The 55,715-nt window shown below is 72.0% G+C and carries 54 protein-coding genes, 1 tRNA gene and 1 pseudogene (1 of these 56 only partly in view); 37 read left to right on the forward strand and 19 right to left on the reverse strand.

The features are described from left to right. The first annotated feature begins 5 nt into the window (after positions 1–5). Positions 6–380, forward strand: a complete 375-nt coding sequence (locus tag HZZ00_RS00760; RefSeq protein WP_180330406.1) for a hypothetical protein — start codon at positions 6–8, stop codon at positions 378–380. Between the two features lie 185 nt (positions 381–565). Here the strand turns inward: HZZ00_RS00760 and HZZ00_RS00765 are convergent, their stop codons facing one another. The 4 genes from HZZ00_RS00765 to HZZ00_RS00780 form a co-directional block, all read right to left on the reverse strand. Next, positions 566–913, reverse strand: a complete 348-nt coding sequence (locus HZZ00_RS00765; protein ID WP_374028509.1) for a CBS domain-containing protein — start codon at positions 911–913, stop codon at positions 566–568. A 67-nt stretch (positions 914–980) separates the two neighbouring features. Further along, a complete protein-coding gene (locus tag HZZ00_RS00770; protein ID WP_180330407.1) occupies positions 981–2,456 on the reverse strand; it encodes a DEAD/DEAH box helicase in 1,476 nt (491 codons plus the stop codon). Positions 2,457–2,647: 191 nt separating this feature from the next. After that, on the reverse strand, positions 2,648–2,851 hold the full coding sequence (locus tag HZZ00_RS00775; protein ID WP_070024256.1) for a cold-shock protein: 204 nt from the start codon (positions 2,849–2,851) through the stop codon (positions 2,648–2,650). Between the two features lie 528 nt (positions 2,852–3,379). Then, positions 3,380–3,814, reverse strand: coding sequence for a lipoprotein (locus tag HZZ00_RS00780; RefSeq protein ID WP_257585586.1), 435 nt, complete (start codon positions 3,812–3,814; stop codon positions 3,380–3,382). Between the two features lie 94 nt (positions 3,815–3,908). Here HZZ00_RS00780 and HZZ00_RS00785 point away from each other — a divergent pair, with 94 nt between their 5' ends. Both HZZ00_RS00785 and HZZ00_RS00790 read left to right on the forward strand, forming a co-directional pair. After that, positions 3,909–4,412 (forward strand): DUF4396 domain-containing protein, encoded by a 504-nt coding sequence (locus tag HZZ00_RS00785; RefSeq protein ID WP_219013986.1) that lies wholly within the window; start codon positions 3,909–3,911, stop codon positions 4,410–4,412. Between the two features lie 71 nt (positions 4,413–4,483). After that, positions 4,484–5,020, forward strand: a complete 537-nt coding sequence (locus HZZ00_RS00790; RefSeq protein WP_180330409.1) for a MarR family winged helix-turn-helix transcriptional regulator — start codon at positions 4,484–4,486, stop codon at positions 5,018–5,020. A 33-nt stretch (positions 5,021–5,053) separates the two neighbouring features. Here HZZ00_RS00790 and HZZ00_RS00795 read toward each other — a convergent pair whose 3' ends face one another. The 5 genes from HZZ00_RS00795 to HZZ00_RS00815 all read right to left on the reverse strand — a co-directional run bounded on the left by HZZ00_RS00795 (position 5,054) and on the right by HZZ00_RS00815 (position 11,461). After that, on the reverse strand, positions 5,054–5,299 hold the full coding sequence (locus tag HZZ00_RS00795) for a hypothetical protein (protein ID WP_180330410.1): 246 nt from the start codon (positions 5,297–5,299) through the stop codon (positions 5,054–5,056). A gap of 110 nt (positions 5,300–5,409) precedes the next feature. Continuing rightward, the gene (locus tag HZZ00_RS00800) at positions 5,410–7,089 is read right to left on the reverse strand and encodes a chloride channel protein (RefSeq protein ID WP_180333336.1); all 1,680 of its coding nucleotides are present in this window, start codon (positions 7,087–7,089) and stop codon (positions 5,410–5,412) included. Between the two features lie 448 nt (positions 7,090–7,537). Further along, positions 7,538–9,658: a PQQ-binding-like beta-propeller repeat protein gene (locus HZZ00_RS00805; RefSeq protein WP_180330411.1), complete on the reverse strand. Its 2,121-nt coding sequence runs from the start codon at positions 9,656–9,658 to the stop codon at positions 7,538–7,540. A gap of 215 nt (positions 9,659–9,873) precedes the next feature. Continuing rightward, positions 9,874–10,593: a hypothetical protein gene (locus HZZ00_RS00810; RefSeq protein WP_180330412.1), complete on the reverse strand. Its 720-nt coding sequence runs from the start codon at positions 10,591–10,593 to the stop codon at positions 9,874–9,876. A gap of 100 nt (positions 10,594–10,693) precedes the next feature. Further along, complete coding sequence (locus tag HZZ00_RS00815; protein ID WP_180330413.1) at positions 10,694–11,461, reverse strand: SDR family oxidoreductase; 768 nt, start codon at positions 11,459–11,461, stop codon at positions 10,694–10,696. A gap of 74 nt (positions 11,462–11,535) precedes the next feature. On the opposite strand from HZZ00_RS00815, the gene HZZ00_RS00820 reads away from it, so the two are divergent. Continuing rightward, positions 11,536–12,147, forward strand: coding sequence for a TetR/AcrR family transcriptional regulator (locus tag HZZ00_RS00820; protein ID WP_180330414.1), 612 nt, complete (start codon positions 11,536–11,538; stop codon positions 12,145–12,147). 181 nt (positions 12,148–12,328) lie between these two features. On the opposite strand, the gene HZZ00_RS00825 is transcribed toward HZZ00_RS00820, so the two are convergent. Further along, complete coding sequence (locus HZZ00_RS00825; protein ID WP_180330415.1) at positions 12,329–12,943, reverse strand: TetR/AcrR family transcriptional regulator; 615 nt, start codon at positions 12,941–12,943, stop codon at positions 12,329–12,331. Between the two features lie 101 nt (positions 12,944–13,044). Between HZZ00_RS00825 and HZZ00_RS00830 the strand changes: the two genes are divergently transcribed. From HZZ00_RS00830 to HZZ00_RS00840, 4 genes and pseudogenes are all read left to right on the forward strand, one after another. Then, the gene (locus HZZ00_RS00830) at positions 13,045–13,815 is read left to right on the forward strand and encodes an SDR family NAD(P)-dependent oxidoreductase (RefSeq protein WP_180330416.1); all 771 of its coding nucleotides are present in this window, start codon (positions 13,045–13,047) and stop codon (positions 13,813–13,815) included. A 37-nt stretch (positions 13,816–13,852) separates the two neighbouring features. After that, positions 13,853–13,939: pseudogene (locus HZZ00_RS39000) on the forward strand (VapC toxin family PIN domain ribonuclease); the annotation flags it as partial. 615 nt (positions 13,940–14,554) lie between these two features. Further along, a complete protein-coding gene (locus HZZ00_RS00835; RefSeq protein WP_180330417.1) occupies positions 14,555–14,821 on the forward strand; it encodes a CopG family transcriptional regulator in 267 nt (88 codons plus the stop codon). Beyond that, complete coding sequence (locus HZZ00_RS00840) at positions 14,818–15,261, forward strand: PIN domain-containing protein (protein ID WP_180330418.1); 444 nt, start codon at positions 14,818–14,820, stop codon at positions 15,259–15,261. Before HZZ00_RS00835 ends, HZZ00_RS00840 begins: the two co-directional genes overlap by 4 nt. Positions 15,262–15,373: 112 nt before the next feature. Here the strand turns inward: HZZ00_RS00840 and HZZ00_RS00845 are convergent. Continuing rightward, positions 15,374–15,444: transfer RNA gene (locus tag HZZ00_RS00845), tRNA-Gly, on the reverse strand. A gap of 283 nt (positions 15,445–15,727) precedes the next feature. Between HZZ00_RS00845 and HZZ00_RS00850 the strand changes: the two genes are divergently transcribed. The 3 genes from HZZ00_RS00850 to HZZ00_RS00860 all read left to right on the forward strand — a co-directional run bounded on the left by HZZ00_RS00850 (position 15,728) and on the right by HZZ00_RS00860 (position 17,076). After that, positions 15,728–15,889: a hypothetical protein gene (locus HZZ00_RS00850; protein ID WP_167381418.1), complete on the forward strand. Its 162-nt coding sequence runs from the start codon at positions 15,728–15,730 to the stop codon at positions 15,887–15,889. 100 nt (positions 15,890–15,989) lie between these two features. Further along, positions 15,990–16,565 (forward strand): dCTP deaminase, encoded by a 576-nt coding sequence (dcd, locus tag HZZ00_RS00855; protein WP_146465110.1) that lies wholly within the window; start codon positions 15,990–15,992, stop codon positions 16,563–16,565. A gap of 13 nt (positions 16,566–16,578) precedes the next feature. Next, positions 16,579–17,076 (forward strand): phosphoribosyltransferase, encoded by a 498-nt coding sequence (locus tag HZZ00_RS00860; protein WP_070024241.1) that lies wholly within the window; start codon positions 16,579–16,581, stop codon positions 17,074–17,076. Between the two features lie 82 nt (positions 17,077–17,158). Here the strand turns inward: HZZ00_RS00860 and HZZ00_RS00865 are convergent, their stop codons facing one another. After that, positions 17,159–18,268: a Yip1 family protein gene (locus HZZ00_RS00865; protein WP_180330419.1), complete on the reverse strand. Its 1,110-nt coding sequence runs from the start codon at positions 18,266–18,268 to the stop codon at positions 17,159–17,161. A 54-nt stretch (positions 18,269–18,322) separates the two neighbouring features. Beyond that, positions 18,323–19,804 carry an FG-GAP and VCBS repeat-containing protein gene (locus HZZ00_RS00870; protein WP_180330420.1) on the reverse strand — a complete coding sequence of 494 codons (1,482 nt, stop codon included), beginning with the start codon at positions 19,802–19,804 and terminating at the stop codon, positions 18,323–18,325. Between the two features lie 256 nt (positions 19,805–20,060). Here HZZ00_RS00870 and HZZ00_RS00875 point away from each other — a divergent pair, with 256 nt between their 5' ends. Then, on the forward strand, positions 20,061–20,384 hold the full coding sequence (locus tag HZZ00_RS00875; RefSeq protein ID WP_180330421.1) for an antibiotic biosynthesis monooxygenase: 324 nt from the start codon (positions 20,061–20,063) through the stop codon (positions 20,382–20,384). A gap of 96 nt (positions 20,385–20,480) precedes the next feature. Here HZZ00_RS00875 and HZZ00_RS00880 read toward each other — a convergent pair whose 3' ends face one another. After that, positions 20,481–22,763, reverse strand: a complete 2,283-nt coding sequence (locus HZZ00_RS00880; RefSeq protein WP_180330422.1) for a (Fe-S)-binding protein — start codon at positions 22,761–22,763, stop codon at positions 20,481–20,483. A gap of 219 nt (positions 22,764–22,982) precedes the next feature. Here HZZ00_RS00880 and HZZ00_RS00885 point away from each other — a divergent pair, with 219 nt between their 5' ends. The 7 genes from HZZ00_RS00885 to HZZ00_RS00915 all read left to right on the forward strand — a co-directional run bounded on the left by HZZ00_RS00885 (position 22,983) and on the right by HZZ00_RS00915 (position 30,951). Then, on the forward strand, positions 22,983–24,014 hold the full coding sequence (locus HZZ00_RS00885; protein ID WP_180330423.1) for an MraY family glycosyltransferase: 1,032 nt from the start codon (positions 22,983–22,985) through the stop codon (positions 24,012–24,014). A 94-nt stretch (positions 24,015–24,108) separates the two neighbouring features. Then, the gene (gene dnaK / locus HZZ00_RS00890) at positions 24,109–25,944 is read left to right on the forward strand and encodes a molecular chaperone DnaK (protein ID WP_074992679.1); all 1,836 of its coding nucleotides are present in this window, start codon (positions 24,109–24,111) and stop codon (positions 25,942–25,944) included. Then, complete coding sequence (gene grpE / locus HZZ00_RS00895; RefSeq protein WP_070024227.1) at positions 25,941–26,615, forward strand: nucleotide exchange factor GrpE; 675 nt, start codon at positions 25,941–25,943, stop codon at positions 26,613–26,615. The genes dnaK and grpE overlap by 4 nt, the downstream gene beginning before the upstream one ends. 36 nt (positions 26,616–26,651) lie before the next feature. Next, entirely contained in the window at positions 26,652–27,824 is a 1,173-nt protein-coding gene (gene dnaJ / locus HZZ00_RS00900; RefSeq protein ID WP_070024225.1) for a molecular chaperone DnaJ, read from the forward strand. A gap of 5 nt (positions 27,825–27,829) precedes the next feature. After that, on the forward strand, positions 27,830–28,285 hold the full coding sequence (locus HZZ00_RS00905) for a heat shock protein transcriptional repressor HspR (protein WP_070024515.1): 456 nt from the start codon (positions 27,830–27,832) through the stop codon (positions 28,283–28,285). A gap of 292 nt (positions 28,286–28,577) precedes the next feature. Further along, entirely contained in the window at positions 28,578–29,684 is a 1,107-nt protein-coding gene (locus tag HZZ00_RS00910) for a sugar ABC transporter substrate-binding protein (protein ID WP_180330424.1), read from the forward strand. 247 nt (positions 29,685–29,931) lie between these two features. Further along, entirely contained in the window at positions 29,932–30,951 is a 1,020-nt protein-coding gene (locus HZZ00_RS00915; RefSeq protein WP_070024221.1) for a helix-turn-helix transcriptional regulator, read from the forward strand. On the opposite strand, the gene HZZ00_RS00920 is transcribed toward HZZ00_RS00915, so the two are convergent. After that, entirely contained in the window at positions 30,946–31,956 is a 1,011-nt protein-coding gene (locus HZZ00_RS00920) for a helix-turn-helix transcriptional regulator (protein WP_180330425.1), read from the reverse strand. The genes HZZ00_RS00915 and HZZ00_RS00920 overlap by 6 nt on opposite strands. 4 nt (positions 31,957–31,960) lie before the next feature. Then, the gene (locus HZZ00_RS00925) at positions 31,961–32,971 is read right to left on the reverse strand and encodes a helix-turn-helix transcriptional regulator (protein WP_071828468.1); all 1,011 of its coding nucleotides are present in this window, start codon (positions 32,969–32,971) and stop codon (positions 31,961–31,963) included. A gap of 105 nt (positions 32,972–33,076) precedes the next feature. Between HZZ00_RS00925 and HZZ00_RS00930 the strand changes: the two genes are divergently transcribed. Both HZZ00_RS00930 and HZZ00_RS00935 read left to right on the forward strand, forming a co-directional pair. Further along, the gene (locus HZZ00_RS00930) at positions 33,077–33,358 is read left to right on the forward strand and encodes a hypothetical protein (protein ID WP_257585588.1); all 282 of its coding nucleotides are present in this window, start codon (positions 33,077–33,079) and stop codon (positions 33,356–33,358) included. Between the two features lies 1 nt (position 33,359). Continuing rightward, the gene (locus HZZ00_RS00935; RefSeq protein ID WP_070024214.1) at positions 33,360–33,695 is read left to right on the forward strand and encodes a hypothetical protein; all 336 of its coding nucleotides are present in this window, start codon (positions 33,360–33,362) and stop codon (positions 33,693–33,695) included. 321 nt (positions 33,696–34,016) lie between these two features. On the opposite strand, the gene HZZ00_RS00940 is transcribed toward HZZ00_RS00935, so the two are convergent. Further along, a complete protein-coding gene (locus HZZ00_RS00940; protein WP_180330426.1) occupies positions 34,017–34,430 on the reverse strand; it encodes a pyridoxamine 5'-phosphate oxidase family protein in 414 nt (137 codons plus the stop codon). Between the two features lie 121 nt (positions 34,431–34,551). On the opposite strand from HZZ00_RS00940, the gene clpB reads away from it, so the two are divergent. Continuing rightward, positions 34,552–37,149 carry an ATP-dependent chaperone ClpB gene (gene clpB / locus HZZ00_RS00945; protein WP_180330427.1) on the forward strand — a complete coding sequence of 866 codons (2,598 nt, stop codon included), beginning with the start codon at positions 34,552–34,554 and terminating at the stop codon, positions 37,147–37,149. Positions 37,150–37,387: 238 nt separating this feature from the next. Further along, the gene (locus HZZ00_RS00950) at positions 37,388–37,930 is read left to right on the forward strand and encodes a YbjN domain-containing protein (RefSeq protein WP_180330428.1); all 543 of its coding nucleotides are present in this window, start codon (positions 37,388–37,390) and stop codon (positions 37,928–37,930) included. A gap of 13 nt (positions 37,931–37,943) precedes the next feature. On the opposite strand, the gene HZZ00_RS00955 is transcribed toward HZZ00_RS00950, so the two are convergent. Continuing rightward, the gene (locus tag HZZ00_RS00955) at positions 37,944–39,128 is read right to left on the reverse strand and encodes a mannosyltransferase family protein (protein WP_180330429.1); all 1,185 of its coding nucleotides are present in this window, start codon (positions 39,126–39,128) and stop codon (positions 37,944–37,946) included. Between the two features lie 70 nt (positions 39,129–39,198). Beyond that, a complete protein-coding gene (locus HZZ00_RS00960; protein ID WP_180330430.1) occupies positions 39,199–40,383 on the reverse strand; it encodes a pyridoxal phosphate-dependent aminotransferase in 1,185 nt (394 codons plus the stop codon). A gap of 782 nt (positions 40,384–41,165) precedes the next feature. On the opposite strand from HZZ00_RS00960, the gene HZZ00_RS00965 reads away from it, so the two are divergent. From HZZ00_RS00965 to HZZ00_RS01030, 14 genes are all read left to right on the forward strand, one after another. Continuing rightward, on the forward strand, positions 41,166–41,720 hold the full coding sequence (locus HZZ00_RS00965) for a DUF2617 family protein (protein ID WP_070024200.1): 555 nt from the start codon (positions 41,166–41,168) through the stop codon (positions 41,718–41,720). Positions 41,721–41,799: 79 nt separating this feature from the next. Continuing rightward, entirely contained in the window at positions 41,800–43,437 is a 1,638-nt protein-coding gene (locus HZZ00_RS00970; protein WP_180330431.1) for a polyamine aminopropyltransferase, read from the forward strand. Between the two features lie 70 nt (positions 43,438–43,507). Next, positions 43,508–44,317: an SRPBCC family protein gene (locus HZZ00_RS00975; RefSeq protein ID WP_180330432.1), complete on the forward strand. Its 810-nt coding sequence runs from the start codon at positions 43,508–43,510 to the stop codon at positions 44,315–44,317. 104 nt (positions 44,318–44,421) lie between these two features. Then, entirely contained in the window at positions 44,422–45,210 is a 789-nt protein-coding gene (locus HZZ00_RS00980) for an aldose 1-epimerase (protein WP_180330433.1), read from the forward strand. 10 nt (positions 45,211–45,220) lie between these two features. Beyond that, positions 45,221–45,769: an orotate phosphoribosyltransferase gene (gene pyrE / locus HZZ00_RS00985; protein ID WP_180330434.1), complete on the forward strand. Its 549-nt coding sequence runs from the start codon at positions 45,221–45,223 to the stop codon at positions 45,767–45,769. 182 nt (positions 45,770–45,951) lie between these two features. Beyond that, positions 45,952–46,974: a class II fructose-bisphosphate aldolase gene (gene fbaA / locus HZZ00_RS00990; RefSeq protein ID WP_180330435.1), complete on the forward strand. Its 1,023-nt coding sequence runs from the start codon at positions 45,952–45,954 to the stop codon at positions 46,972–46,974. A 96-nt stretch (positions 46,975–47,070) separates the two neighbouring features. After that, positions 47,071–48,561 (forward strand): MFS transporter, encoded by a 1,491-nt coding sequence (locus tag HZZ00_RS00995; protein WP_180330436.1) that lies wholly within the window; start codon positions 47,071–47,073, stop codon positions 48,559–48,561. 53 nt (positions 48,562–48,614) lie between these two features. Then, a complete protein-coding gene (locus HZZ00_RS01000) occupies positions 48,615–49,028 on the forward strand; it encodes a DUF3151 domain-containing protein (protein WP_180330437.1) in 414 nt (137 codons plus the stop codon). 150 nt (positions 49,029–49,178) lie between these two features. Further along, positions 49,179–50,024: a tryptophan 2,3-dioxygenase family protein gene (locus HZZ00_RS01005; protein WP_180330438.1), complete on the forward strand. Its 846-nt coding sequence runs from the start codon at positions 49,179–49,181 to the stop codon at positions 50,022–50,024. Next, positions 50,017–51,201 carry a kynureninase gene (kynU, locus tag HZZ00_RS01010; protein WP_180330439.1) on the forward strand — a complete coding sequence of 395 codons (1,185 nt, stop codon included), beginning with the start codon at positions 50,017–50,019 and terminating at the stop codon, positions 51,199–51,201. Before HZZ00_RS01005 ends, kynU begins: the two co-directional genes overlap by 8 nt. 169 nt (positions 51,202–51,370) lie before the next feature. Then, positions 51,371–52,252, forward strand: a complete 882-nt coding sequence (locus tag HZZ00_RS01015) for a S9 family peptidase (protein ID WP_180330440.1) — start codon at positions 51,371–51,373, stop codon at positions 52,250–52,252. A 147-nt stretch (positions 52,253–52,399) separates the two neighbouring features. Further along, positions 52,400–53,359 carry an alpha/beta hydrolase gene (locus HZZ00_RS01020; RefSeq protein ID WP_180330441.1) on the forward strand — a complete coding sequence of 320 codons (960 nt, stop codon included), beginning with the start codon at positions 52,400–52,402 and terminating at the stop codon, positions 53,357–53,359. Next, positions 53,352–54,587: an acyltransferase gene (locus HZZ00_RS01025; RefSeq protein WP_257585590.1), complete on the forward strand. Its 1,236-nt coding sequence runs from the start codon at positions 53,352–53,354 to the stop codon at positions 54,585–54,587. Before HZZ00_RS01020 ends, HZZ00_RS01025 begins: the two co-directional genes overlap by 8 nt. A 10-nt stretch (positions 54,588–54,597) precedes the next feature. After that, a protein-coding gene (locus tag HZZ00_RS01030; RefSeq protein WP_257585592.1) for a sensor histidine kinase crosses the window boundary here: on the forward strand, positions 54,598–55,715 show its 5' portion. Its footprint extends 280 nt past the window's final position; the window shows 1,118 of its 1,398 coding nt (coding positions 1–1,118); its start codon is at positions 54,598–54,600; the stop codon falls past the right edge of the window.

Here is a 55,715-nt window from a genome sequence, read left to right on the forward strand (position 1 = left end):
GTGTCATGTCGAACCCTGATGAGCTGCTTGTCGTCCTCTCCGCCGCCGTGGAGTCCGAGCGAAGCAATCAGATGGTCCTGACGGTGGTTCTCGGCGGCACCGTCATCACCGGCCGGCTGGCTCCCGAGGCCGTGTGGCGGGAGCGGGTGGCGGAGGTCCTGAAGGACTCGGACCGTCTCGGCCCGTTCGCGGACGTCTTCGCCGGCGGTCCGCGGGAGGACCGCCCCGGTCGCGGCGAGGCCCCCACGCATCTGCATTTTCATCTCGCCCGGATCGTGCAGGGCAGCATCGGAATCCCGGAGACGGGAGGCATGTACCGGGTCGCGATCAAGGACGTCAGCGCCTGGAGCGTGGGGGACCTGGTCCACTTCGACCGGTGAGACGTCCTCCGCGCGCCTCTTCCGGCCGCGGTTTCCGAACGGGCGGTGACATGGCGGTGGGGGCCCTGCCGACGCGCGTCGGCAGGGCCCCCACCGGGTTCCCGCGGCGGTCTCCCGCCTGTCCGTTTGTCCTCCCGGCCCGCGTCAGGGCGCCGGGGCAGCGGCGGTGGCCGCCGGTCGCCGACTCAGCCGTGACCGATCGGCGCCCGGTGCCCTCCATCGAGGCGTCCCGCGCCGCCGGGGAATCCGCCGGGCGAGGGCGGTGATCCGGCGAGAACGTCCCGCAGGCGGATCCGATCGGAGTAGGCGGCGGTGGCGCGCAGGACGGTCAGCCGGACCCGGGTGATCGAGCCCGTGCTCTCGTCGTCCCCGTCGCACACGGTCAGGTACTCGACCCCGGCGCCCGCCATGACGGCCAGAGCCACCTCGACGGTCATGTCGTCGGACACCCGGGGCCCGCGCCCTTCGCCGTCGTCGGCCACGCGGGCGGGGGCGGGGTCGGTCCTGCGGTACTGCGTCCGTGCCGGCGTCAAGGGTGGCTCCTTCGCTGAGGGTTGGTCGGCCTGATGGCCTGTGCGGTCCCGGTCCGGACGAGAGGCCCTAAGCGGCCGAGTCGCTACCGGGCCGCCGCTGTGCTCCGCGCCGCATCCCCGCGCCGACGGTGCGGCCCCGGTGGCCGCGGGACGGCGAAGAGGCGCGCCGGGGGCGTTCCGCGACGGGCGCGGTGATGACCACCGGCACGCCGGAGGGCGTCTGGGCACCGGTGATGCGGCTCAGTTCCGCCTCGCCCGAGCGGACCGGGGTGACGCGCGGGGTGATACCGGCCGAAGCCATCAGCCGGGTCATGCCGCGGCGCTGGTCGGGCGTCACGAGGGTGACGACGCTGCCGGACTCCCCGGCGCGGGCCGTACGGCCGCCGCGGTGCAGGTAGTCCTTGTGGTCGGTGGGCGGATCCACGTTGACGACCAGGTCGAGGCTGTCGACGTGGATGCCGCGGGCCGCGACGTTGGTGGCCACCAGGACGGTGACGTGGCCGGCCTTGAACTGCGCCAGGGTACGGGTGCGCTGCGGCTGGGACCGGCCGCCGTGCAGGGCCGCGGCGCGGACACCGCTCTTCAGCAGGTGCGCGGTGAGCCGGTCCACGGCGTGCTTGGTGTCCAGGAACATGATCACCCGACCGTCCCGGGCCGCGATCTCCGTGGTCGTGCGGTGCTTGTCCGAGTCGTGCACGTGCAGCACGTGGTGCTCCATCGTGTCGACGGCACCGGCGGACGGGTCGACGGAGTGCACCACCGGGTCGGTCAGATAGCGGCGGACCAGCAGGTCGACGTTGCGGTCAAGGGTGGCCGAGAACAACATCCGCTGGCCCCCGGCACGGACCTGGTCGAGCAGGGCGGTGACCTGCGGCATGAAGCCCATGTCGGTCATCTGGTCCGCCTCGTCGAGAACCGTGACGCCGACGTCGGTGAGCCGGCAGTCGCCCCGGTCGATGAGGTCCTTGAGCCGGCCGGGTGTCGCGACGACGACCTCCGCGCCGGCGCGCAGCGCACCGGCCTGCCGGGCGATGGACATACCGCCGACGACGGTGGCGAGCCGCAGGCGCACGGCGCGGGCGTAGGGCGCGAGCGCGTCGGTGACCTGCTGGGCCAGCTCACGCGTGGGGACGAGGACGAGGGCCAGTGGCCGGCGCGGCTCGGCGCGTCGGCCCGCCGTACGAGCCATCACCGCGAGGCCGAAGGCGAGGGTCTTGCCCGACCCGGTGCGGCCGCGGCCGAGTACGTCACGGCCGGCCAGGGAGTTCGGCAGGGTCGCCGCCTGGATCGGGAACGGCACGCTCACGCCTTCGTGGCCGAGCGCGGCCAGCAAGGGTGCCGGCAGGGCGAGATCGGCGAACGACTCGACGGCGGGCAGCGCGGGCGTGACCGTCTTCGGCAGGGCGAACTCTCCTCCCGCCTGCTGTCGCTTTCCGTAACCACCGGAGCGGCGCGGAACGCCGGAGCGGCCCGCGGCGGTGCTTTCTCCGAAGCGGTCGGACGGGCGATTGGCGCGTGTGCGGGGGGTACGTGTGCGGTTCATGCGGAACCTTCCTCGATGCGGGCGCGTATCAAGGAATTTCCGCAGCATGAGGAGCGGCGCAGAGAATCGCGAGAACGGGCCGGGAATGACAGGGGGCAATCACCCTGGAAATGAAGCTGGAATGAAGCAGGCTGGGGCCCGCACCCCAAGGTGCGGGCCCCAGCCGTCAGATGTGCGTCAGTGCCGGTGCGTCAGGCGGGGACGATGTTCTCGGCCGTCGGGCCCTTCTGCCCCTGCGCGATGTCGAACGACACCTTCTGGCCTTCCAGCAGCTCACGGAAGCCGCTGGTGGCGATGTTGGAGTAGTGGGCGAAGACGTCGGCGCCGCCGCCGTCCTGCTCGATGAAGCCGAAGCCCTTTTCCGCGTTGAACCACTTCACGGTGCCAGTAGCCATTTTGTTTCTCCTTCGGAGGCGGTGTCAGGAACCCGCACTGCGCGGATCCTGTGTCGCCGTGATGATTACCCCGTCGGAAATGAACCTGCTGGCAACCACGACTGCAACTGGGATCGACACTAGCACGGTGCGATCGGCCCTGCGCGGTCCGCAATTCCGATCCGTCCGATGGCCGAGGAATACTTTCCGAGCCCCGTGCCTATATCTCATTTCACGAGTGCAGTTATTACTCTCCGTGTGGACCGATTTTCTGTCGTGTGCGCCCGGCTCGGCTCCGTGACCTCCGTGAACGGGCAGATGTGCCGCTGCCACCGCCGTCGGCGCGGGCACGACGGCGACCGCGCCGGGACTCCCTGCACGCGAGGAAGGTCACATCTCCCGGCCCCTGCCTCCGGCTGGAGGTGCCCCGGCGGTGCGGGCGGGCGGACGACGCCGGCCAGGAGAGGCAGATCTTCGCCGACACGGCGGCGGCAGTGGCCGTCGGTCCGGCAGCAGGCCGACAAGGGCCGCTGCCGGTGATCACCGGTGTCAGACTCGGGACACTGTGCCGGAAGCGTGCTGGAAACTGTCGGCCCCGTACCCTTCCCAGTCCACCGTCATGGCCCTCTCCGTCAGGCCCCAGACCCTGCCCACGGTCCGTTTCGCCCGCGGATCGTCGCACCGCAGGCGAATGGTGTGGATGCCGTCCTCCTTGGCGACGGTGCCTTCGCACCGCTGCCCCCCGCCCGACAGCACGACCCGTCGCCCGACCACGTTGAGCACCAGGGTGGGGCCGTGACCGAAAGCCGCCCAGGATCCGTTGAGAGCGCTGTCGATCTCATCCGCGGTGGATCGCGGTCCGGGCGCCTCCGTGGCCGGAGCCGATGAGGAAGGCGTCGGTGCGCCTTCCGCCCCCGAAGGGGAACCGCACCCGGCCAGGCCGAGCATCACGAAGACGGCCATGACGGTGGACATGCGCTTCATCGCTTGAGCCCTCCGGGGCTTACCACCCGTGGCCGGGTGTCGAAGAGGTGCGGTCGGTGGCGGCAGACGGTATCAGGGTGCGGACTCTCCCCCGGTGCTGGGGAGCTGCCTCTGTCGCCGGCCCACAACGTCGGCGACCCGCCCGGCAAGCCCGGCTGCCATCACCGCGGTCGGCGTCTCGCACTGCGGCGCCGGTTGCACGCTCGGTGACATCATCGCCGAATTCGCGGTCTTCGCCCTCGGCGTCACCATCGGCGGGATCGCCCTGCCGGCGGAGTGCATCGGTGATTACGTGCTCGCCCTGCTCCTCGGGATCGGTTTCCAGTACTTCGCCATCGCCCCCATGCGCGGGCTGGGCCTGCGCAAAGGCCTGATGACCGCGGCCAAGGCCGACGTGCTGTCCCTGACCGCCTTCGAAGTCGGGCTGTTCGGCTGGATGGCCCTGATGTTCTTCGTGTTCTTCCCCGCCCCGCACCACCTGCACCCGAACGACCCCGTGTACTGGTTCCTGATGCAGATCGGCATGATCACCGGCTTCTTCCCCGCCTGGCCGGTCAACACCTGGCTCATCCGCTCCGGGATCAAGGAAGTCATGTGACGCCTCGGCGCGGGGAACGCCTGTTCGTACGAAGCGCGGGCGGACCGTCGCGGGCGCGGTAGAAAGGACCTATGGCGGAGCGACAGACCCCCACGGGTGCCTTGGACGATGTCGATGCGGTCACCAGAGCGGTGCTGACCGCGTCGCGCCTGCTGGTGGCGGTCTCGGCGCGCTCGCTGGCCGCGGTGGAGGACCGGGTGACGGTCGCCCAGTTCCGGATGCTGGTGGTGCTGTCCACCCGGGGTACGACCAAGCTGGTGGCGCTCGCCGACATGCTCCAGGTGGCGCCTTCGACGGCCATGCGCATGGTCGACCGGCTCATCGCCGCCGGGCTCGCCGACCGGCAGCCCAACCCCGCCAACCGCCGCGAGACGCTGCTGCGGCTGACCGAGCAGGGGCGGCGCACCGTCGAGGAGGTCACCGCCCGGCGCCGTGCCGAGATCGCCGCGATCGTCGAGCGGCTCCGCCCGATGGAGCGGCTGGCGCTCGTCGAGGCACTCAACGCCTTCAACGAGGCGGGAGGCGAGCCCCCGGCGCCGGGTGGGGACGGACCGGACCCGTACCCGCTCGGCTGGATCGTGGACGGCGCGCTGACGCACGACGCCTGACCCGGCCGGGGCCGGCTCCCGCGAGGGGCCGCGTCACCTCTCGTAGAGGTGCGCCGACGCCACGCGCCCCGGCCGCATGATGCGGATCTTGCGGCCCTCGCAGTCGGGGCAGCGCGGCCACTGCAACGGCGAGGGCACGAGCCTGTCGCCGAGGTGGTAGGTGGCGATGATCCGTCCGTGATCGTCCACGGTGACGTCGATGTCGTAGGCGGCCTCCCATCCGTGTCCGCAGTCGAGACAGACGAACGAATAGGCGCGCCTGACGTGCTTCTTGTCCACGGTTCACCTCCTTGGAGCGACCGGTCCTTCGAGGTTCCCGTACCCCTTTTTGCATGATGCAAAAAGTGTTGGGGGCATGGGCCGGCTCGATGCCGTGGCGCCCGGCGCCGTCAGGCCGGCGCGTGCACCGCGCGCAACGCGCTCTGGTGACTGAGCCACCCGACGGGCTCTCCCCGTTCGGTGTCCAGCACGGGCACCCCGGTCCCGGTGGCCGACAGCAGGACGTGCAGGGCCTTGCCGAGCGGCTGCTCCGCGGTGACGGACGCGGGCGGCTCGGCGAGCGGCTCGATCGTCCGCGGTGCGGCGTCCGGCTGTTCCGCGAGGGCCTCGGCCACGGCCTGGGCGGTGACGACGCCGAGGTACCTCCCGGTGCGGTCGATGACCGGGAGCGCGCCGTGGCCGGAGAGGCTGAGCAGGTCGGCGGCGTCCGTGAGGGGCGTGGCCGCGGGCAGGGGGGACGGCAGGGGCTCCATGACGGCGGCGACGTTCTGGGTGCCGATCGCCGCCCCGGGGACGGGGCCTTCGAGATCGATGCCGCGCCGGCGCAGCTTGAGGGTGTAGATGGTGTCCCCGGACAGCAGCCGGCTGGTGGCGGTGGCGAGCACGATGGCCAGCATCAGGGGCAGGATGATCGAGTACTCGCCGGTCAGCTCGAAGAGGATGACCACCGCGGTGATGGGCGCCCGGGCCGCGCCGGCGAACACCGCGCCCATGCCGACGAGCGCGTACGCCCCCACCGCTCCGGCCGAGGCGGGCAGCAGGTGGTGGACACCGATGCCGTACGCGGAGCCGAGCATCGCGCCGATGAACAGGCTGGGCGCGAAGACGCCGCCCGAGCCGCCGATGCCGATGGTGAGGCTGGTCGCCAGCATCTTGCCGACGAGGAGCAGGAGGAGGAAGCCGGCCGCGTAGCCGCCCTCGGTCGCCTTCTCAAGGACCGGGTAACCGACGCCGTACATCTGCGGCAGCGCGAGCAGCACCAGGCCGAGCGCCAGCCCGCCGATCGCCGGGCGCAGCCACTCCGGGCCCCGCCACAGCCAGTCGCAGGCGTCCTCGACCAGATAGAGGAAGCGGGTGAAGCCGACGCCGACGGCGGCCGCGACGATGCCGAGCAGGGCGAACAGGCCGTACTGGGTCAGGTGGTCGACGTGGAAGCCGGGGAGGTCCAGGAAGGCGTTGTCGCCGAACGCGGCCCGTCCGATCACGCTGGCGGTGACGCTGGCCAGCACCGTCGCGCCGAACGCCTCCGCGGAGAACGTGCCCAGGATCAGCTCCATGGCGAAGAAGACCCCCGCCAGCGGCGCGTTGAAGGTGGCCGCGATGCCGCCCGCCGCGCCACAGGCGACCAGCAGTTTCATCCTGCCCTCGGTGGCCCCGGTCAGCCGGCCGAGGGTGGAGCCGAGCGCCGAGCCGATCTGCACGATGGGGCCCTCCCGGCCCACCGAGCCGCCGGAGCCGATGGTCAGCGCGGACGCCAGCGTCTTGACCACGGCGACCTTGGGGCTGATCCGTCCGCCGCGCTGAGCGACCGCGAGCATCACCTCGGGTACGCCGTGCCCGCGTGCCTCCTTGGCGAACCGGCTGACCAGGGGGCCGTAGAGCAGACCGCCGAGCACCGGCGCGAACAGCACGAAGTACGGGCCCAGCCAGGCCACATGGGGGTTGCCGGCGCCGGGGGAGGCGGCGTAGTCGGCGTGGCCGGACAGCAGCCGGGTGAACGACTGGATGCACCAGCGGAAGACGACCGAGCCCGCGCCGGCCCCAGCGCCGACGAGCACGGCCAGTCCCATGACGGCCCAGGAGGCGTTCCGCAGCCCCCGGACCGCTGTCGTGGGTGCGCGGCGCCTCGCGCTCGTGCCGACCGCTCGTTCCCTGCCTGCCGCTGTCCGTATTCCGCTCATCGATTCTCCTTCCTCACTTTTGCATTATGCAAAACGAGTCAAGGGTGCGTGCGGCCGACCAACCCGGTGAGGGCGCTGTGACAGGGCGGCATCAAAACCGCGTAAAGATTGCCGGAAGCAGGCAATGCGCCCTCACGGCCGCGTGCGTGAACATGGCTGTGCCGACGGGGGGACGGCAAGGAGGGACGGAGGCGCCGGCACCCGGGTCCCGGGGGCCGGCCTCAGGGGGCGTCTCTCCTTGCCGCGTCGCGCGGGCCCGACCGGTCCTCCCCCACGACGCGCACGCCTGCCCGTCCGGCCGCGCCGCCCCCGGGAGGCAACCCGCTTGCCGGGCAGGTCACTTGGGCCCGTCCGGGCTCCGGGAGAAGGCCGTGTCGCCGGCCGTCGCCACGATCGCGTCCTCGACCAGCAGCACGCGCGGGGGATAGGCCTGCGTCTTGTCCCCGGGGTCGGCCGGCGCGGAGGTGCGCCAGACCTCCGCTCCGGTGCGGCTGTCCAGTGCCAGCAGACGGCCGAAGCGGTTGCAGAAGTAGACCCGCTTGTACGTCGTCGACACGGCGGGCGCGGACAGACTCTCCATGTCCGTCGCCCTCTGCCACCGTTGCCTGCCGCTGTCCGCCGACACCGCGGTGACCGACCCGTCGGACCGGACGAAGTAGACGACGCCGTCCACGAGGGTGGCCGCGCCGGTCAGCGGATGCGCCAGTGGCATCCGTCGGACCTGCCCGGTTTCCGGGACCACTTGCAGCAGCGCGTTGTACGGCCGTTCGTACCCGGCTTCGTACACGTCCTTCGCGGTCTGGGGGGCGAGGAACAGGGGCTGCCCGCCGACAGCGCCGAGCGCTTCCGCCTTCTCGGGCAGCGTGGCGATCGCGGTCAGGTCGCCGGGTTCGAGCTTCATCAGCTCGACCGGGGCCTGGCCGGGCTCGGTGCCCTTCGAGCACAGGCCGTAGGGGACGCCTCCCAGTGCGGACGGAGTGCAGTACTCGGCCGGCGCCGGCGCCCGCCACAGCTCCCGGCCGGACGGCCCGTAGGCCACGAACGACGAGTAGTCGGGAGACAGGGTCAGCAGACCGCCGTCGTAGAGGACCGCCTCCTCGGACTTGTTGATGTCGCGTTGCCACCGCCGGTGCCCGGTGGCCGCGTCCAGGGCCACCACGCGCCTGGTCGTGTCGTCCGGATCCTCGTACACATAGACCAGACCGTCGCGGACGCCGATCGGCTGCACCCCCTGAGGGCGGGTGCCGGTCCGCCACAGTGTGCGGCCGGAGGCCGCGTCGATCCGGGCGACCGTGAAGCCCGTACCGCCACAGAACAGGGCGCTTCGCTCCGCCACGCATCCAGGGTTGTCGTAGTCGAGCGGAACACCCTTGACGTCGTCCCGCAGCTGCGTGCGCCACGGCCGCCAGCCGTCGGGCAGCGACGCGGCACGGGTGCTTTGGGCGGCGGCGGTGGTGTGCGCGTCGGACGAGAAGACACCCACCCCGGCGACCAGCCCCGTGACGGCCAGCGCCGCGCCGAGGCCGGCGAGCAGCGTCCGCGCCCGGCGCCGCCTGCCGGTTCCGGCGCCGGTCGCGGCACCCGCCGAGGCGGGGGCCGGGCTCGGAGAGGCCGACCGGCGCCGGGTGTCCGAGGAATCGGCGGCGTCGGACTCCGGCAGCTCCTGGAGCATGCGGTGCAGCTCCGTCAGTTCCGGCCGCGCGGCCGGGTCCTTGTCCAGGCAGCGTTCGACGATGCCCAGGAGCGCCCCGGGCACCCCGTCGAGATCAGGGGTCCCGTACACCACCTGGTAGCCGGTTATGTAGGGGCTGTCGGCGTCGAACGGCCCCGTGCCGACCGCCGCGAACACGAGCAGTGACCCCAGCGAGAACACGTCCGAGGCCGGGGTGACGTCCCGGGGAGCCGCGAGTTGTTCCGGCGACATGAAGGGCGGAGTACCGATCATCCGCCCGGTCGCGGTGAGGTTCTGGTTGTCGGCGGCGCGCGAGATACCGAAGTCGATGACGCGCGGCCCGTCCTCGGTCATCAGGACGTTGCGCGGCTTGAGGTCCCGGTGCACCAGACCCGCCCGGTGGATGTCGCGCAGCGCCTCGGTGAGCCCGAGCCCCAGCGCGCGCAGTTCCCGCAGGCTCAACGGGCCGTCCCGCTCCACGACTTCGGCCAGGTTGAGCCCGGGCACGTAGAGCGTCGCCATCCACGGCCGTTCGGCGTCCGGGTCGGCGTCCACGACCGGCGCGGTGAAGGCACCGCTCACTCGGCGCGCCGCCGCGACCTCCTGCCGGAAGCGCGTCCGGAACTCCTCTTCCTGGGAGTGGGGCCCGTGCGCGAGCTTGACGGCGACCTGCCGCCCCGAGGCGGAGACTCCCAGATAGACGACTCCCATGCCGCCCGCGCCGAGCCGGCCGAGAAGGGTGTACCCGCCGATGGCCTCCGGATCCCCGGTGCTCAGGGGCGTCATCGCCGATCGTCCTTCCGAGCGCCTGTCTGCCTGACGGGGATCAGCCTAGGGCCTGCGGGCGACGGGCCCCGCGCGGATCCGCCGGGAGCCTTCCGCTCCCCTCAAGTCCCGGTGCCACCGGCGGATTCCGGTGACCGCCGCCTGCTCCGGCAGGAACCCGCGGAAGCGGTCACGACGAGAACGGGGGCCGGGCTCCGGCGATCACGGAGACGACGTCAGTGCTCGCGGCGGCCGCACTCGGCTGGGCACAGAGCAGAGTCCGGAAGTAACTCCGACTGGGTCAAATGGAGTTGGGCACACACGGCGCCCGAGGCGTCGACGGTCAACGCGTCGATCCGGACACCGGCTGCGGGACCTTCGGAGAGCGGGCTGTGCAGCTCGGCCTCGACCGGTGTCCCGAAGGGTGTGCCTTCGAGCGTGGCCAGTACGGTGACCGTGCCGTGGGGGTGGGGTTCCGTCTCCTCGATGGTCAACCACCAGTGAAGCTCCGCCTGCGCCAGGAGCTGCCCGCCGTACTTCCCGTGGGCGAGAAGAGCACCGCGACGGCCGCGGATGTGGCGGGCGATGGCGCAGCACAGCGGGACGTCGGTGCCGTAGGGAGTGTCCACCCGGTTGTGGCCGGCGATCGGGAAGCAGTCCAGCGCGTCCGCCAGGAGGCCGAGGGCCGCGTCCCGAATGCGCGGCCGCCGGCCGTGCTCGACGAGATCCAGCAGGATTGGGGTGGCGGCGTAGGCCGCGGGAAACACCATGGCGGCGTGGCCGCAGACGAAGCCACGACCGGCGAGGCGGGCCGCCGCGTCACCCGTCTCGTTGGCGGTGGTGGACACGGTCAGCAGCCGGAGCGCGCGAGCGACGTCCTCCGGATCGTCCCACCGGCTCCCCGTCGGGTTGGGTATCGCCGACCAGTCCACGGCGTTGATGGCGTCGAGTGACACGCTCGCATTGTGCCGGAGCGTGCGACGGGCACGGGCGGCGCGCCGGAAGCGAGCGCCGGCCGGGGCGACTTCGCCGGAGTACGGGCAGAGGGGATCCGGTTCAGAGCTGCGAGCCGCCCGTGGCGTCGATGACCTGCCCCGTCACCCAGCGGGCGTCGTCCGAGGCCAGGAAGGCGACGACGTCGGCCACGTCCTCCGGGCGGCCCACCCGGCCGAGTGCCGAGAGCTGCGCGGCGGACTGCTCGGCGGCCGCGTCGCCCCGGAGCCAGGAGGCGTTCATGTCGGTGTCGATGATCCCGGGCGCCACCGAGTTGACGGTGATGCCCCGATTGCCCAGGGCCTTGGCCAGGGTGAGGCTGAAGGTGTCGATGGCACCTTTGGTCATGCCGTAGGCGATGATGTCGATCAGGGCGATGCGCGTCGCCCCGGACGAGACGTTGATGATCCGGCCGCCGTCCCGCAGCCGCTCGAGCCCCTGCTGCACAAGGAAGAACGGGGCCCGCACGTTGACGGCGAACACCTCGTCGAAGGCGGCGGGGGTGACCTCCTCGATGCGGCCGCGGGGCGTGATGCCGGCGTTGTTCACCAGGATGTCGAGACCGGTGCCGTCGCCGTGCTCGGTGACCTGGCGGTCGAACTCGGCCCACAGGGTCTCCACGTCGCCGTCCGTGCCCAGTTCGGCTCGTACGGCGAAGGCCGTGCCGCCCGCCGCGCGGATCGCCGCCACCACCTCTTGCGCGGCACTGGCGTTGCGCCCGTAGTGCACGGCCACGAGGGCGCCTTCCCTGCCGAGCCGCTCGGCGGTCGCACGCCCGATGCCGCGGCTGCCGCCCGTCACCAGAGCCGTCTTGCCCGTGAGTGAACCCATGACGTCCCCATCTGTAGCGGTCACTATGGAATACAGCTTAGACTGTTCCGTAGCGATCGCTTTAAAATTCAGGCATGACGGTGGCGAAGCGGGGACGACCGCGAGGTTTCGACCGCGAGGCGGCGCTCGCGCAGGCCACGCGGCTGTTCTGGGAGTACGGCTACGAGGGCACGTCCATCGCCGATCTCACCCGGGCCATGGGCATCTCGCCGCCCAGCCTGTACGCGGCCTTCGGCGACAAGCGAGCCCTCTTCGCGGAGGTCGTCGACCGCTACGGCGCCACCTTCGGCGCCTTCATGAGCAGGGCCCTGGACGAGGAGAACGATGCCCGGGCGGGCTTCGACAGGATGCTGCGCGAGGCCGCGGCGGCGTACACCGACCCACTGCATCCGGCCGGTTGCCTCGTCATCACGGCGGCGACGAACTGCTCGGCGCAGACGGCCGATGTCCAGCGGGACCTGCGGGAGCGGAGGGCGGCGAACGTGCGCCGCTTCGAGGAGCGACTGACCGAGGCCGAGAAGGCCGGGGTGCTGCCCGAGGGCGTCGAACCCCGCTCCCTGGCCGTCTACTTCGCGGCCGTGATCCAGGGCATGTCCCAACAGGCACGGGACGGCGCGAGCGCGGCGGAACTGCAGCGGGTGGCCGAACTGGCCATGACGGCGTGGCCGGCGCGACGAGGGGCGTGAGCACAACCGTCAGGCCCCGGCGGAGCGGCGCCCGCCCACCGGCGCTTGGGTGGGCTCTACGCCTCTGACCTGTGCGGACGGTGGGAAGGCAGCCGCCGCGTACCGCGCCCGTAAGAAGACCACGCCCGCGGCGGCCCACTGACCGCCCTGCGACACCTGCCATGCCGACAGGCCGAGGCGGTCAGATCCGTACCGGCCGGTCTGCCATCGAGCGGAGGTGTTCGATGCCGGTGTCGAGCGCCGCCTTCAGGTGGGTCGAGTCCCCCGTGGACATCATGATGGCCACGCCTCCCTGGATGCCCGCCAGCAGCGCAGCGGCCGTCCGGTCCACATCAAGGGCCGCTGACGCCAGACCGTTCGCCTGGAGGGCGCGCATGCCGCGGGCGAGCTGCTCCTGCCATTGGCGCATCAACTCCGTCACGATCGCCCGGGCACCGGAGCCGGACCGCCCGACCTGCAAGAACAGTGCCCCCAACGGGCAGTGATCGCCCTGGCGTTCATAGCGTTCCACCACGACGTCCCGCCACCGCTGCCAGGACTCCCACGAGTCCAGCCGCCCCAGGTGTGGCTGCTGGTCCTCCAGGACGCGGTCCGCCTCGAACCGGGCCACCGCCAGCAGCAGTTCGTCCTTGCCGTGGGGAAAGTAGTGGAACAGCTGGCTCTTGCTCGTGCCGGTCCGGCCGCGGATGTCGTCGAGCGTCGTGAAAGCGACCCCCTGCTCGCGCAACACCTCGGCAGCCCCCTCGACGATGCGGGCCCGCGTGGCGCGGCCCTTCGCGGTCGGCGCGTCCGGCATCCGTCCTCGTCTCTGTGAGTAGGCCGATGATTCTGGACTTGCTGGTCCATTTTATCCGGCGCACAGTTGTCCGCACACTGCGAGACGAAGGAGGTCGCGTCATGGGTGAACGACTGCGGAGCAAGACGGCGTTGGTCACGGGGTCGACCAGCAATATCGGGCAGGCGATCGCCGAAGCGTTCGCCGCCGAGGGGGCCCACGTCATCGTGTCCGGGCGCAATGCGGAGCGGGGCGCACGGGTCGTAGAAGGGATTCGGGCGTCCGGCGGCCGGGCCGATTTCCTGGTGGCGGACCTCGACGGCAGCGCGCAGGCCTCCCAGGGCCTGGCCGATCGGGCCCGTCAGGCCTTGGGCGGGCGGATCGACATCCTGGTGAACAACGCCGGCATCTATCCGGCCCCCGGCACCACCGCCACCGATGAGAAGACGTTCGACAAGGTCTACGGGGTGAACGTGAAGGCGCCGTTCTTCCTCACCGCCGCCGTCGCCCCGGCCATGGCGGAGTCCGGTAGCGGAGTGATCATCAACCTTGGCTCGTGGATCGCGCGCCTGGGAGTCCCGCTCGGCGCCCTCTACAGCTCCACCAAGGGCGCCATGGAGACGCTCACGCGGGCATGGGCCGCGGAGTTCGGCCCGATGGGTGTGCGGGTGAACGCCGTCTCGCCGGGAGTGATCCTGCCTCCGGCCCCGGAAGGCAGTGAGCCCCATCCGGGCGAGATCATGATGAAGGGCACCCCGGCTGGTGGCGTCGGCACACCGGACGCCGTCGCGCATGCCGTGGTCTGGCTGGCCAGCGACGAAGCGGCCTTCGTGCACGGCACCGTGGTGGACGTCGACGGGGGCAGAACGGGGGTCGCGGTCATGGCCGCGTAGTGCGGGGGCCGAGCCCTCGCTTGGCGTTGGCGGCTGATCCTTCGACCGACGCGACTTCCGGCCCGTACGTCCCTTGGGCCGCCACAAGGCGTTCCGGGTTCTCCCCGACGAACTCCCGCTCTGATCCACTCCTTCGCAGCCGAGGTACGTTTGTTGGTGAGTCGTTGCTGCGTTTCACAGGCGCTCCTGCGCCCGCAAGCCCCAGGCCACTGACCTGGGGCTTCAAGAAGAGCGGGTGACGAGAATCGAACTCGCGCTCTCAGACGGTGCTTGGATAGGTTCCGTGTGCCCTGACCAGCACAGATGCTTGGTCCTTGAGGCGGTCGCGTGGGCCGGATTGCACCGCTGCTGACCGTAAGTTTGCGTCCTTACGGGCGCGCTATGGACACGGCGCCGGAGCCATTGGTCTGGGCGATGGGGCGACGGACATCGGGAGGATCCCGAGTCCAGGCGTGTCGCGTCCAGGACATGCGTGGGTTGCCGAGGATCCCGAGTCCAGGCGTGTCGCGTCCAGGACATGCGTGGGTTGCCGAGGCTGTCTCTCCATCCCTGGCCAAGACCCTGTAGCCCCCATGCGGGCAGACCGGCGACGGTGGTGCCGATACACCTCGGCGACGGCCATGGCCGGGTTTACGGAGGCCTGAAAAGCTTATGGACCTGGCCTATGAGGCGTGCTCGGCCGACCCTCGATAACGAAATGGCGGATACATCAATTTGGTACATGGACTACGCTTGGTACATGTCCATGAAACGCACCAACGTCTACGCCGACATCGAAGACCTGGCGATCATCAAGGAGGCCGCCAAGCGCCGAGGTATAAGCGAGGCCGAGATCATCCGCCAGGGCATCCACCTTGCGGCCATGGCGAACCGGGTCTGGGACGAGCCGCTGTTCTCGCGCACCTTCGAGGGTCCGGGGCGCACGCTGCCCAAGTCGGAAGTCCGCGACACGGTCGCTGAGGCTGTCCGGCGTGAGACCGGCTCGGGCTCCGGATCCGCCGCGTGATCATCGTCATCGCCGATACGTCCGGCCTTCTGGCAGCCCTGGACTCGGCTCACCCGGAACACCGGGCGGCGAACGAGGCCATCATGGCGGCGGGCCTGCTGGTCATGTCCCCGCTCCTGCTGGCCGAACTGGATCACGTGGCGACGCGTGAGTTCGGCAGGGAGGCCGCCCTCAGCGCTGTCGACGACCTGCGGCGCTGGATGAGCCGGGGTCGTGTCGTCCTGCCGGAGATCACGGAGGACCACCTGGGCGCAGCCCAGTCCGTCCGTGTCCGTTACCGCGCGCTGGACCTCGACCTCGCCGACGCGGTGAACGTGGCGCTTGCCGCCGACTACGACACGGACGCGATTCTCACCCTCGACCGACGAGACTTCCGGGCCGTACGCCCGCTGGGCCGTTACAAGGCGTTCCGGGTACTCCCCGACGACCTTCCGCTCTGACGCAGGGCCTCGGCGGTCAAGAGGCCGCTTCTACGAGGGGCTTGTGCCCGCCCACGCGGCATCGGCCCCTCAATGAACAAGCCCCAGGCCACTGACCTGGGGCTTCAAAAAGAGCGGGTGACGAGAATCGAACTCGCGCTCTCAGCTTGGGAAGCTGATGTTCTACCATTAAACTACACCCGCGTAAGTGCGGACAAAGCCCCCGAGAGGGGTCCGTGTCCGACGCTCGCTCACTGTACCTCATCGCAGGCCCCCGGTGCTCGGACCCGGGGGCCTGAGTGCGTTTCAGGGTGGGGATCCGGCTGCGGGCGGCGGGAGTTGGGGCGTACGGTGGGAGGCGTGGGGGAGGGTCCCGGAGGGGCCGGAGTGCCGCCTGGAGAGTCGTCTCTTTGATCCCGTAATGTGGCTTTTGTCGTCGGGTTGGTCAGCCCGACGAGGCTCTTGGGGAAGGGACTTAAGGGACTTGATGGAACGCACCGTCGTCCGCTGTGCGGACGGGCACGTCTTCAGCACCGCTTCGTTCCCGATGCAGCAGGCCGAGCGGCTCGGCCCCGGCCGGCTCATGAGGTGCCCTCGGTGTGCCCGGCTCCGCAGCGTCGTACCGGTCGCCCTGGAGAAGCAGGGGTAGCGGGCAAGCGGACGGGACCGGCTGTAGTCGGCCCGTCACCACCGGCGCGCGGAGTCGTCACGATTGTCATGGCTCCGCGCGCCTTGCGTATCCTCGCTACGTGCTTCTCTCAGACAAGGACATCCGGGCCGAGATCGACGCCGGGCGGGTGCGCATCGATCCTTATGACGAATCCATGGTGCAGCCGTCGAGCATCGATGTCCGGCTGGACCGTTATTTCCGGGTGTTCGAGAATCACCGGTACCCGCACATCGACCCCTCGGTCGAGCAGCCCGACCTGACCCGGCTCGTGGAGCCGGACGGGGACGAGCCGTTCATCCTGCACCCGGGAGAGTTCGTGCTCGCCTCGACGTACGAGGTCATCTCGCTGCCCGACGATCTCGCCTCGCGACTCGAGGGGAAGAGCTCGCTCGGCCGGCTCGGGCTCGTCACGCACTCCACCGCCGGGTTCATCGACCCGGGGTTCAGCGGACACGTCACCCTGGAGCTGTCCAACCTCGCCACCCTGCCCATCAAGCTCTGGCCCGGGATGAAGATCGGGCAGCTGTGCATGTTCCGGCTGTCCTCGCCCGCCGAGTTCCCGTACGGCAGTGAGCGGTACGGCTCGCGGTACCAGGGCCAGCGTGGGCCGACCGCCTCGCGGTCCTATGTCAATTTCCATCGGACCCAGGTGTGAGGGCATCCAGATCATGAGTGACGTGCGGGAGAACCTGTCCTACGACCAGTTCGGCGGCGCCGTCCGCGAGCTGGCGCAGACCATCGCGGACGACGGCTACCAGCCGGACATCGTGCTCAGCATCGCGCGGGGCGGCGTGTTCGTCGCGGGCGGCCTCGCCTACGCGCTGGACTGCAAGAACATCCACCTGGTGAACGTCGAGTTCTACACGGGCGTGGGCACCACCCTGGAGATGCCGGTCATGCTGGCGCCCGTGCCCAACGTGATCGACTTCTCCGACAAGAAGGTGCTGATCACCGACGACGTCGCCGACACCGGCAAGACGCTGAAGCTCGTCCGCGACTTCTGCCTCGACACCGTCGCCGAGGTCCGCTCCGCGGTGATCTATGAGAAGTCCCACTCCCTCGTGAAGTGCGAGTACGTCTGGAAGCGCACGGACGACTGGATCAACTTCCCGTGGAGCGTGGAGCCGCCCGTGGTGAAGCGCGACGGCCAGGTCCTCGACGCCTGAGGACGACCGGCCACCCGGACATGCGGAAGGGCCCCCGGCATCGAAGCCGGGGGCCCTTCCGCATGCCAGGAGCCGGTCGGGGCTAGAACGTGCCCAGCTTCACGATCGACAGCAGCGCGATCAGCTGGATCGCCGACGCGCCCAGCGCCCTGGGCCAGGGCAGGTCGTGCGAGCGGGACACCATCAGGGTGAGCAGGGCGCCCGCGCCGAGCCAGGTGGCCCAGCCGAGTATCTGCACGAAGCCGGCGTCGCCGCCGAAGAACATGGCGAAGACCAGGCGGGGCGCGTCCGTGAGGGCCGTGATCAGCATGGACAGGCCCACCGTGGGCTGCCAGGCGCCGTCGCCGCCGAGCTGGCGGGCCAGGGTGTGGGTGACCACGCCCAGCACGAACAGGCCGAGCACCATCACGATCGCCGTGATCAGTACGATCGGCACCGCGTTGGACAGGGTGGCCCCGATGGCCTCCTTGCGGGCGTTGTCGAAGCCGAACACGGCGAGCAGGCCGTACAGGAAGGTCACGATCAGGGCCGGGCCCCACATCGTGTAGTCGCGCATCCGCAGGAAGGTCTGGTGGGGAGCGAGGACGACGCCCTTCAGCAGTTCCTTCCAGTGCAGCGGCGGGCCCGTCGGCGCGGCGGGCGCGGCGGCGCCGGCCTGGTAGGTCGCGCCCTGGGTGTACGCGGCGGCCTCGTCGACCGAGAAGGCCTGGGTGTGCCCCGCGTTGTTGGCCGCGTACGGGTCCGGCGCGCCGTGGCCGTGGCCCGCGTAGCCGTCGTCGAAGTACTCCGGGCCGTCGTCGGCCTGACCCTGGTAGCCGTACGGCGACCGGCCGCCCTGCTGCGGGTACGGCGCGTGCCCGTACGGCTGCGGCGGCTGCGGTGCCGGCGGGTAGCCGTGCGGGGTGCCCGAGGGCCGTCCCGCGGGCTGCCCGTACGAGGGGCCCGTGCCCTGCCCGTACGGCTGCCCGTGCTGCCCCTGCTGTCCGTACGGCGACGGCGCCCGCCGGCCGCCCGACGGGCCGGGCCGGCCGTACGACGGGCCCTGCGGCGCCTGCTGTCCCTGGGGGGTGCGGTCGTCCTGGCCCCCACGTCCGATCCTGAATCCAGCCACGTCATCGAACGTACCTGGTCCCGGAGGGCCACGTGCCGGGCCCGGGTGTCCGGGCCCGGCATTGCGGCCGACCTGTGACATCCCCTAAGGGGCGGTCGGCCGTGTCCCCAGGGATCATTGGGGGTTTGGACGGACTCAGTCGGCGAAGACCGAGCCGAACTGCGGTATACCGCTGGTCGAGACGCCCGCGGCGGCCGCCGACACCGCGCGGGAGCCGGTCGCCGTGATCTTCGTGCCGGTCGACGGCAGGTAGGTGACGGCGCCGTCGCCGCCGTTCTCGTACGAGCCGATCAGCAGGTCCGCCTTGCCGTCGCCGGTGACGTCGTCCAGCTTGACGTCGGTGCCGAACAGGTCGTTCTTCTCGTCGTCGCCGGGAACGCCCGGGGTGCTCTGGGCGAAGGCCTGGGCGCCGGAGGTGGTGTTCACGCCGGACTTCGAGCCGTACAGCACGGTGACCATGCCGGTGTTGCTCACGCCGGAGATGTCCTCCTGCGGGGCGGTGACGACGAGGTCCTGGTAGCCGTCGCCGTTGATGTCGCCGAGGTCCAGTTCCCAGCCGAAGGTGTCGCCCTTCTCGGAGCTGCCGGGGACGTTTCCGGTGTTCTGGGTGATGGCGGTGGTGCCGGCCGGCCCGGCGGCGGAGCCGTAGGTGACGCTGACCTTGCCGCCGTTGGCCGCGTCCGGTATCGCCTTGCCGTCGCTGCCGGTGGCGTCCCAGTCGGCGCCGCTGACGATGTCGCCGTAGCCGTCTCCGTTGATGTCGCCGATGGCGGTGATGATGCCGGGCTTGAGCGTCTTGGCGGCCGAGGCGTTGAGGCCGCCGGCGGTGCCCGGCAGCCAGTAGTTGGTGTTCCAGCCGTTGCCGGTCTTCGTCTCGAAGCCGTCGACCACGAGGTCGGTGCGGTGGTCGCCGTTGACGTCGCCCGCGGTCAGGTTGATCGGGCCGTAGGGGCTGCCGCCGGAGCCCGACTGGACCGGCGCCTTGACGGTGGTGCGGCTACCGGGCTTGCCGGCGGTGGTGAAGCCGCCCCGGTAGAGGTAGAGGGTGCTGGAGCTGCTGCTGACGACCAGGTCGGCCTTGCCGTCGCCGTCGAAGTCGCCGGCGGCCAGGCTCTTGCCCCAGTAGTCGTGGGAGCCGGGCGCCGGGTCGGGGACGTCGGAGGCCTTGCCGGTCAGACCGCTCTTGGAGCCCCACAGGATGGCGACGGCGCCGCCGTCGGTGTCGGTGCCGACCTTCTCGTAGGGGCTGCTCACGGCGAGGTCGTCGTAGCCGTCGTGGTTGAAGTCGGCGTAGGCGAGGTCGTCGCCGAACATGTCGCCGGCCTCCGCGGTGCCGGGGACGCCGCTGGTGTTCTGGGAGACGACCGTGCGCTTGGCGGCGGAGACGCCGGTCTTCGAGCCGTACAGGACGACGACCTGGCCGGCGTTTTTGTGGCCGCTGATGTAGGCGGTGGCGGCGGAGGTGGCGAGGTCGCCGATGCCGTCGCCGTTGAAGTCGGCCTTGGCGACCCTGGTGGAGTCGGCGGCCGTGGCGGGGGCGGAGGCGAAGGTGAGCAGACCGCCCGTCAGCGCGGCCGCGGTGGCCGTCGCGAGGGCGAGTCGGCGGTGCGTGTGCATGCGTTCTCCTGGCATGCGGGGGATGCCCGGTGGGCATCCGCGGTCGATGGGTGCGGACCGCCCGCGGCCCAGGGGCTCCCGCGGTTCGCGGAGCCCTGCTCCCGGGTGCACACGGGCGGTCGGCGTTCAGGAGACCCGCCGTGGTGCGCGAGGGTTGCGCGTGGATCGGGTAAGACCCCGGTAAGTGTGTGAGGTGCGCGGCGAGTTACCGGGTGCCCCTGCGGCGGAGCCGGGCGGGCAGGCGCAGGATGGTGTCATGAGCGTAGTGAAGATCAATGTGCTGACCGTGCCCGCCGAGCAGCGGGAGGTCCTGGAGAAGCGGTTCGCCTCGCGGGCCCACGCCGTGGAGAACTCCGACGGCTTCGAGTGGTTCGAGCTGCTGCGGCCGGTCGAGGGCACCGACCAGTACCTCGTCTACACCCGCTGGCGGGACGAGGAGTCCTTCCAGGCGTGGATGGAGGGCCCGATGAAGGCCGCGCACCAGGGCGGCGTGGAGGGCGACCGCCCGAAGCCGGCGGCCTCCGGCTCGACCCTGTGGTCCTTCGACGTGGTCCAGCAGGCGGCCCCGAAGCAGTCCTGACGACACCCGCCCCCGATACGCGGCAACGCCCCCTGCCTGTGCGGAGCAGGGGGCGTTGTGGTTCCCGGAAGGGACCGGGAAGGGCCGTGGGGGCCGTTACTTCACCGGCTCCGGCTCCGGCGCCGTCTCGGACTCCGTGGCGTCCGTCGGGTCGGCCGGGGTCTTCACCGAGTCCAGCAGGAGCTGGGCGACGTCGACGACCTGGATGGACTCCTTGGCCTTGCCGTCGTTCTTCTTGCCGTTCACGGAGTCGGTGAGCATGACGAGGCAGAACGGGCAGGCGGTGGAGACGATGTCCGGGTTGAGGGACAGCGCCTCGTCCACGCGCTCGTTGTTGATGCGCTTGCCGATGCGCTCTTCCATCCACATCCGCGCGCCGCCGGCGCCGCAGCAGAAGCCGCGCTCCTTGTGGCGGTGCATCTCCTCGTTGCGCAGGCCCGGGACCTTGCCGATGATCTCGCGCGGAGGCGTGTAGATCTTGTTGTGGCGGCCCAGGTAGCACGGGTCGTGGTAGGTGATGATGCCCTCGACCGGGGTGACCGGGACCAGCTTGCCCTCGTCCACCAGGTGCTGGAGCAGCTGGGTGTGGTGGATGACCTCGTAGTCGCCGCCGAGCTGCGGGTACTCGTTGCCGAGCGTGTTGAGGCAGTGCGGGCAGGTGGCGACGATCTTCTTCGCCGACTTCGGCTTCCTGGACTCCGCGGTGACCTTGCCGTCGTCGTCCAGCTCCTCGCCGAACGCCGTGTTCAAAGCCATCACGTTCTCCATGCCGAGCTCCTGGAACAGGGGCTCGTTGCCCAGGCGGCGGGCGGAGTCACCGGTGCACTTCTCGTCGCCGCCCATGATCGCGAACTTGACGCCCGCGATGTGCAGCAGCTCGGCGAAGGCCTTGGTGGTCTTCTTGGCGCGGTCTTCCAGGGCGCCGGCGCAGCCGACCCAGTACAGGTACTCGACCTCGGTGAGGTCCTCGATGTCCTTGCCGACGACCGGGACCTCGAAGTCGACCTCCTTGGTCCACTCCAGGCGCTGCTTCTTGGCCAGGCCCCAGGGGTTGCCCTTCTTCTCCAGGTTCTTGAGCATCGTGCCCGCCTCGGACGGGAACGCCGACTCGATCATGACCTGGTAGCGGCGCATGTCGACGATGTGGTCGACGTGCTCGATGTCGACCGGGCACTGCTCGACGCAGGCGCCGCAGGTGGTGCAGGACCACAGCACGTCCGGGTCGATGACGCCGTTCTCCTCGGCGGTGCCGATCAGCGGGCGCTCGGCCTCGGCCAGGGCGGCGGCCGGGACGTCCTTCAGCTGCTCCTCGGAGGCCTTCTCCTCGCCCTCCATGGTCTTGCCGCCGCCGGCCAGCAGGTACGGCGCCTTGGCGTGCGCGTGGTCGCGCAGCGACATGATCAGCAGCTTCGGGGAGAGCGGCTTGCCGGTGTTCCAGGCGGGGCACTGCGACTGGCAGCGGCCGCACTCGGTGCAGGTGGAGAAGTCCAGCAGACCCTTCCAGGAGAACTGCTCGACCTGGGAGACGCCGAAGACGTCGTCCTCGCCGGGGTCGGTGAAGTCGATCGGCTTGCCGCCCGAGGTCATCGGGAGCAGCGCGCCGAGCGAGGTCTCGCCGTCGGCGTTGCGCTTGAACCAGATGTTCGGGAAGGCGAGGAAGCGGTGCCAGGCCACGCCCATGTCGGTCTTCAGGGCGACCGTGATCATCCAGATGAAGGAGGTCGCGATCTTCAGGCCGGCGAAGAAGTAGGTGAGGTTCTCGAGCGTGCCGACGCTCATGCCCTTGAACCAGGCGACGACCGGGTACGAGATGAAGAAGGACGCCTCGTAGCCGTCGACGTGGTGCTGGGCGCCCTCCAGGGCGTGCAGCGTGAAGATGCAGACGCCGACGATCAGGATGACGGCCTCGACGAAGTACGCCTGGCCGAAGTTGGAGCCGGCGAAGCGGGACTTGCGGCCCGGCTTGTCCGGCTTGCTCAGCTGGCGGATGGCGATCAGCACCAGGATGCCGAGCGTCGTCATGGTGCCGAGGAATTCGACGAAGACGTTGTACGGCGCCCAGTCGCCGATGACCGGCAGGATCCAGTCCGCCTTGAAGAGCTGCCCGATCGCGTTGACGATCGTCAGCAGCAGGGAGAAGAAGCCCACCGCCACGAACCAGTGCGCCACGCCCACGACGCCCCAGCGGTTCATCCGGGTGTGGCCGAGGAACTCCTTGGCCACGGTGATGGTGCGCTGTCCGGGTTCGTTGGTCCTGGTCCCGGCCGGCACCGGCTGGCCGAGACGCATGAAGTTGTAGATCTGGAGGAGGGCGCGGCCGAACAGTGCCACGCCGACCACGATCAGGACCAGCGACACGATGATCGCGGCGAGTTGCATTGGGGCTCCTGAGGGCGGCCTCGAATTAACCGAGCAACATTACTAAGCGGTAACTTATGTAGTCCTCTGAGACTACCCCTATCTTCCGTCGCGATGCAGGGGAGCGCGGGGTGATATGGGTCGCTGAGGGGTCGCCCATCGTGTCCCGCCGATCACCCCTCGGGCAATCTGATCGTGTTATTCATCCCGAATTGCTACTTTCACCCCTACCTTAGAGCCGTGCTCTACGGGATCGCCGCGGCCACCGCCGCCCTGCTGCTCACCGCCGTACTGGCGGCACTGCTCCGGGTGCCCGCGCTGCGGGCGGGGGTCGTCGACCGGCGCTGCCGGCGTCCCCTCCCGCTGCTCGGCGGCCTCGCCGTCGTCGTCGTCACCTGCCTGGTCGCCTGGACGGGTGAGTGGACGCGGGTCGCCCCCCTGGGTGACGGGGTGGGCAGGCTCCTGCTGGCCGCGGCCGGGGTCGCCGCGCTCGGGCTGGTCGCCGACGTCTGGCGGCTGCGCGGCCGGGTGGTCGTCGCCGGTACGGCGGTGGCGGCGGCCTGCGTGGTGCCGTACGACGAGACCGGGGTGGCCGGGGGCGCGCTCGCCGTCGGCTGGATCGTCGTCGCCTCCCTCGTCTTCCGGGGGCTCGACCACGCCGACGGGCTGGCCGGGACGGTCGGCGTGGTCACGGCCTTCGGCGCCGGGGCCTGTGCGGCCATCGAGGTGATGGACGGCCTCGCCGTGGTGCTCAGCGTGTTCGCCGCCGCCCTCACCGGCTTCCTGATGCACAACTGGCACCCCGCACGGGTCGGCCTCGGCGCCTGCGGCTCGCTGTTCTCCGGATTCCTGCTGTCCGCCTCGGTTGTCTTCACGCGCGCGGGGTACGCGATCGGGCCGAGCGCGGCGGTGGCGTTCTGCCTGGTCGCCGTCGCCGTCGCGGACGCCGCCCTGGTGGTGCTCGTACGGCTGCTCGGCCGGCGCCCCGTGCTGCGGCGCGGGCCGGACCACCTCGCGCACCGGCTGCGGCGGCTCGGGCTCACCCCGCCCGGGGCGGTGGTGCTGCTCGGGTTCTGCTCCTTCGTCACGGTGGTCGCGGGGGTGCTCGTGCACATGGGGTGGGTGGGGGAGGAGCCCGCCCTGTGGGTGGCGGGAGGGGCCGTCCTCCTGGTGCTCGTGCTCCTCAGGGTGCCGGTTCGCATCCCTGTCCAGCAGCCCCGCCGTATGGCGTCCACGCAGGTCAGAAGCCAATTGCGTGTAAGGAACGGATAAGACTTGAGCCTGGTTGACTCAGGTCTGTTGACCCGGAGGGCCCGCTCGTGCACACTTGAGTCTGTTCCACTCAAGTCAGCTGGAGGAATCAACCATGGCACGTGCGGTCGGCATCGACCTGGGCACGACTAACTCCGTCGTCAGCGTTCTGGAAGGCGGCGAGCCCACCGTCATCACCAACGCCGAGGGCGCCAGGACCACGCCGTCCGTCGTCGCCTTCGCGAAGAACGGCGAGGTGCTCGTCGGTGAGGTCGCCAAGCGGCAGGCCGTCACCAACGTGGACCGGACCATCCGGTCCGTGAAGCGCCACATGGGCACCGACTGGAAGATCGCGCTGGACGGGAAGGACTTCAACCCGCAGCAGATCTCCGCCTTCATCCTGCAGAAGCTGAAGCGGGACGCCGAGGCCTACCTGGGCGAGAAGGTTACCGACGCGGTCATCACCGTCCCGGCGTACTTCAACGACTCCGAGCGCCAGGCGACCAAGGAGGCCGGCGAGATCGCCGGTCTGAACGTGCTGCGCATCGTCAACGAGCCGACCGCCGCCGCGCTGGCCTACGGCCTCGACAAGGACGACCAGACCATCCTCGTCTTCGACCTCGGTGGCGGCACCTTCGACGTGTCCCTGCTGGAGATCGGCGACGGTGTCGTCGAGGTGAAGGCCACCAACGGTGACAACCACCTCGGTGGCGACGACTGGGACCAGCGCGTCGTCGACTACCTGGTCAAGCAGTTCCAGTCCGGCCACGGCGTGGACCTGTCCAAGGACAAGATGGCCCTCCAGCGCCTCCGCGAGGCCGCCGAGAAGGCCAAGATCGAGCTGTCCTCCTCCACCGAGACCTCGATCAACCTGCCCTACATCACGGCGTCCGCCGAGGGCCCGCTGCACCTGGACGAGAAGCTCACCCGCGCCCAGTTCCAGCAGCTGACGGCCGACCTGCTGGAGCGCTGCAAGACGCCGTTCCACAACGTCATCAAGGACGCCGGCATCTCCATCAACGACATCGACCACGTCGTGCTCGTCGGTGGCTCCACCCGTATGCCCGCCGTGGCCGAGCTCGTCAAGGAGCTGACCGGCGGCAAGGAGGCCAACAAGGGCGTCAACCCGGACGAGGTCGTCGCCATCGGCGCCTCGCTCCAGGCCGGTGTCCTCAAGGGCGAGGTCAAGGACGTCCTGCTGCTCGACGTCACCCCGCTGTCCCTCGGCATCGAGACCAAGGGCGGCATCATGACCAAGCTGATCGAGCGCAACACCACGATCCCGACCAAGCGCTCCGAGATCTTCACCACGGCCGAGGACAACCAGCCGTCCGTGCAGATCCAGGTCTACCAGGGCGAGCGCGAGATCGCGGCCTACAACAAGAAGCTCGGCATGTTCGAGCTGACCGGTCTGCCGCCGGCGCCGCGCGGCGTCCCGCAGATCGAGGTCTCCTTCGACATCGACGCCAACGGCATCATGCACGTCACGGCGAAGGACCTCGGCACCGGCAAGGAGCAGAAGATGACCGTCACCGGCGGCTCCTCGCTGCCGAAGGACGAGGTCGACCGCATGCGCGAGGAGGCCGAGCGCTACGCGGAGGAGGACCACAAGCGCCGCGAGGCCGCCGAGACCCGCAACCAGGGCGAGCAGCTCGTCTACCAGACCGAGAAGTTCCTCAAGGACAACGAGGACAAGGTCCCCGGCGAGGTCAAGACCGAGGTGGAGTCCGCCGTCGCCGAGCTGAAGGAGAAGCTCAAGGGCGAGGACACCGCCGAGATCCGCACCGCCACCGAGAAGGTCGCGGCCGTGTCGCAGAAGCTGGGCCAGGCCATGTACGCCGACGCCCAGGCCGCGCAGGGTGCCGCCGCCGGTGCCGGTGAGGCCAAGGCCGACGACGACGTCGTCGACGCCGAGATCGTGGACGACGAGCGCAAGGACGGTGCCGCGTGACGGAGGAGACCCCGGGCTTCGAGGAGAAGCCCGACGTCCCCTCCGGCGCCACCCCTGACGACGCCGAGCCGAAGGCCGCCCCCGAGGAGGGGGCGGCCCCGGCCGGGGACGCGAACGCAGACGCCGGTCTGGTCGCCCAGCTGGACCAGGTGCGCACCGCGCTCAACGAGCGCACCGCGGACCTCCAGCGCCTCCAGGCCGAGTACCAGAACTACCGCCGCCGGGTCGAGCGGGACCGGGCCACGGTCAAGGAGATCGCCGTCGCGAACCTCCTGTCCGAGCTGCTGCCCGTGCTCGACGACATCGGCCGCGCGCGGGAACACGGCGAACTGGTCGGCGGCTTCAAGTCGGTGGCCGAGTCGACGGAGACCGTGGCGGCCAAGCTGGGCCTCCAGCAGTTCGGCAAGGAGGGCGAGCCCTTCGACCCGACCATCCACGAGGCCCTGATGCACAGCTACGCGCCGGACGTCACCGAGACGACCTGCGTGGCGATCCTGCAGCCCGGGTACCGCATCGGCGAGCGCACCATCCGCCCCGCGCGGGTGGCCGTGGCCGAGCCGCAGCCGGGCGCGCAGGGCGCGAAGCCGGAGAAGGCGGGCAAGGCCGAGGGCGCCGAGGAGAAGTCCGAGGCGGCCGACGACAAGGAGAACGGTGGCCCGGAGGAGGGCTGACGTAATCACTGCAGACGGGAAGGAGGGACGTCGGGGATGAGCACCAAGGACTTCATCGAGAAGGACTACTACAAGGTCCTCGGCGTCCCCAAGGACGCCACCGAGGCCGAGATCAAGAAGGCGTACCGGAAGCTCGCGCGCGAGTTCCACCCGGACGCCAACAAGGGCAACGCCAAGGCCGAGGAGCGCTTCAAGGAGATCTCCGAGGCGAACGACATCCTCGGCGACCCCAAGAAGCGCAAGGAGTACGACGAGGCACGCGCCCTGTTCGGCAACGGCGGGTTCCGCCCCGGGCCGGGCGCCGGCGGCTCCTTCAACTTCGACCTGGGCGACCTCTTCGGCGGTGCCGGGGGCGCCCAGGGCGGCGGCTTCGGCGGCGGACTCGGTGACGTCTTCGGGGGCCTGTTCAACCGGGGCGGGGCCGGCGGGGCGACCCGTACCCAGCCGCGCCGCGGCCAGGACGTGGACACCGAGGTCACCCTCAGCTTCACGGAGGCGATCGAGGGGGCCACGGTGCCGCTGCGGATGACCTCCCAGCAGCCCTGCAAGGCCTGCTCCGGCACCGGCGACAAGAACGGCACGCCGCGCGTGTGCCCGACCTGCGTCGGCACCGGCCAGGTCGCCCGGGGCTCGGGCGGCGGCTTCTCGCTGACCGACCCCTGCCCCGACTGCAAGGGGCGCGGCCTGATCGCGGAGAACCCCTGCCCGGACTGCAAGGGCAGCGGCCGTGCCAAGTCCTCGCGCACCATGCAGGTCCGCATCCCGGCGGGCGTCACCGACGGGCAGCGGATCCGGCTGCGCGGCAAGGGCGCGCCCGGCGAGCGGGGCGGCCCGGCGGGCGACCTGTACGTCACCGTGCACGTGGGCGAGCACCCGGTGTTCGGCCGCAAGGGCGACAACCTCACGGTGACCGTCCCGGTCACCTTCGCCGAGGCGGCCCTCGGCGGCGAGGTGCGGGTGCCGACCCTCGGCGGTCCGGCGGTCACCCTGAAACTGCCGCCCGGCACGCCGAACGGCCGCACCATGCGGGCGCGCGGCAAGGGCGCGGTCCGCAAGGACGGCACCCGCGGCGACCTCCTGGTCACCGTCGAGGTGAGTGTCCCGGGCGATCTGTCGGGGAAGGCTCGTGACGCACTGGAGGCGTATCGCGAGGCGACCGCGGGCGAGGACCCGCGGGCGGAGCTGTTCGAGGCCGCGAAGGGAGCTTGAGAGTGATGGACGGCCGTCGGCGCAACCCGTATGAACTGACCGAGGAGACCCCGGTCTACGTCATCTCGGTGGCGGCCCAGCTCTCCGGACTCCACCCGCAGACGCTGCGCCAGTACGACCGGCTCGGCCTGGTCTCCCCGGACCGCACCGCGGGCCGGGGCCGGCGTTACTCGGCCCGTGACATCGAACTGCTCCGCCAGGTGCAGCAGTTGTCGCAGGACGAGGGCATCAACCTGGCCGGAATCAAGCGCATCATCGAACTGGAGAACCAGGTCGCCGCGCTCCAGTCCCGCGTGGCGGAACTGGAGGCGGCCCTGGACGGCGCGGCGGCCGCCATGCGCCAGCGCGAGGCCGCCGTGCACGCCTCCTACCGCCGGGACCTGGTCCCCTATCAGGAGGTCCAGCAGACCAGCGCGCTGGTCGTCTGGCGGCCCAAGAGGCAGCAACAGCAGGGCGACTGACCGCCTCGGGCGGTTCGGCACGCGGGGCCCGCGGACACATCCGTCCACGGGCCCCTCGCCGTGGCCGCACGACCCGTTCTTTGCCGCCTCGTGAACTCCCCTTGGGTGGAGGGTCCGTAAAGGGTGTTTGGAGAAGTTTCCGCATTGCCTTCACGGGATCGACGGCGTGTGGTGTTGCGCAGTCGTTAAGTAAGTCTCCTTGACGTCGACTGTCGGGTCCGCGTTGTCTTTTCAGACACCTGGGTCGTATAGCAGCACCCACGTCCGGATCGCACCTGAAGTGAGCCCCTGTATGCGCCGTATCGCCCTGTCCGTGGCCCTGACCACGGTGACCTTCTCACTGGCCGGATGCGGCATGCTGAACGCGACGGGGGACAGCGCGAGCGCCGGCCCGACCAAGGGCAACGACCTGACGGTGGGCCTGCTGCTGCCGGAGAAGGCCAACACCCGCTACGACAAGTTCGACTACCCCATCATCAAGAGCAAGGTCGCCGACCTCACCGGGAAGCGGGGCAAGGTCGAGTACGCCAACGCCGACGCGGACGCGGGCCGGCAGGCGACCCAGATGCAGAAGATGATCGACGGCAAGGTCGACGTCATCCTGCTGGACGCCGTCGACTCCCACGCGATCGCCGGCGAGGTGAAGAAGGCGCAGGACGCGGGCATCCCCGTCATCGCCTACGACCGCCTCGCCGAGGGCCCGATCGCCGCGTACGTCTCCTTCGACAACGAACTCGTCGGCGAGGTCCAGGGCCGCTCGCTGCTGGAGGCGCTCGGCTCCAAGGCCGGCAGCGCCGCCAAGATCGTCATGATGAACGGCTCGCCCACCGACCCGAACGCCCGCCAGTTCAAGGAGGGCGCGCTCTCCGAGCTGAACGGCAAGGTGACCATCGCCGCCAGCTACGACACCGAGGGCTGGAAGCCGGAGAACGCACAGGCCAACATGGCGAAGGCGATCAGCCAGATCGGCGCCGCCAACATCGCGGCCGTCTACTCGGCCAACGACGGCATGGCGGGCGGCGTCATCAAGGCGCTGAAGGCCGCGGGCGTCACCAGCCTGCCCCCGATCACCGGCCAGGACGCCGACCTCGACGCCGTGCAGCGGGTCGTGGCCGGCGAGCAGTACATGAGCGTCTACAAGTCCTACCCGGACGAGGCCGAGGCCGCGGCGCAGATGGCCGTCGCCAAGGTCCAGGGCAAGGACATCCAGTTCGACGCGCTGACCCAGGACCGCGTCAACAGCCCCACCACCAAGAACATCCCGGCCAAGCTGGTCCAGGTGAGCGCCCTGACCAGGAAGAACATCAACGACACGGTCATCGCGGACGGCATCTACTCCGTCGGCGACATCTGCACCGCCAAGTACAAGGCCGAGTGCGGCGCGATCGGCCTGAAGTGACGCCGAGGTGACCCGGGGCCGTACCGCGCCACCCCCGTGAGCGCGGTACGGCCCGGTCAACGATGCCCCGGCCCGACGGGCGCCACCACCGTCATCTTGTTGCAATGCGAGGGGCGGAGCCTGGGAGATACCCGGACACAGCAGTGGTTAACGACCGCCGCGCCGTGGGGAGCCGTGTTGCGGAGCGGGTCGGCGCCACGCATAGTTGCGCTGCGGAAGAGGCAGCACACCGGGGGTGGAATGCGCGATGGCCGGGCGGAGGGCGGAGCAGCATCCTCACGGTGCCGACCGGCTGTGCGAGGCCGGGGACCGCGTGTACTCGCGGGCCGTGCGCCGCGGCCGGGTGCCGCGCACCGACGCCGAGGCGGTGCCCTGCCTGCTGGAACTGGCCCTGCTGCACCCCGACCCCGACGACATGGACTGGCTGGTTCCCACCTCCCCGCAGGAGGTGATGACCCGGCTGCTGCGCGGGGTCTACGACGAGGTGAGCGAGAGTCAGCGCCGGGTGGGCTCGGCGGTGGCCGCCGCCGAGTGGTACGCCGGTCTGGGGCGGCTGGACGCGCTCGCGGCGCCGGCCGGCGGCAGCGCCGTACGGGTGCTGGACGGACTGGCCCGGATCCAGGCCGCGATGGACGAGGCGACCCAGGCGTGCACCACCGAGGTGCTGACCGTGCAGCCGGGCGGCATCCGCCGGGAGGACGAGCTGACCGAGGGCCTGCACCGGGCGCTGGCGCTGCGCGGCCGGGGCGTGCGCATGCGCGACCTGTACACGCATGTGGCCCGGCACGGCCAGGGCCTGCTCAACTACCTGGAGCTGATGGGGGACGCGGTCGAGGCCCGGACCCTGGACGAGGTCATCGACCGGCTCATCCTCTTCGACCGCACGGTGGCCTTCATACCGGCCAACACCGAGCGCACCATGGCCCTGGAGGTGCGCCAGCCGGCGCTGGTGGAGTATCTGGTGACCGTCTTCGAGCGGCTGTGGCGCCTCGCCATCCCGCTCACCGCGCCGCTGCCGGACACCGGCATCGAGGGGATCTCGCACCGGGAGCAGTCCATCGCGGCGCTGCTCGCCGAGGGCCACCAGGACGCGGTGATCGCCGAGCGCCTCGGCATCAGCGTGCGCACCTGCCGCGCGCACATCGCGCGGCTCTCGGAGACGCTGGGCGCGGCGAGCCGTACCCAGCTCGGGGTGCGCATCGCGCAGGCGGGGCTGGACGGCAGCGGCCGGGGCCTGCCGGCGCCCGCGCGGGACGCCTCGCTATGACGGCTGGGCCTCGTCCGTGCCGCGCAGGATCTCCGACCGGCCGATGAGATAGCCGAGTTGGGCGCGGCTGACGCTGCCGAGGGCGGTGGACAGCTTGGCGATGTGCAGGCGTACGGTGCGTACGTTCATGCCCAGCCGGTCGGCTATGGCCGCGTCGGTGTGGCCCTCCACCAGGAGGGCGGCGATGGCCCGCTGGCGCGGGGTGGCGCCGTCCGCGGAGGGGCGCGGGGGGAGCCGCGGGTGCAGCGGCGTGGCCAGGTGCCAGAACCGGTCGAACACCGTCGCCAGGTACTGCACGATGGCCGGCTGGCGTACCTCCAGGGCCATGGCGCGGTCCCGGCTCGCCGGGATGAAGGCCACCGCCCGGTCGAGCACGAGCAGGCGCTCGGTGACCTCGTTCAGGGTGCGGGCCTGCACATCGCCGCGCAGGCGCTCGTAGCGGGCCTGGACGCTGGGGGCGTGGCGCATCGTGTGCTGGTAGAGGGTGCGGATCCGGCCGCCGCGGTCGAGCAGCGCCTGGTCGCGGTCGAAGGCGAGGGCGTGCAGTTCGGGGGGCGTGCGGGTGTGGGTGACGTGCGGCTGGATGGCGAGGAACTCCTCGCCGGTCTCGGCCATCGCCCGGCTGATGGCCTGGTTGATCCGGTCGATGCCGCTGTGCACCCGGACCACCGCGGGGCCGTCGGTCCCGGTGCGGGGCAGGTCCCGGGCCAGCCGCAGCAGCGGTTCGAGGCTCTGGGCGACACGGGCCTCACGGCGGCGTTCGGCGGCCACGCGCTCGGCGGAGGCGTGCAGCAGCTCCCGCAGCGCCACCGCGGCCGCCACGGGCTCCAGCAGGCGGGTGTCGGCGGCGGTCGGCTGGAGCAGGCCCAACCGCAGCAGGCAGGGCGCCGCTTCGGCCTCGGCGGCACCGATCCGGCCCTCGCGCACGGCGTGTTCGTACAGCGCGCGGCCCTGTGCGCACAGTTCCTCGACGCCGTGCTCCGGGTGCGGCGCGCTCGTGGTCATCGGCTCACAGGTCCCGGTCCAGCATTCCGGACTGGGCGATCAGGAAGCCGAGCTGGGCCCGGCTGCCGCTGCCCAGGGCCTGCGCCAGCTTGGCGATGTGGGCGCGGCAGGTGCGTACGTTCATCCCGAGCCGGCGCGCGATGGCCTCGTCCACATGGCCCTCGACCAGGAGTTTGGCGATGGAGTGCTGGACCTCGGTGATGCCGTCGGGCGCGGTCTCGTAGGGGGTGCCGGCGGTCAGCGGGACGGCGCGGTTCCACATGAACTCGAAGACCTTGATGAGGTACCGGATGAGTCCGGGGTTGCGCAGCTCCAGGGCCACCTGCTGGTCGTCGCGGGTGGGGATGAAGGCGACGGACTCGTCGCAGATGATGAGCCGTTCGACCAGCTCGTCGATGGTGCGGTACTCCACCTTGCCGCTGGCGAGCTGGGAGACGTAGCCGATCTGCTTGAGGTTGTAGCGGACCGTGTGCTGGTAGAGGGTGCGGATGTGCACGCCCCGCTCCACCAGGGCGGTGTCCCGCTCCAGGCCCTGGCGTACGTTGCGTTCGGTGAAGTGGTTGCTCGGCTGCACGGTGAGCACCGAGGAACGGCATTCGGTGGTGGCCAGGTCGAGCGCGGCGTTGATGCGGTCGTTGCCCTCCAGGACGGTGATCGAGTCGGTCGCCGAGGCCGTCTGGGTGCTCAGCGCGAGGAACGGCTCGAAGACGTCGGAGAGTTCGACGGCCCACCGCCTGCGGTCGGCGATCTCCCGCTCCAGGGGGGACAGCCGCTGGGCCAGGGCCACGGCCGGCGGCACGGGGCGCAGCCAGTCGGGGTCGTCCGGGTCGGGATGGAGCAGGGCGAACTCCATCAGGCACGGGGCCGCCGCCACGTCGGCACGCGAGACACGCCCGGCGCGCAGGGCGTTGGCGTAAAGTCGGCCCCCTTCGTCGCACAGCTCGGTGACCGCATGGGGATGTGCGGCGTTGTTCCGATTTGGTGTCAAATCTCCACCCCCCAGGGTCCTGAACATGCAGGAACATGATGCACTGATTGTGTGGTCATGATGTGCCTGAATGAGCCATCGTCTTATCCGACGGGGGAAGAAGGGGACCTTCAAGTGAGGACGAAGTCGACCATGGGCAAGAAGATGATTCGCTCGGTGCTGGTCGCCACCTTCTCCGCCGTTGTGGCCCTTGGAGTGCTGAGTGGCCCCTTCGGCGCGAAGAGCGACGTGCGCGCGGACACGAAGTGGCCTTCGGTGGCGACGCTCGACGCGAACAGCGTGGTGCGTGCGGACACCAAGTGGCCGACCGACACGAAGTGGCCTTCGGCGCAGGCGCTCGGCGCGGAGAACGTCGTGCCCGCGGACACCAAGTGGCCGACGGACACCAAGTGGCCTTCGGTATCGGGGAGCTGATGTGACCACGCCACCCGACGACCGCTCCTTCCGCCGTGAGATGGCCACCGCCTACCGCTCCGGCTGGCACTTCATCGATCTGGTGACCGCGATCCCCCACCCCGGGGACTCGCTGATGGTGACCGTCTTCGGTGAGCCGGTCGTCGTCACGCGCGACGAGGAGGAGGACGTCCGGGCCTACCGGTGCCTGCGCAAGCCGCGTGGGGCGCCACAGCCGGTGCGGTGTGCCATACGGTACGGAATGATCTTTGTGAATCTGGACCAGCGGGACCACCGGCTCACCGACCCGGTGGAGCCCGACCTCCGGACAATCTCAGCCACCCCCCGCAGTGCCTGACGCGATTCCCCCGTCGTAAAAGATCGCTCAGGTGCTTCCCCCCGCAGCGGCGTCACCGTGACCTGAACACGGTGACGCCGCTGTTGTTTGTGCCGACATTTCGGTCTCTGCCCCGGTCCTCACAGTGGCCGAAACTAATCGAACAGACCGGACGCCCGGTTCGTTCCATGGAGCGGCCGCGACCGGGGGCTTGCGCCCTCGCCGTCCGGTGTGGTGGGGCCGCCGTCCTTCACGTTGGGGACGTTCCGTGGAGGAGTGACGGACGATGTCCGCGCCCGGCGCGCGGCCGGCCCCCTCGCCCCGCCGTCCGCCCCTGTTCTCTCACCCCCGCCCCAGCGCCCGTTCCACCGTGATCTCGATCACCACGCGGGAGGGGTTGGGGGAGGGGGTGCGGCCGTAGCGTTCCGCGTAGCGGCGTTCGGCTTCGGCGACGCGGGCCGGGTCCGTGGAGACGCGGGCGCGGCCCTCCAGGGTGGCCCAGCGGCGTCCGTCCACCTGGCAGACCGCGGCGCGGGCGCCCTCGGGGCCGGCGGCCCGGGTGTAGGCCGCCTTCGCGCTGGAGCCGTTGCAGATCACCCGGGCGAGCCGGGTCCCGGGGTCGTACGTGACCCCGACCGGCACCACGTGCGGGCCCCCGTCGGGCCGGATCGTCGTCAGGGTGCACAGATGCCGTTCCTGCCAGAAGCCGAGATACGCGGCGTCCGGGGAACCCGGATCCACGGAGTAGGTCGCCATGCCAGGAAACCTAGCCCCAGGGCCGTGCGCGACCAGCCTTGAGTGGAATAGACTCAACTTTGGTTACGCTGGTTAAGTCAGCAGAGGGTTGCAGAGGCACGCCTAGGAGGAGAACGCGAACGTGGACGCCGAGCTGACCAACAAGAGCCGGGACGCGATCAACGCGGCCAGCAACCGCGCCGTGACCGAGGGCCACCCGGACCTCACCCCCGCTCACCTGCTGCTGGCTCTGCTCCAGGGGCAGGACAACGAGAACATCACCGATCTGCTCGCCGCCGTCGACGCCGACCAGGCCGCCGTACGCGCCGGTGCGGAGAAGCTGCTCGCCTCGCTGCCGAGCGTGACCGGCTCCACCGTCGCGCCCCCGCAGCCCAACCGCGACCTGCTGGCCGTGATCGCCGACGCGGGCGAGCGCGCGAAGGACCTCGGGGACGAGTACCTGTCCACCGAGCACCTGCTCATCGGTATCGCCGCCAAGGGCGGGGCCGCCGGGGAGCTGCTGCGGGCGCAGGGCGCCGAGGCGAAGAAGCTGCTGGAGGCCTTCAAGAAGGCCAGGGGAGGACGTCGCGTGACCACCGCCGACCCGGAGGGCCAGTACAAGGCCCTGGAGAAGTTCGGCACCGATTTCACCGCCGCGGCCCGCGAGGGCAGGCTCGACCCGGTCATCGGGCGGGATCAGGAGATCCGGCGCGTGGTGCAGGTGCTCAGCCGCCGGACGAAGAACAACCCCGTGCTCATCGGCGAGCCGGGCGTGGGCAAGACCGCCGTCGTGGAAGGGCTCGCGCAGCGCATCGTCAAGGGGGACGTGCCCGAGTCGCTGAAGGACAAGCGGCTGGTCGCGCTCGACCTCGGCGCGATGGTCGCCGGCGCGAAGTACCGGGGTGAGTTCGAGGAGCGGCTCAAGGCCGTGCTCGCCGAGATCAAGGACTCGGACGGGCAGATCATCACCTTCATCGACGAGCTGCACACCGTCGTGGGCGCCGGGGCCGGCGGCGACTCCGCCATGGACGCCGGCAACATGCTCAAGCCGATGCTGGCCCGCGGTGAGCTGCGCATGGTCGGCGCCACCACGCTGGACGAGTACCGGGAGCGGATCGAGAAGGACCCCGCCCTGGAGCGCCGCTTCCAGCAGGTGCTGGTCGCCGAGCCGACCGTCGAGGACACCATCGCGATCCTGCGCGGTCTCAAGGGCCGCTACGAGGCCCACCACAAGGTGCAGATCGCGGACAGCGCCCTGGTCGCCGCCGCGACCCTCTCCGACCGCTACATCACCTCCCGCTTCCTGCCGGACAAGGCCATCGACCTGGTGGACGAGGCGGCCTCCCGGCTGCGCATGGAGATCGACTCCTCGCCCGTGGAGATCGACGAACTCCAGCGCTCCGTCGACCGGCTGAAGATGGAGGAGCTGGCGATCGGCAAGGAGACCGACCCCGCCTCCCTCGCCCGCCTGGAGAAGCTGCGCCGCGACCTCGCCGACAAGGAGGAGGAGCTGCGGGGGCTGACCGCCCGCTGGGAGAAGGAGAAGCAGTCCCTCAACCGGGTCGGCGAGCTGAAGGAGCGCCTGGACGACCTGCGCGGCCAGGCCGAACGCGCCCAGCGCGACGGCGACTTCGACACCGCCGCCAAGCTGCTCTACGGCGAGATCCCGCAGCTGGAGAAGGAACTGGAGGCCGCCTCCGAGGCCGAGGAGGAGGCCGCCAAGGACACCATGGTCAAGGAGGAGGTCGGCTCCGACGACATCGCGGACGTCGTCGCCGCCTGGACCGGCATCCCGGCCGGCCGCCTGCTGGAGGGCGAGACGCAGAAGCTGCTGCGCATGGAGGAGGAGCTGGGCAAGCGGCTCATCGGCCAGGGCGAGGCCGTACGCGCCGTGAGCGACGCCGTGCGGCGCTCCCGGGCCGGCATCGCCGACCCCGACCGGCCCACCGGCTCGTTCCTCTTCCTCGGCCCGACCGGTGTCGGCAAGACCGAACTCGCCAAGGCGCTCGCCGACTTCCTCTTCGACGACGAGCGGGCCATGGTCCGCATCGACATGTCGGAGTACGGCGAGAAGCACAGCGTGGCCCGGCTGGTCGGCGCGCCCCCCGGGTACGTCGGCTACGAGGAGGGCGGCCAGCTGACCGAGGCGGTGCGACGGCGCCCGTACAGCGTGGTGCTGCTGGACGAGGTGGAGAAGGCCCACCCGGAGGTCTTCGACATCCTGCTCCAGGTGCTCGACGACGGCCGGCTGACGGACGGCCAGGGCCGTACCGTCGACTTCCGCAACACCATCCTGGTGCTCACCTCCAACCTGGGCAGCCAGTACCTGGTCGACCCGGTCACGAGCGAGGTGGAGAAGCGGGAGCAGGTGCTGGAGGTCGTACGGGCGTCCTTCAAGCCGGAGTTCCTCAACCGCCTGGACGACCTGGTGGTCTTCTCCGCGCTGACCAAGCCCGAGCTGGAGCGGATCGCGAAGCTCCAGATCGACCGGCTCGGCAAGCGCCTCGCCGAGCGCCGGCTCGCCCTGGAGATCACCCCGGAGGCGCTGGCCTGGCTGGCCGAGGAGGGACTTGACCCGGCGTACGGCGCCCGCCCGCTGCGCCGCCTGGTGCAGTCCGCGATCGGCGACCGGCTCGCCCGGGAGATCCTCTCCGGCGAGATCAAGGACGGCGACACCGTCCGCGTGGACCGCTTCGGCGAGGGGCTGCTGGTCGGCCCGGCCACCGGGAAGACGCTGTGACGCCCACCCGGTGAACGCGGCGGACCGTACGGGGGCCCGGTCCGGGCCCCCTACGGCACGTTCGCCTGCGCCGGCCGGCCCCCGCCCCGTCCCGCCACACCGACCCCCCGTTCGTTCACCGGCCCGCCGCCCGGGCACTGGATCATGTCAGCCAAAGACCGACAGGCCCCGTCAGGGCTTGCCAGGCCCCTCCCCGCATGGTGGAGGATGGCGGGATCCGTACGAAGGGAAAAACACGGTGAGCATCGACCCGTCCTCGATTCCGAACTTCGGGGGCCAGCCCGAGCCGCAGCCCCAGGGACCGGCCGGCCCCGTCCTCCCGGATCAGGACCTCGTGAAGCAGCTCCTCGACCAGATGGAGCTGAAGTACGTCGTCGACGAGGAGGGTGACCTCGCGGCGCCCTGGGAGCAGTTCCGCACCTACTTCATGTTCCGCGGGGAGGCCGACCAGTCGGTCTTCTCGGTGCGGACCTTCTACGACCGCCCGCACCAGATCGAGGAGAAGGCGCGGCTCCTGGAGTCCGTGGACGACTGGAACCGCCGCACCCTGTGGCCGAAGGTGTACACCCACACCCACGACGACGGCACCGTCCGCCTCATCGGCGAGGCGCAGATGCTGATCGGCACCGGCGTCGACCTCAACCACTTCGTCTCCTCCACGGTCAGCTGGGTGCGGGCCGCGATCGAGTTCGACAAGTGGCTGGTGGAGCAGCTGGGCCTGGAGCAGGACGTCGAAGGGACCGACAAGCCCGAGGACGGCGAGGCCGGCTCCGGGGAGTGAACCCCGGCGACCGCTACAGCGGCGCGTGCCCCAGCACCAGCAGATACGCGCCGTAGAGATACGACAGCCCGGCCAGGGCCGCGACCACCACGGCCGCGTGCCAGGGCCGGGCTTTCGCCGTGCGGACCAGCGCGCGGGCGGGCGGCAGCAGCAGCGGGAAGGCCGGCAGCAGGAAGCGCGGCTTGGACTCGAAGGTCCCGGACCCGGCGAGCACCACCAGCAGCAGCACCGCGCTGTAGACCAGCAGCGGCAGCGGGGGCCGCTCCAGGAGAAGCAGCGCGAACAGCACCACGCCCACGCCGACCAGCAGCAGCGCCACCGGGAACACCACCCGGCCGCCGTGCAGCAGCAGGACGCGCACGAACTGGAGCGAGCGGTGCCCGAGGTCGAACCGCGAGCCCCAGTCCGCCTGGACGTCGAAGTAGCCGTGCAGCAGATCGCCCCGGCGGTGGCCGACCCAGAGCAGGTACCCGGCCCAGCCCAGCGGGGCGAGCGCCGCGCCCGTCCACAGCCTGTGGACGACCCGGCCGCGCCGCCGCCACAGCTCCCAGCCGGCCGCGGCGAGCACGGCGGCGGCCACCGCGAACCCGTTCGGCCGGGCGAGCCCCGCGAACGCGGCCAGCGCCCCCGCCCACACCCAGCGCCCGGTCAGCACCGCGTACAGCGACCAGGCGGCGAACGCGGTCAGCACCGGTTCGGTGTACGCCATCGACAGCACCACCGAGTGCGGCAGCAGCCCCCACAGCAGCACCAGCGCGGTCCCCACGGCCCGCCCGTACACCGCGGTCCCGACGGCGTACAGCCCGGCCGCGGCCACGAGCGCCGCCGTCCAGGACACCAGCAGCCCGGCCGCGCCCCCGCCGAGCGGGCTCACCTCCGTCACCGCCCGCACCAGGGCGGGGTACAGCGGGAAGAACGCCATGTCGCTGTACCCGTGCCGGCCCAGGGCGTGGCCGTAGCCGTGGGCCGCGATGCCGAGGTACCAGACCGAGTCCCAGGAGCGGCCCAGCAGCGCCATGACGGGCCGCCCGGTTGCTTTGGCGAGCAGGGTGAGGACGGCGGCACCGGCGAGCCGCGCGCCGAGGAACAGTCCTACGGCGACGCCGCTCGCCCGCAGCAGTGAGGCACGGGCGCGCGCGCCGGGCGAGGGTTCGGGTGCGGTGACGGGCGGGGCGAGAACGGTGCTGGCGTGTGTCACACCTCCGCACTGTGCAAGGCCCCGGCCCCGGAAGCGAGCAGGGCACGGCCGACCGGCGGTGCCCCGTCCCTCACATGGCCCGCAACCGCGCCGCCGCCTCCCGCAGGACGTCCTCCTTCTTGCAGAACGCGAAGCGCACGAACGGGGCGCCCGCCTCGCGGTCGTCGTAGAAGACCGCGTTGGGGATGGCGACCACGCCGGCGCGCTCCGGCAGGGCGCGGCAGAAGGCGAAGCCGTCCTTCTCGCCGAGCGGGCGGATGTCGGTGGTGACGAAGTAGGTGCCGGCCGGGCGGAACACCTCGAAGCCCGCCTCCGCGAGCCCGGTGGCCAGGATGTCCCGGCGCTCGCGCAGGGAGCGGCGCAGGTCGTCGTAGTAGGAGTCGGGCAGGGCGAGTGCCTCGGCCACCGCGTACTGGAACGGGCCGGCGGAGACGTACGTCAGGAACTGCTTGGCCGAGCGGACCGCGCTGACCAGGGCGGGCGCGGCCGTCACCCAGCCGACCTTCCAGCCGGTGAAGGAGTACGTCTTGCCGGCCGAGCCGATGGTCACCGTGCGCTCGCGCATCCCCGGGAAGGTGGCGAGCGGGAGGTGCTCGGCGTCGTCGAAGACGAGGTGCTCGTACACCTCGTCGGTCACCACCAGCAGGTCCCGCTCCACGGCCAGTTCGGCGATCGCGGCCAGTTCGGCGCGGGTGAGGACCGTGCCGGTGGGGTTGTGCGGGGTGTTGATCAGCAGCAGGCGGGTCCGGTCGGTGACGGCGGCGCGCAGTTCGTCCAGGTCGAGGCGGAAGCGGCCCTCGTGCGGGCGCAGGGTCACCGGGACACGCCGGCCGCCGGCCAGCGCGATGCTCGCCGCGTAGGAGTCGTAGTACGGCTCCAGGGCCACGACCTCGTCGCCCGGCTCCAGCAGCGCCAGCAGCGAGGCCGCGATGGCCTCCGTGGCGCCCGCCGTCACCAGCACCTCGGTGTCGGGGTCGTACGACAGCCCGTAGCGGCGCCGCTGGTGCGCGGCGATCGCGGTGCGCAGCTCGGGGACGCCGGGACCCGGCGGGTACTGGTTGCCGCGCCCGTCGCGCAGCGCCCGCACCGCCGCCTCCCTGATCTCCTCGGGTCCGTCGGTGTCGGGGAAACCCTGGCCCAGGTTGATCGAGCCGGTGGCCGCGGCGAGGGCGGACATCTCCGCGAAGATGGTGGTGCCGAACTCGGCGAGCCGGCGGTTGAGCAGGGGGCGCGCGGTGGAGGTCATGCCGGTCATCCTGCGCCCAAGCTCTGGAGTTCCTCAACCCGGCTTTGACGGTCGCGCCGCGCGGGCATCCCAGGGGCACCGCGCGCGGCGCGGGAAGGAACGAGGCGCCCACGGGGGGTGGCTTCGGGGGACCGGGAGAAGGTGGCGCCATGGATCCGTTCGTGATCGGGCTGGTGGCAGTGTTCGTCCTGTTCGTCGTCATCGCGCGGGTGTCCGGCAAGGGCGGCAGGCGGGGCGGGGGCAGGGGCGCGGTCCGGGGCAGGGGCGGTGCGGCCGGCACCGCGGGCGGCAGCTGGTGGGCCGGGGACTCCGGCTCCTCGTCCGGCGGGCACCACGGGCACCACGGGGGCCACGGGGGCCACGGGGGTCACCACGGCGGGCACTCCTGCGGTGGCGGCCACTCCTCGTGCGGGGGTCACTCCTCGTGCGGCGGGGGTTCCTCGTGCGGCGGCGGGTCGTCCTGTGGAGGCGGCGGAGGCTGCGGGAGCAGCTGAGGCGGGCGGGCCGGACGGCGGTGCGGAGAGGCCACTGGGACGAGGGGTGCGGGCCCTCCGCGCCCGCGCCGGGCGTGCGCCGTGGTGGAACAGATGAGCTGTGAGCCCCCCCGGGGGATGGAATGCCCCCGAAGTTGGGTAAAAACGCTGTGGCAGCGCCTCTGTTCATGATTCCCTCTAAAACGCCAATGCAGCCAACGCAGCCCCCAGGACGTCTCGCGGACGCCTCGTACCGGCCGGGCCGGCTGGGCTGACACGGCCGATCTCCCCTCATTTGCGTGTTAGCGGAGCCGATCCATGCTCACGACCCTGAACACCAGTTACACCGATACGCGCGCTGCCGACCTCGCCTGGGCCCTGGGGCGCGAACCGCTCCCCGCCCTGGCCACCCTGGACCTCGAACTCACGGGCGCCAAACTCCAGTTGAGACTTCTCGGCGCCTCGCACCAAGTCCTCCTGGAGGAGGAGCGGGGCCTGTGCTCGGAGACGGTGGCCTGCATCCCCGGCTCCAGCACCCCGCTGCCGCTCGGCGTCGCCAAGCGCGTCGGCGACTGGGAGTACGAGTTCGCGGCGCGCGTCGAGATGCTCACCCCCGGCTCCTTCGCGGGCCGCGCCCAGGAGCTGCTCGCCCTGGTCGCCGACCACCCGCACGGCCTGGCCGGCGTCTTCCCCGGCAGCCCGCACGCCTTCACCGCGATGCTGGCCCAGCGGCACGACGACCATGTGCACTGGCGGACCTGGCACGCCTACCCGCAGGACGGCCAACTCGTCGCCACCCGCACCCGGGTGGGGGCGCGGGCGCGCACCCCCGAGCGCTCCGGGCAGCCCGGCGAGGACGCCTGGGCGGCATAAACCCGGACCGGGACAACTGCTCCCGGATCCACACCTTCGGGTGACGAAGCGTGCCCGTGAAGTAACGTAACGTCGCAGCGTGATCGATCCGCACGCTCCCGCGCCCCCGGGTGCCCCGCCCTCCTGGAGGGGCCCGGCACGGCTGCCCGTCCGGCCCGGCACCGGGCGGTTCCTGGTGCTCGCGTGCGTCTTCGTCTGCGCGGCCTGCGGGCTCGTGTACGAACTCGAACTCCTCGCCTTCGCCTCGTACTTGATCGGCGACTCCGTCACCCAGTCCTCTGTCGTGCTGTCCGTGATGGTCTTCGCGATGGGCGTCGGCTCGCTGGGCGCCAAACGGCTGCGCCGGCACACGGCCGCCGCGTTCGGCGCCGTCGAGATCCTCCTCGCCCTGGTCGGCGGGTGCAGCGCGATGGCCCTGTACGCCGTCTTCGCCTGGACCGGCGGGTGGGGCGGTCCCTGGACCGAGGGGCCCCGCTGCCTGCTGGTCGCCTTCTCGCTCGCCATCGGTCTGCTCATCGGCGCCGAGGTGCCGCTGCTGATGGAGCTGATCCAGCGCATCCGCCACCAGGACGCGGGCGGCGCGGTGGCCGACCTGTTCGCCGCGGACTACGTCGGCGCCCTGGTCGGCGGCCTCGCCTTCCCCTTCGTACTGCTGCCGTTCTGCGGTCAGTTGACCGGTGCGCTGCTCACCGGCACGGTCAACGTGGTGGCCGGCGGCGCCCTCGTCCTCGGCCTGTTCCGGCGCGACCTCGGCCGCCGCGCCCGCTGGACCCTGCCCCTCGTCGGCCTCGCCGTCCTCGGCGTGCTCGCCTCGGCCGCCGCCCTCTCCGGCGCCTTCGAACGCGCCGCGCGCGAGGCGGTGTACGGCCCGGACGTGCGGGTCGCCGTGCAGACCGGGGTGCAGGAGGTCGTCCTCGCGGGCGGCACCGACGGCCGCCCCCTCGACCTCTACCTCGACGGGCGGCTGCGCGTCGGCGGCCAGGACGCCCGCCGCTACCACGAGGCCCTGGTCGACCCCGCCCTCGCCGGACCGCACGCCCGGGTGCTGATCCTCGGCGGCGGCGACGGCCTCGCCGCCCGCGCGGTGCTGCGCCACCCCGGCGTACACCGCGTGGACATCGTCGAACTCGACGGACAGCTCGCGGAGTTGGCCCGCCGTGATCCCGGACTCGCCGCCGCCAACGGGCACGCCTACGCCGACCCCCGCGTCCGCCTCGTGGTCGCCGACGCCCTCACCCGGCTGCGCACCACGCCGGCCGCCTCGTACGACGTCGTGATCGCCGACCTCCCCGACCCCGGCATCACCGCCAGCACCAAGCTGTACTCCGAGGAGTTCTACGGGCTGGCCCGCCGCGTGCTCGCCCCCGGCGGCCGGCTCGTCGTGCACGCCGGACCGCTCACCGGCCGCCCCCGCGGCTTCTGGACCGTCGCCGCGACCCTGCGCGCCGCCGGCCTCGCCGCCACCCCCTACCGGGTCCTCGGCCACGACCCCGGCTTCCCGTCCGGGCCCGACCGCTCGGCCGGCGCCCCCGGGGCACCGCCCGACTGGGGCTTCCTGCTGGCCGCGCCCGGCCGCACCGCCCCGCCCCTGCGCCTGGACCCGGCCGCCCCCGCCGGCACCCTCACCCCCGCGGCCCTCGCCGCGGACCGGCGGGCCGCCGAGCGGACCCGGATCGGCGGACTGCCCGCCTCCACGCTGATCCATCCGCGGTACTGAACGGCCGCGCCCGCACGAGCCGGTTCCCGCGAGGGTACGACCCGGCCGCTCGTGGGTAGGCTCAGCCGACATGGAGCACCAGGTCTTCGTCCCGGTCCCGGCCGGCCGTCTCACCGCGGCACTCGCCGACCCCGCGCGTGTCGCCCGAGCCGTTCCCGGTCTCCAGCAGGACGCCGGCGCCCCGCCCGTCGCCGGCCGCCTGAAGCTGCGCGTCGGCGGACATTCCGTCACCTATCGCGGCACCGCGCGGGTGCACGCCCGCGAGGACGGCGGCTACGCCGTCGAGGGGGAGGCAGCCGAGGCCCGCGGCAGCGGCTCGGTCAAGCTCGCCCTCACCCTCCGCCTCGCCGGGACCGACGGCGGCACCACCGTCACCGTCTCGGGCACGGCCGACGCGACCGGGCGCATCGCGGAACTGCCCGCGGACGCGGTGGCCTCGGCGGCGACCCGGCTGCTGAACCGGTTCCTGGAGGCGCTCGGGGAGCGGACGCAGGAGGCGCAGGAGACGGGAGAGGCCCGGGAGACGCGGGAGACGGAGAGCGGGCACACCTCCGTCTTCGACACCGAGATTCCGCCATCCTCGCTCGACGCGGACAGCGACGACGAGGAGGAGGCGGGGGACGCGGAGGACGCGGAGGCGTCCGCGGGCGACTTCGCGGACACCGGCGTACCGCCCGCCGAGGCCGCGCACGCCCGGCGCACGATGATCGGCCGCAGCGCCGAGGAGGTCGACCACGCGCCGCCGCGGGGCCGTTATGCCCCGGTTCCGGCGCCGCAGACGGTCACCGCGAACCAGGCCCTGCGGTGGGCCGCGCCGGCCGCGGCGCTGGCGGTCGCCTCGGCGATCGTGGTGGGCAGAGCGCTGCGGAAGCGTCGTTGACGCCGTAGACGGTCCGCGGCGCCGCCGGCCCCGTCCGCGCGGCTAGGCCGCATATCGGACACGTCCCGGACCCGCCCGGGGCGGCTGCCCAGTACTGTCGCCTTGTGAGTGACGAAGACATCACGCTGACCGCGGGCGACGCGGAGGTGATCGTGCGGCCCGGGAACGGCGGCCGCATCGGCGGGCTGCGGGTCGGTGGCACGGAACTGCTGCGCCAGGGCCCCAAGTTCGGCTGTTTCCCGATGGTGCCCTGGTGCGGGCGCATCCGCGACGGCCGGTTCCTCGACGGCGGCACCGTCCGCCAGATGCCGCTCAACTCCCCGCCGCACGCCATCCACGGCACCGCCCGCGACGGCGCCTGGCGCACCGCGCGCGTCACGGAGAACGAGGCGGTGATCACGCACGAGCTGACGGACCCCTGGCCGCACTCCGGCCGCGTCACCCAGGTCGTCGCGCTCACCGAGGACAGCCTGACGCTGACGATGTCGGTGGAGACGTACGAGGACTCCTACCCGGCGCAGATCGGCTGGCACCCCTGGTTCCGCCGCAACCTCGGCGGCGCGGACGTGACCCTGGACTTCAAGCCCGCCTGGCAGGAGGAGCGCGGCGCCGACCACCTGCCCACCGGCAACCGCATCGACCCCGCGCCCGGCCCGTGGGACGACTGCTTCGGCATGCCCGGCGGCGTCGACGTCACCCTCACCTGGCCGCAGCAGCTGGAGCTGACGGTGGCCAGCCGCGAGGAGTGGGTGGTGGTCTACGACGAGCAGGCCGAGGCGGTCTGCGTGGAGCCGCAGACCGGCCCGCCCAACGGGCTGAACACCCAGCCGCGCCTGGTCACGCCCCTGGAGCCGCTGGAGGCGGCCACGACCTGGAGCTGGCGCCGCCTTTAAGCTGGGCGGCATGACGGACGTGCGTGCTGAGCTCCTTCAGCAGATCAAGGACAAGGCCGTGGTGCACGGCAAGGTGACCCTCTCCTCGGGTCTGGAAGCCGACTACTACGTGGACCTGCGCCGTATCACCCTCGACGGCGAGGCCGCCCCGCTGGTCGGCCAGGTGCTCCTGGATCTGACCGCGGACCTGGAGTTCGACGCGGTGGGCGGACTCACCATGGGCGCCGACCCGGTCGCGGCCGCCATGCTGCACGCCGCCGCCGTGCGCGGGCGGCGGCTGGACGCCTTCGTGGTGCGCAAGGCGGCCAAGGCGCACGGGCTGCAGCGCCGGGTCGAGGGTCCGGACATCACGGGCCGTCGGGTGCTGGTGGTCGAGGACACCTCCACCACCGGTGGTTCGCCGCTGACCGCCGTGGAGGCCGTGCGCGAGGCCGGTGCCGAGGTCGTCGCCGTCGCGACCATCGTGGACCGGGCGACCGGGGCCGCAGAGAAGATCGAGGCCGGCGCGGGTGTTCCGTACCGGTTCGCCTTCTCGAAGGATGAACTGGGTCTGGACTGACACGCTCCTTTGGCCTGGACTTGGGGGCGCCGCCAGGTACCCCCCGTCTGGTCGACGTGGACTCGGGGGGCGCCGTCCGGTACCCCCCGTCTGGAAAGATGGGGCCGACGACGACGTCACCCCCCAGGTTCTAGGTCAGGGCCGTACGCAGAACACGAACCCGCAACACAAGGAGCGGACAGATGCCCATCGCAACCCCCGAGGTCTACGCCGAGATGCTCGACCGGGCGAAGGCAGGCAAGTTCGCCTACCCGGCCATCAACGTGACCTCCAGCCAGACCCTGCACGCGGCGCTGCGCGGCTTCGCGGAGGCGGAGAGCGACGGCATCGTCCAGATCTCCACGGGTGGCGCCGAGTTCCTCGGTGGCCAGTACAGCAAGGACATGGTGACCGGCGCGGTCGCGCTCGCCGAGTTCGCGCACATCGTCGCGGAGAAGTACCCGGTCAACATCGCGCTGCACACCGACCACTGCCCGAAGGACAAGCTCGACGGGTACGTCCGTCCGCTGCTCGCCCTGTCGAGGAAGCGCGTCGAGTCCGGTCTCGCCCCGCTGTTCCAGTCGCACATGTGGGACGGCTCCGCCGAGACCCTCGCCGACAACCTGGAGATCGCGCAGGAGCTGCTGGAGCAGGCCCGCGCCGCCAAGATCATCCTGGAGGTGGAGATCACCCCGACCGGTGGTGAGGAGGACGGCGTCTCGCACGAGATCAACGACTCGCTGTACACCACGGTCGACGACGCGATCCGCACGGCGGAGGCGCTGGGCCTCGGCGAGAAGGGCCGCTACCTGCTGGCCGCGTCCTTCGGCAACGTGCACGGCGTGTACAAGCCGGGCAACGTGGTTCTGCGTCCCGAGCTGCTCAAGGAGCTGAACGAGGGCGTGGCCGCGCGGTTCGGCAAGGAGTCCCCGTTCGACTTCGTCTTCCACGGCGGCTCCGGCTCCACCGAGCAGGAGATCCAGACCGCGCTGGAGAACGGCGTGGTGAAGATGAACCTCGACACCGACACCCAGTACGCGTTCACCCGCCCGGTCGCCGGCCACATGTTCGCGAACTACGACGGTGTCCTGAAGGTGGACGGCGAGGTCGGCAACAAGAAGGCCTACGACCCGCGCACCTGGGGCAAGCTGGCCGAGGCGAGCATGGCCGCGCGCGTCGTCGAGGCCACGCAGCACCTGCGCTCGGCGGGCAACAAGATCAAGTAAGCGGTACGGCCACGGCGGGCCCGGCGTCCTCATGGCGCCGGGCCCGCCGTGTCGCCGTGTATGCCGGACCCGCCGTATCGCTGTATACGTGGGGGCATGCCCGATGTCCGGCTGGGCTCGTCCCAGGGCACCTGGATCCTGCTCACCACGGTGCTCGGCTCCAGCATGGCCATGCTGGACTCGACCGTCGTCAACGTGGCGCTGCCCCGCATCGGCCGCGAGCTGAACGCGAGCCTGGGCGCCCTGCAGTGGACCGTCAACGCGTACATGGTCACGCTGGCCGGGCTGATCCTGCTCGGCGGTTCGCTCGGCGACCGCTACGGCCGCCGGAAGGTGTTCGTGACCGGGGTCGTCTGGTTCGCCACCGCCTCCCTGCTGTGCGGCATCGCGCCGACCTCGGGTCTGCTGATCGCCGCGCGGGCCCTTCAGGGCATCGGCGGGGCGCTGCTCACCCCCGGTTCGCTGGCGCTGATCCAGGCCTCCTTCCATCCCGACGACCGCAGCCGGGCCGTCGGCCTGTGGTCCGGGTTCGGCGGGATCGGCGCGGCCGTCGGCCCCTTCCTGGGCGGCTGGCTGGTCTCCGGGCCCGGCTGGCGCTGGGTCTTCCTGCTGAACGTGCCGCTCGCCCTGCTGTGCGTGCCGGTGGCCCTGCGGCACGTGCCCGAGTCCGCCGACGAGGGCGCCCACGGCCGCTTCGACGTCCTCGGGGCGGTGCTCGGGGCCCTCGCCCTCGCGCTGCTGACCTACGCCCTCATCGAGGCGCGCGGCGGTACGGCGGCGGTGGTGGCCTGCGCGGTGGCCGGGCTGGCCGCGGCGGTCGCCTTCGGGTACGTCGAACGGCACCGCCCCGACCCCATGCTGCCGCCGGACCTGTTCGCCTCCCGCCAGTTCACGGCGGTCAACCTGGTCACGCTGTGCGTGTACGCGGCCTTCGGCGGCTTCTTCTTCCTCACCGCGCTCCAGTTGCAGGTGGCGGTCGGCTGGTCCCCGCTGGTCGCGGGCACGGCGCTGCTGCCCACCACCGCCTTGATGCTGCTGTTCTCCTCCGGCTCGGGCGCGCTGTCCGACCGCACCGGGCCCCGCCTGCCGCTGACCGTGGGGCCGCTGCTGTGCGCGGTGGCGATGCTGCTGATGCTGCGGGTCGGGCCGGGGGCGAGCTATCCGGTGGACGTGCTGCCCGCGCTGCTGGTGATGGGCGCCGGCATGGTCGTCCTGGTCGCGCCGCTGACCGCGACGGTCCTCGCCTCCGTCGACACCGCGCGGGCGGGCGTGGCCAGCGGCGTCAACAACGCGGCGGCGCGGGCGGCGGGCCTGGTCGCGGTCGCCGCGCTGCCGCTGCTGGCGGGGATGGGGGCGGACGCGTACCGCTCCGCGACGGCGTTCGACGCGGCCTTCCGGCGGGCGATGCCGATCTGCGCGGGGGTGCTGGTGGTGGGGGCGGGCCTGGCGTTCTTCCTGGTCAAGGGCAGGCCGACGGCGGACTGCCGCCATCCGCAGCGGCACACGCACTGCGCGCTCGCGGCCCCGCCGCTGGAACCGGACGGCGGCACCGGCCGTCGCCTCGGCACCGGGCCCCGCGGGACCTGAGCGAAGGACGACGCGCCCCGCCGCGACGACACCGCATACGCGAGACTGAACCCATGACCATTCACGAGAACCTGCTCGGCGGACCGCCCCCGACCCATCTGCCCGACGACCCGGAGCCCCGGGAGCAGCTCGCCGGGGGCACCGCCCCCGCGGAGGTCGCCGCCGCGCACCCCACCTCCTCCCTCGCCTGGGCCCAGCTGGCCGACGACGCCTTCGAGCGCGGCGCGGTCGTGGAGTCGTACGCCTACGCCCGCACGGGCTACCACCGGGGCCTGGACGCGCTGCGCCGCAGCGGCTGGAAGGGCCACGGCCCGGTGCCCTGGGAGCACGAGCCCAACCGCGGCTTCCTGCGCGCCCTGCACGCCCTCGCCCGCGCCGCCCGGGCCATCGGCGAGCAGGAGGAGTACGAGCGCTGCACCCAGTTCCTGAAGGACTCCTCGCCCACCGCGGCGCAGACCCTCGGCTGATACACCCCGTGTCACCTGTGTGGCCCGTCTGGCAGCAGGCGGGCCTTGCCGTACCCGGGGTGATTGCGGAGGATGCGAGTGGGGACCGGGGCCCCCGTGCCGGCATCGGCAGGGGCGGACCGCTACCCGGAGTAACAACAGGAGACAGCGATGTCCCAACAGGCTCACCCCCACGAGGCCGCTGAGCCCGAGACCCCGCATCTCGACTTCGCCGGTACCACGCCGTACGAGGACTACGTGCGCGCGGACCTGCTCACCCACCTCCAGCACACCCTCTCCGACGATCCCGGAGAGATGGTCTTCCTGGTCACCACCCAGGTGATGGAGCTGTGGTTCACGGTGCTCGTGCACGAGTGGGAGACCGCCGCGAAGGCGCTCCGCTCGGACGACGTGCCGACCGCGATCGCCGCGCTGAAGCGTTCCGTGCGCGAACTGGAGGCCCTGAACGCCTCCTGGACCCCGCTCGCCGCGCTCACGCCCGCCCAGTTCAACTCCTACCGCGGCGCGCTCGGCGAGGGGTCCGGCTTCCAGTCCGCGATGTACCGGCGCCTGGAGTTCCTGCTCGGCGAGAAGTCCGCGTCCATGCTCGTCCCGCACCGCGGCGCGCCCCGCGCGCACGCCGAGCTGGAGAAGGCGCTGCACGAGCCCAGCCTCTACGACGAGGTGCTGCGGCTGCTGGCCCGCCGCGGCCACGCCGTGCCGGACGCCGTCCTGGAGCGCGACGTCTCCCAGCGCTACGAGCCCTCGGAGGCCGTCGAACAGGTCTGGGCGGCGGTCTACTCCGGCGACCAGGACGGCGAACTGGTCCGGCTCGGCGAGGCGTTGACCGACGTGGCCGAACTGGTGTGGCGCTGGCGCAACGACCATCTCGTCGCCACCCGCCGCGCGATGGGCGCCAAGGCCGGCACCGGCGGCTCCGCCGGGGTCGCCTGGCTGGAGAAGCGCGCCCGCAAGAACGTGTTCCCCGAGCTGTGGACGGCGAGGTCCCATGTCTGAACTCACGCTGCGGGCCGAGCGGTTGGACACGGCGGACGCGCTGGCGCCGCTGCGCTCCCGGTTCGCCCTGGACGACGTGGTCTACCTCGACGGCAACTCCCTCGGCGCGCTGCCCGCGCACGTGCCCGACCGGGTGGCGGACGTCGTGCGCCGCGAGTGGGGCGAGCTTCGCATCCGCTCCTGGACGGAGAGCGGCTGGTGGACGGCGCCGGAGCGGATCGGCGACCGGATCGCCCCGCTGGTCGGCGCGGCGCCGGGACAGGTCGTGGTGGGCGACTCCACGAGCGTCAACGTGTTCAAGGCGCTCGTGGGCGCGGTGCGGCTGGCCGGTGACGACCGCACCGAGATCCTGGTGGACGCCACCACCTTCCCCACGGACGGCTACATCGCCGAGTCGGCGGCCCGGCTGACCGGCCGTACGCTGCGCGCCCTGACGCCCGACGAGGTGCCGGGCGCGCTCGGGCCGCGTACCGCGGCGGTGCTGCTCAACCACGTCGACTACCGCACCGGCGAGCTGCACGACCTGCCCTCGCTCACGGCCGCGATCCACGCCGCGGGGGCCCTCGCGGTCTGGGACCTGTGCCACAGCGCGGGCGCGCTGCCGGTGGGGCTGGACGAGCACGGCGTCGACCTCGCGGTCGGCTGCACCTACAAGTACCTGAACGGCGGCCCGGGTTCACCGGCGTTCCTGTACGTGCGCCGCGAGCTGCAACCGCGCTTCGACTCCCCGCTGCCCGGCTGGAACTCCCATGCCGAGCCCTTCGGCATGAGCCCGGACTACGCCCCGGCGGCGGGCGCGGCGCGCGGGCGCGTCGGCACCCCGGACATCCTGTCCATGCTGGCCCTGGAGGCGGCGCTGGACGTCTGGGACGGCGTGGACATCGGCGCCGTGCGCGCCAAGTCCCTCGCGCTGACCGACTTCTTCCTGGAGTGCGTGGCCGCGTACACCGAGCCGGGCCGGGTGGAGCCGGTGACGCCCGCGGAGCACGGGCGGCGCGGCAGCCAGGTCTCGCTGCGCTGCGACGACGCCGGTGAGGTGATGAAGCGGCTGATCGAGGCGGGCGTCGTGGGCGACTTCCGGCAGCCGGACGTGCTGCGCTTCGGTTTCACGCCGCTGTACACGACGTTCGCGGACGCGGAGCGGGCGGCGCGGATCCTGGGCTCCCTGTCGAGGTAGTCCCGGTGGGCGCCGGGGGGCGGCTTCCCGAAGGCCCCCCGGCGCCGCCAGGCGTTCCCGCCCCCGCCCCCGTACCCGCACGTCATCCGCCTGATACCGTCCCGCCAACGGCCGCCGTGATCATCCCGCCCGGCCGCCGAACGCCGCCCCGTCGATGAGAGGTTGGAGCATGCCGGACGCAGCCGCAGCAGCCCGTGCCGCCGCCGAGGAAGAGTCCGCGTTCTCGCACGCCCCCGTCGCGCCCGACGCCACCGCGGCCTACGGCTCCCACCCCGACCAGGTGATCGACTTCTACGCGCCGCGCACGGCGGGGGACACCCCGGCCCCGCTGGTCGTCGTCCTGCACGGCGGTGCCTGGCGCGCCCGCTTCGACCGTCAACACGCCACGCCCTTCGCGGACTTCCTGGCCCGCAGGGGCTTCGCGGTGGCCAACGTCGAGTACCGGCGCGGTGGTGACACCGAGAACGAGAGCGAGGGTGCCACCCCGCCCGCCGGCCGCTGGCCGGACACCTTCGCGGACGTGGCCGCCGCCCTGGACGCCCTGCCGGACCTGGTCCGCGAGGCGCTGCCGGACGCCGATCGGCGCCGTACCGTCCTCACCGGCCACTCGGCCGGCGGCCACCTCGCCCTGTGGGCCGCGGCCCGGCACGTCCTGCCCGCCGACTCGCCCTGGCGCACCCCCGAACCCGCCCCGCTGCGCGGCGTCGTCGCCCTCGCCCCGCTGGCCGACCTGGCGGTGGCCGAGGAACTGGGCGCCTGCGAGCACGCGTCCGTGCAACTCCTCGGCGGACCCGAGCACTTCGAGGAACGACGGCCGTACGCCGATCCCGTCCTCCTCCTGCCGACGGGCATCGCCACCACCGTCGTCCAGGGCCGCGCCGACCTGGTCGTGCCGCAGGAGGTGGCCGAGTCGTACGCGGACGCCGCCGCCAAGGCGGGGGAGGTGGTGGGTCTGACGCTGCTGGCGGACGTCGGCCACTTCCCGCTGATCGACCCGGCGGCGGACGCCTGCGCGGTCGTCGCGGAGGAGATAGCCCAGCTCGCCTGGTGAGCCCCGGGCGCCGGCCCCGTCATACCCGTAGTACCTGAGAGCCACTCCGCGGGACGGCTCCCCGGCGGGACGCCGACGACACCCCTCGGTCCATAACTTCCTTCCCAGTCAAGCCCGATGGCCGGGCTGGCCGGAAGGAAGCCGACCATGGGGCACCCGACCCGCACCCGACGCCGCCGAGCGCGCCGCGCACTCGTCGCCGCCCTGCTCACCGCGGCCCTCACCGTCCCCCTCTCCGCCGCGGCCCGCCCCCGCGTGCCGGCCCCCGCCCCCGCGGCCCTCCCGCGCCTCACCCCGGCCACCCTCGCCGCCGCCTACGCCGCGAACCGCACCGACGCCGGCCGCGCGGCCCGGATGGCCGCCGCGCACGGCGACTCCCGGCGCGCCGCCGCCGACCGCGCCCTGGCCGCGGCGGACCGCCGGCTGCTGGCGTTCGACGGGCGGGGCGCGGGCCTCGCCACCGAGGTGTTCGGCGATCTCGCCCACGCCGGCCACATCGCGGTCCTGGTCCCCGGCTCGGACACCTCCCTGGACACCTACGCCCGCTTCCACCGGGCGGCCGCCGCCCTGCACGCCGCCACCGGTCCGCGCACCGCCGTGGTCGCCTGGCTCGGCTACACCACCCCCGGCACGGTCAGCACGACGGTCACCACCACCACCCGCGCCGACGAGGCCGCCCCGCAACTACGGTCTCTGGTACGGCAGTTGCGCTCCCTCGCGCCCGCCCGCGCGCACCTCTCCCTGATCTGTCACTCCTACGGCTCGGTCGTCTGCGGCCGGGCCGCGCGCGGGCTCGACGCGGACGACATCGTCCTGGTCGGCAGCCCCGGCACCGGCGCGGACGACGTGTCCGCCCTGGGCACCACCGCCCGCGTCTGGGCGGCGCGCGGCACCGGCGACTGGGTGGCCCATGTGCCGCACGTCCGCGCCGACCTGCTCCTCGCCACCGTCGGCTTCGGCACCGACCCCGTCTCCCGCGGCTTCGGCGCCCGGGTCTTCGACGCGGGCACGGCCGGCCACAGCGGCTACTTCACCCCGGGCTCGGCCTCCCTCGCCAACCTGGCCCGGATCACCCGCGGCGCGACCTCCGAGGTGACCCGTGGCTGAGCGCACCGGCAACTCCGGCATACGACAGGCGGTACGGCGCGGCGCCCGGCGCATCGACGCCGCCACCCCCGACTCCCGCGACCGTGCCGTGGACGCCCTGCGGGCCTGGGCGATCCTCGGGGTCGTCCTCGGCCACTGGCTGGTCACCGCGCTGGTCGCCCACGACGGCGGGCTGCACACCGCGAGCCCCCTGCACCGCATGCCCTGGCTGGCCCCGATCTCCTGGGCCTTCCAGACCCTCGCGCTGTTCTTCCTGGTGGGCGGGCACGTGGCCACCCGGAGCCTGGCCTCGGCGCGGGCCCGCGGGATGTCGTACGGGCAGTGGTTGCGCGCCCGGCTCGCCCGCCTCGCCCGCCCGGCCGTCGCCCTCCTGGGCCTGTGGACCGTGGTCACCGCGGTGCTGCTGCTCACCGGCGCCCCGCCGGACACCGTCCACACCCTGGTCGAACTGGCCCTGTCCCCGCTGTGGTTCCTGCTGGTGTTCGCCGCGCTGACCGCCGTGACACCGCTCGTCGCCCGTCTGCACCCCCTGTGGCCGCTCGCGGTGGTGCTGCACGTGGACGTGCTGCGTTTCGGGCTGCACCTCGGCCCCCACTGGCTCGGCTGGCTCAACCTGGCCGCGGGCTGGCTGGTCCCCTACACCCTCGGCGCCGCCTGGACCCGCGGGGAACTGGACACCCGCCGCGCGGGCTGGACCCTGCTGACCTGCGGCGCGGCGGCCACCGCGGCCCTCGTCGCGCTGGCGGGCTACCCGGCCGCCATGGTCGGCGTGCCCGGCGCGGCGGTCTCCAACCTGAACCCGCCGACCCTCGCCGCCGTCACCTTCGGCCTCGCCCAGTGCGGCCTCGCCCTGCTGCTGCGCGACCGGCTGCGCCGCGCGATGCGCCGCCCGCTGCTCTGGGCGGCGGTGGCCACCGCCAACCTCTCCGCGATGACCGTCTTCCTGTGGCACCAGACGGCCCTGATGGCCACCACGGCCGCCGCGCTCGCGGCCGGCCCGCTGCCGGGCCTGCACACCGCTCCCGACGGCCCGGCCTGGATCGCCGCACGGCTGCCGTGGCTGCCGGTGTTCGCACTGGTCCTGGCGGTGTGCTGGGGCGCGTTCCGGTCCTGCGAGCAGGGCGGGGGCCGCCGGTCGCGGGCGCGGCGCGGCCGGGTCGTCCGGGTCCGCCGGGGCGGCGCGGAACCGGAGGCCGCCCCCCGTGTCGGGCGAGGCGCGCGTGTCTAAGGTGGTGGGCGTGACGGAAACGGGGGGTCGTCGGGGGTTCGCGGTGCGCGCGGACGGGGTGCGGCGGGGGCTGCGGGTGCTGCGGGACGACCTGTGCACCCTGCGGCGCGATCCGCTGCCCGTCTCCGTCTGGCTGCGCTGGCTGCCGCACGGAATGGTGTGCCTGGCCGCGTTCGGGGTGGCCCTCGGCGGGGTGGGGCAGCTCGCGGACCACGGGGGGCTGAGCCCGGGCGCGGCCTTCACGATCGGTCTGACGCAGGGCGCCGCCCCGGTGCTCGCGCTGCGGCGGCCCCTCGCGGCCTGGTGGGTGTCCCTGACGGCGACCCTGGTGTGCGCCGCCGCGGTGCACGGAAGCCTCGGCGAGCCCCCCGGAGTGGTGTTCTCCTGGCCCTGGACCGCGGCCGGCATCATCGGACACCTGCTCGTCCTGCTGCTGCTCGCGCTGCGGGTGCGCGCCCGGGTGGCGATCGAGGCGCTGGTCCTGACGGCACTGCTCACCTGGGCCCTGGAGGGCGGCTGGGGCGGGACGGACTACCAGCCGACCGGGGTCGCCGCGGTGGTGCTGTCCGCGGTGGTCGTGGTGCTCGGCGTCGCCGTGCGCGGCCGGCAGGAGGCGCGCGCCGAACTCGTGGAGCAGACCAGCCTCACCGCCGAGGAACGGGCCCGCCGCACCCTCCTGGAGGAGCGCAGCCGGATCGCCCGGGAACTGCACGACGTGGTCGCCCACCACATGTCGGTCATCTCCATCCAGGCCCAGGTGGCACCGCACCTCGTGGAGCGGCCCCCGCCCGAGCTGATCGAGAACCTCGCGGGCATCCGGCAGAACGCGCTGGAGGCCCTGACCGAACTGCGCCGGGTCCTCGGGGTGCTGCGCTCCGAGCACCCGGAGGACCCCGAGGGCCCCTACGGGCTCGGCGCCCCCGGCACCGGTGCCGCCCCCGACGCCCCCCAGCCCACCCTGGCCCGGCTCGGCACCCTGCTCGACAACACCCGCGCCGCCGGGATGGAGGTGAGTGCCGAGGTACGGGGGAGGGTGCGGCCGTACGCGCCGGGCGTGGAGCTTTCGGCGTACCGGATCGTGCAGGAGGCGCTGAGCAACGCGCTGCGGCACGCGCCGGGGTCCACGGT

This window comes from Streptomyces sp. NEAU-sy36 (assembly GCF_013423905.1).
Lineage (GTDB): Bacteria > Actinomycetota > Actinomycetes > Streptomycetales > Streptomycetaceae > Streptomyces > Streptomyces misionensis.

Coding starts and splice junctions, on each gene's coding strand:
- HZZ00_RS00760 (WP_180330406.1), top strand. CDS start 6: ATGTCGAACCCTGATGAGCTGCTTGTCGTCCTCTCCGCCGCCGTGGAG.
- HZZ00_RS00770 (WP_180330407.1), bottom strand. CDS start 2,456: ATGAACCGCACACGTACCCCCCGCACACGCGCCAATCGCCCGTCCGAC.
- HZZ00_RS00775 (WP_070024256.1), bottom strand. CDS start 2,851: ATGGCTACTGGCACCGTGAAGTGGTTCAACGCGGAAAAGGGCTTCGGC.
- HZZ00_RS00780 (WP_257585586.1), bottom strand. CDS start 3,814: ATGAAGCGCATGTCCACCGTCATGGCCGTCTTCGTGATGCTCGGCCTG.
- HZZ00_RS00790 (WP_180330409.1), top strand. CDS start 4,484: ATGGCGGAGCGACAGACCCCCACGGGTGCCTTGGACGATGTCGATGCG.
- HZZ00_RS00800 (WP_180333336.1), bottom strand. CDS start 7,089: ATGGGACTGGCCGTGCTCGTCGGCGCTGGGGCCGGCGCGGGCTCGGTC.
- HZZ00_RS00805 (WP_180330411.1), bottom strand. CDS start 9,658: ATGACGCCCCTGAGCACCGGGGATCCGGAGGCCATCGGCGGGTACACC.
- HZZ00_RS00815 (WP_180330413.1), bottom strand. CDS start 11,461: ATGGGTTCACTCACGGGCAAGACGGCTCTGGTGACGGGCGGCAGCCGC.
- HZZ00_RS00820 (WP_180330414.1), top strand. CDS start 11,536: ATGACGGTGGCGAAGCGGGGACGACCGCGAGGTTTCGACCGCGAGGCG.
- HZZ00_RS00825 (WP_180330415.1), bottom strand. CDS start 12,943: ATGCCGGACGCGCCGACCGCGAAGGGCCGCGCCACGCGGGCCCGCATC.
- HZZ00_RS00830 (WP_180330416.1), top strand. CDS start 13,045: ATGGGTGAACGACTGCGGAGCAAGACGGCGTTGGTCACGGGGTCGACC.
- HZZ00_RS00835 (WP_180330417.1), top strand. CDS start 14,555: ATGTCCATGAAACGCACCAACGTCTACGCCGACATCGAAGACCTGGCG.
- HZZ00_RS00850 (WP_167381418.1), top strand. CDS start 15,728: ATGGAACGCACCGTCGTCCGCTGTGCGGACGGGCACGTCTTCAGCACC.
- HZZ00_RS00860 (WP_070024241.1), top strand. CDS start 16,579: ATGAGTGACGTGCGGGAGAACCTGTCCTACGACCAGTTCGGCGGCGCC.
- HZZ00_RS00865 (WP_180330419.1), bottom strand. CDS start 18,268: ATGTCACAGGTCGGCCGCAATGCCGGGCCCGGACACCCGGGCCCGGCA.
- HZZ00_RS00870 (WP_180330420.1), bottom strand. CDS start 19,804: ATGCACACGCACCGCCGACTCGCCCTCGCGACGGCCACCGCGGCCGCG.
- HZZ00_RS00875 (WP_180330421.1), top strand. CDS start 20,061: ATGAGCGTAGTGAAGATCAATGTGCTGACCGTGCCCGCCGAGCAGCGG.
- HZZ00_RS00880 (WP_180330422.1), bottom strand. CDS start 22,763: ATGCAACTCGCCGCGATCATCGTGTCGCTGGTCCTGATCGTGGTCGGC.
- dnaK (WP_074992679.1), top strand. CDS start 24,109: ATGGCACGTGCGGTCGGCATCGACCTGGGCACGACTAACTCCGTCGTC.
- dnaJ (WP_070024225.1), top strand. CDS start 26,652: ATGAGCACCAAGGACTTCATCGAGAAGGACTACTACAAGGTCCTCGGC.
- HZZ00_RS00905 (WP_070024515.1), top strand. CDS start 27,830: ATGGACGGCCGTCGGCGCAACCCGTATGAACTGACCGAGGAGACCCCG.
- HZZ00_RS00910 (WP_180330424.1), top strand. CDS start 28,578: ATGCGCCGTATCGCCCTGTCCGTGGCCCTGACCACGGTGACCTTCTCA.
- HZZ00_RS00915 (WP_070024221.1), top strand. CDS start 29,932: ATGGCCGGGCGGAGGGCGGAGCAGCATCCTCACGGTGCCGACCGGCTG.
- HZZ00_RS00920 (WP_180330425.1), bottom strand. CDS start 31,956: ATGACCACGAGCGCGCCGCACCCGGAGCACGGCGTCGAGGAACTGTGC.
- HZZ00_RS00925 (WP_071828468.1), bottom strand. CDS start 32,971: ATGTTCAGGACCCTGGGGGGTGGAGATTTGACACCAAATCGGAACAAC.
- HZZ00_RS00930 (WP_257585588.1), top strand. CDS start 33,077: ATGGGCAAGAAGATGATTCGCTCGGTGCTGGTCGCCACCTTCTCCGCC.
- HZZ00_RS00940 (WP_180330426.1), bottom strand. CDS start 34,430: ATGGCGACCTACTCCGTGGATCCGGGTTCCCCGGACGCCGCGTATCTC.
- HZZ00_RS00960 (WP_180330430.1), bottom strand. CDS start 40,383: ATGACCGGCATGACCTCCACCGCGCGCCCCCTGCTCAACCGCCGGCTC.
- HZZ00_RS00965 (WP_070024200.1), top strand. CDS start 41,166: ATGCTCACGACCCTGAACACCAGTTACACCGATACGCGCGCTGCCGAC.
- HZZ00_RS00975 (WP_180330432.1), top strand. CDS start 43,508: ATGGAGCACCAGGTCTTCGTCCCGGTCCCGGCCGGCCGTCTCACCGCG.
- pyrE (WP_180330434.1), top strand. CDS start 45,221: ATGACGGACGTGCGTGCTGAGCTCCTTCAGCAGATCAAGGACAAGGCC.
- fbaA (WP_180330435.1), top strand. CDS start 45,952: ATGCCCATCGCAACCCCCGAGGTCTACGCCGAGATGCTCGACCGGGCG.
- HZZ00_RS00995 (WP_180330436.1), top strand. CDS start 47,071: ATGCCCGATGTCCGGCTGGGCTCGTCCCAGGGCACCTGGATCCTGCTC.
- HZZ00_RS01000 (WP_180330437.1), top strand. CDS start 48,615: ATGACCATTCACGAGAACCTGCTCGGCGGACCGCCCCCGACCCATCTG.
- HZZ00_RS01005 (WP_180330438.1), top strand. CDS start 49,179: ATGTCCCAACAGGCTCACCCCCACGAGGCCGCTGAGCCCGAGACCCCG.
- kynU (WP_180330439.1), top strand. CDS start 50,017: ATGTCTGAACTCACGCTGCGGGCCGAGCGGTTGGACACGGCGGACGCG.
- HZZ00_RS01015 (WP_180330440.1), top strand. CDS start 51,371: ATGCCGGACGCAGCCGCAGCAGCCCGTGCCGCCGCCGAGGAAGAGTCC.
- HZZ00_RS01020 (WP_180330441.1), top strand. CDS start 52,400: ATGGGGCACCCGACCCGCACCCGACGCCGCCGAGCGCGCCGCGCACTC.